At 70.6% G+C, this 55,953-nt stretch carries 56 protein-coding genes (2 of these 56 cut by a window edge); 19 read left to right on the top strand and 37 right to left on the bottom strand.

From position 1 onward, the window contains the following. The 5 genes from LR393_RS13605 to LR393_RS13625 all read right to left on the bottom strand — a co-directional run. Nucleotides 1–484 carry the start of a methyl-accepting chemotaxis protein gene (locus LR393_RS13605; RefSeq protein ID WP_231484244.1) on the bottom strand. It extends 1,127 nt beyond the left edge of the window, so 484 of the gene's 1,611 nt are visible here — the first part of the coding sequence; it begins with the start codon at nucleotides 482–484; its stop codon lies off the left edge, out of view. Nucleotides 485–758: 274 nt separating this feature from the next. Next, nucleotides 759–2,408: a methyl-accepting chemotaxis protein gene (locus tag LR393_RS13610; protein WP_231484245.1), complete on the bottom strand. Its 1,650-nt coding sequence runs from the start codon at nucleotides 2,406–2,408 to the stop codon at nucleotides 759–761. Between the two features lie 170 nt (nucleotides 2,409–2,578). Beyond that, nucleotides 2,579–3,625 (bottom strand): YihY/virulence factor BrkB family protein, encoded by a 1,047-nt coding sequence (locus LR393_RS13615; RefSeq protein ID WP_231484246.1) that lies wholly within the window; start codon nucleotides 3,623–3,625, stop codon nucleotides 2,579–2,581. A gap of 103 nt (nucleotides 3,626–3,728) precedes the next feature. Then, nucleotides 3,729–4,085 carry a hypothetical protein gene (locus tag LR393_RS13620; RefSeq protein ID WP_231484247.1) on the bottom strand — a complete coding sequence of 119 codons (357 nt, stop codon included), beginning with the start codon at nucleotides 4,083–4,085 and terminating at the stop codon, nucleotides 3,729–3,731. Nucleotides 4,086–4,109: 24 nt separating this feature from the next. After that, nucleotides 4,110–5,606: a DHA2 family efflux MFS transporter permease subunit gene (locus LR393_RS13625; protein WP_231484248.1), complete on the bottom strand. Its 1,497-nt coding sequence runs from the start codon at nucleotides 5,604–5,606 to the stop codon at nucleotides 4,110–4,112. A 94-nt stretch (nucleotides 5,607–5,700) separates the two neighbouring features. Here LR393_RS13625 and LR393_RS13630 point away from each other — a divergent pair, with 94 nt between their 5' ends. After that, nucleotides 5,701–6,360 carry a TetR/AcrR family transcriptional regulator gene (locus tag LR393_RS13630; RefSeq protein WP_231484249.1) on the top strand — a complete coding sequence of 220 codons (660 nt, stop codon included), beginning with the start codon at nucleotides 5,701–5,703 and terminating at the stop codon, nucleotides 6,358–6,360. 21 nt (nucleotides 6,361–6,381) lie between these two features. On the opposite strand, the gene LR393_RS13635 is transcribed toward LR393_RS13630, so the two are convergent. Next, the gene (locus LR393_RS13635; RefSeq protein ID WP_231484250.1) at nucleotides 6,382–6,858 is read right to left on the bottom strand and encodes a DUF3618 domain-containing protein; all 477 of its coding nucleotides are present in this window, start codon (nucleotides 6,856–6,858) and stop codon (nucleotides 6,382–6,384) included. After that, complete coding sequence (locus LR393_RS13640; protein ID WP_231484251.1) at nucleotides 6,855–7,286, bottom strand: phage holin family protein; 432 nt, start codon at nucleotides 7,284–7,286, stop codon at nucleotides 6,855–6,857. The genes LR393_RS13635 and LR393_RS13640 overlap by 4 nt, the downstream gene beginning before the upstream one ends. 153 nt (nucleotides 7,287–7,439) lie before the next feature. Between LR393_RS13640 and LR393_RS13645 the strand changes: the two genes are divergently transcribed. Next, nucleotides 7,440–8,042, top strand: a complete 603-nt coding sequence (locus tag LR393_RS13645; protein ID WP_231484252.1) for a hypothetical protein — start codon at nucleotides 7,440–7,442, stop codon at nucleotides 8,040–8,042. Here LR393_RS13645 and LR393_RS13650 read toward each other — a convergent pair. The 7 genes from LR393_RS13650 to LR393_RS13680 all read right to left on the bottom strand — a co-directional run bounded on the left by LR393_RS13650 (nucleotide 8,030) and on the right by LR393_RS13680 (nucleotide 17,189). Continuing rightward, complete coding sequence (locus LR393_RS13650) at nucleotides 8,030–8,476, bottom strand: SRPBCC family protein (RefSeq protein WP_231484253.1); 447 nt, start codon at nucleotides 8,474–8,476, stop codon at nucleotides 8,030–8,032. The genes LR393_RS13645 and LR393_RS13650 overlap by 13 nt on opposite strands. A 32-nt stretch (nucleotides 8,477–8,508) precedes the next feature. Then, nucleotides 8,509–10,368: a CheR family methyltransferase gene (locus LR393_RS13655; protein WP_231484254.1), complete on the bottom strand. Its 1,860-nt coding sequence runs from the start codon at nucleotides 10,366–10,368 to the stop codon at nucleotides 8,509–8,511. Continuing rightward, nucleotides 10,365–11,381: a chemotaxis protein CheB gene (locus LR393_RS13660; RefSeq protein ID WP_231484255.1), complete on the bottom strand. Its 1,017-nt coding sequence runs from the start codon at nucleotides 11,379–11,381 to the stop codon at nucleotides 10,365–10,367. The genes LR393_RS13655 and LR393_RS13660 overlap by 4 nt, the downstream gene beginning before the upstream one ends. Before the next feature lie 52 nt (nucleotides 11,382–11,433). Continuing rightward, on the bottom strand, nucleotides 11,434–12,732 hold the full coding sequence (locus tag LR393_RS13665; RefSeq protein WP_231484256.1) for an ANTAR domain-containing protein: 1,299 nt from the start codon (nucleotides 12,730–12,732) through the stop codon (nucleotides 11,434–11,436). Nucleotides 12,733–12,922: 190 nt separating this feature from the next. Further along, nucleotides 12,923–13,816 (bottom strand): SDR family oxidoreductase, encoded by an 894-nt coding sequence (locus LR393_RS13670; protein WP_269327163.1) that lies wholly within the window; start codon nucleotides 13,814–13,816, stop codon nucleotides 12,923–12,925. 38 nt (nucleotides 13,817–13,854) lie between these two features. Next, a complete protein-coding gene (locus LR393_RS13675) occupies nucleotides 13,855–15,966 on the bottom strand; it encodes a catalase (protein ID WP_231484257.1) in 2,112 nt (703 codons plus the stop codon). 38 nt (nucleotides 15,967–16,004) lie between these two features. Further along, entirely contained in the window at nucleotides 16,005–17,189 is a 1,185-nt protein-coding gene (locus LR393_RS13680; RefSeq protein WP_269327164.1) for a zinc-dependent alcohol dehydrogenase, read from the bottom strand. Nucleotides 17,190–17,529: 340 nt separating this feature from the next. Here LR393_RS13680 and LR393_RS13685 point away from each other — a divergent pair, with 340 nt between their 5' ends. From LR393_RS13685 to manD, 5 genes are read left to right on the top strand one after another with little or no spacing between them, the layout of a single operon-like run. After that, nucleotides 17,530–18,144 carry a D-sedoheptulose-7-phosphate isomerase gene (locus LR393_RS13685; protein ID WP_407937317.1) on the top strand — a complete coding sequence of 205 codons (615 nt, stop codon included), beginning with the start codon at nucleotides 17,530–17,532 and terminating at the stop codon, nucleotides 18,142–18,144. After that, entirely contained in the window at nucleotides 18,141–19,583 is a 1,443-nt protein-coding gene (locus tag LR393_RS13690) for a PfkB family carbohydrate kinase (protein WP_231484261.1), read from the top strand. The genes LR393_RS13685 and LR393_RS13690 overlap by 4 nt, the downstream gene beginning before the upstream one ends. Nucleotides 19,584–19,620: 37 nt before the next feature. Then, the gene (locus LR393_RS13695; RefSeq protein WP_231484262.1) at nucleotides 19,621–20,157 is read left to right on the top strand and encodes a hypothetical protein; all 537 of its coding nucleotides are present in this window, start codon (nucleotides 19,621–19,623) and stop codon (nucleotides 20,155–20,157) included. Further along, entirely contained in the window at nucleotides 20,157–20,633 is a 477-nt protein-coding gene (locus LR393_RS13700; RefSeq protein WP_231484263.1) for a DUF421 domain-containing protein, read from the top strand. The genes LR393_RS13695 and LR393_RS13700 overlap by 1 nt, the downstream gene beginning before the upstream one ends. Nucleotides 20,634–20,655: 22 nt before the next feature. Next, nucleotides 20,656–21,930: a D-mannonate dehydratase ManD gene (gene manD / locus LR393_RS13705; RefSeq protein WP_269327166.1), complete on the top strand. Its 1,275-nt coding sequence runs from the start codon at nucleotides 20,656–20,658 to the stop codon at nucleotides 21,928–21,930. Here manD and phoU read toward each other — a convergent pair. Next, nucleotides 21,886–22,605: a phosphate signaling complex protein PhoU gene (phoU, locus tag LR393_RS13710; protein ID WP_231484265.1), complete on the bottom strand. Its 720-nt coding sequence runs from the start codon at nucleotides 22,603–22,605 to the stop codon at nucleotides 21,886–21,888. The genes manD and phoU overlap by 45 nt on opposite strands. A gap of 201 nt (nucleotides 22,606–22,806) precedes the next feature. Here phoU and LR393_RS13715 point away from each other — a divergent pair, with 201 nt between their 5' ends. Then, a complete protein-coding gene (locus LR393_RS13715) occupies nucleotides 22,807–23,733 on the top strand; it encodes a hypothetical protein (protein ID WP_231484266.1) in 927 nt (308 codons plus the stop codon). A gap of 93 nt (nucleotides 23,734–23,826) precedes the next feature. Here LR393_RS13715 and LR393_RS13720 read toward each other — a convergent pair whose 3' ends face one another. Beyond that, on the bottom strand, nucleotides 23,827–24,582 hold the full coding sequence (locus LR393_RS13720; protein WP_231484267.1) for an SDR family NAD(P)-dependent oxidoreductase: 756 nt from the start codon (nucleotides 24,580–24,582) through the stop codon (nucleotides 23,827–23,829). A 97-nt stretch (nucleotides 24,583–24,679) separates the two neighbouring features. On the opposite strand from LR393_RS13720, the gene LR393_RS13725 reads away from it, so the two are divergent. The 3 genes from LR393_RS13725 (at nucleotide 24,680) to LR393_RS13735 (ending at nucleotide 28,486) form a co-directional block, all read left to right on the top strand. Beyond that, the gene (locus tag LR393_RS13725) at nucleotides 24,680–25,534 is read left to right on the top strand and encodes a helix-turn-helix transcriptional regulator (protein ID WP_231484268.1); all 855 of its coding nucleotides are present in this window, start codon (nucleotides 24,680–24,682) and stop codon (nucleotides 25,532–25,534) included. A gap of 28 nt (nucleotides 25,535–25,562) precedes the next feature. Beyond that, the gene (locus LR393_RS13730) at nucleotides 25,563–27,014 is read left to right on the top strand and encodes a phospholipase D-like domain-containing protein (RefSeq protein ID WP_231484269.1); all 1,452 of its coding nucleotides are present in this window, start codon (nucleotides 25,563–25,565) and stop codon (nucleotides 27,012–27,014) included. 356 nt (nucleotides 27,015–27,370) lie between these two features. After that, entirely contained in the window at nucleotides 27,371–28,486 is a 1,116-nt protein-coding gene (locus LR393_RS13735; RefSeq protein WP_231484270.1) for a GGDEF domain-containing protein, read from the top strand. On the opposite strand, the gene LR393_RS13740 is transcribed toward LR393_RS13735, so the two are convergent. From LR393_RS13740 to LR393_RS13760, 5 genes are all read right to left on the bottom strand, one after another. Further along, the gene (locus LR393_RS13740; protein WP_231484271.1) at nucleotides 28,451–28,990 is read right to left on the bottom strand and encodes a hypothetical protein; all 540 of its coding nucleotides are present in this window, start codon (nucleotides 28,988–28,990) and stop codon (nucleotides 28,451–28,453) included. The genes LR393_RS13735 and LR393_RS13740 overlap by 36 nt on opposite strands. Before the next feature lie 170 nt (nucleotides 28,991–29,160). Continuing rightward, a complete protein-coding gene (locus LR393_RS13745; RefSeq protein WP_231484272.1) occupies nucleotides 29,161–29,547 on the bottom strand; it encodes a hypothetical protein in 387 nt (128 codons plus the stop codon). A 160-nt stretch (nucleotides 29,548–29,707) separates the two neighbouring features. Next, nucleotides 29,708–30,061 carry an MmcQ/YjbR family DNA-binding protein gene (locus tag LR393_RS13750; RefSeq protein ID WP_231484274.1) on the bottom strand — a complete coding sequence of 118 codons (354 nt, stop codon included), beginning with the start codon at nucleotides 30,059–30,061 and terminating at the stop codon, nucleotides 29,708–29,710. A gap of 246 nt (nucleotides 30,062–30,307) precedes the next feature. Next, a complete protein-coding gene (locus tag LR393_RS13755) occupies nucleotides 30,308–30,520 on the bottom strand; it encodes a DUF397 domain-containing protein (RefSeq protein WP_231484276.1) in 213 nt (70 codons plus the stop codon). Next, nucleotides 30,517–31,437 (bottom strand): helix-turn-helix domain-containing protein, encoded by a 921-nt coding sequence (locus LR393_RS13760; RefSeq protein WP_231484277.1) that lies wholly within the window; start codon nucleotides 31,435–31,437, stop codon nucleotides 30,517–30,519. The genes LR393_RS13755 and LR393_RS13760 overlap by 4 nt, the downstream gene beginning before the upstream one ends. 277 nt (nucleotides 31,438–31,714) lie before the next feature. On the opposite strand from LR393_RS13760, the gene LR393_RS13765 reads away from it, so the two are divergent. Further along, nucleotides 31,715–31,954: a hypothetical protein gene (locus LR393_RS13765; protein WP_231484278.1), complete on the top strand. Its 240-nt coding sequence runs from the start codon at nucleotides 31,715–31,717 to the stop codon at nucleotides 31,952–31,954. After that, entirely contained in the window at nucleotides 31,951–32,310 is a 360-nt protein-coding gene (locus tag LR393_RS13770) for a hypothetical protein (RefSeq protein ID WP_231484279.1), read from the top strand. Before LR393_RS13765 ends, LR393_RS13770 begins: the two co-directional genes overlap by 4 nt. A gap of 540 nt (nucleotides 32,311–32,850) precedes the next feature. Here LR393_RS13770 and LR393_RS13775 read toward each other — a convergent pair. Beyond that, nucleotides 32,851–33,039 (bottom strand): hypothetical protein, encoded by a 189-nt coding sequence (locus tag LR393_RS13775; protein WP_231484280.1) that lies wholly within the window; start codon nucleotides 33,037–33,039, stop codon nucleotides 32,851–32,853. A gap of 110 nt (nucleotides 33,040–33,149) precedes the next feature. On the opposite strand from LR393_RS13775, the gene LR393_RS13780 reads away from it, so the two are divergent. Beyond that, nucleotides 33,150–33,449, top strand: coding sequence for a hypothetical protein (locus tag LR393_RS13780; protein WP_231484281.1), 300 nt, complete (start codon nucleotides 33,150–33,152; stop codon nucleotides 33,447–33,449). Here LR393_RS13780 and LR393_RS13785 read toward each other — a convergent pair. Beyond that, entirely contained in the window at nucleotides 33,435–35,087 is a 1,653-nt protein-coding gene (locus LR393_RS13785) for a GMC family oxidoreductase (RefSeq protein WP_231484282.1), read from the bottom strand. The genes LR393_RS13780 and LR393_RS13785 overlap by 15 nt on opposite strands. Nucleotides 35,088–35,167: 80 nt before the next feature. On the opposite strand from LR393_RS13785, the gene LR393_RS37020 reads away from it, so the two are divergent. Next, nucleotides 35,168–35,419: a helix-turn-helix domain-containing protein gene (locus LR393_RS37020; RefSeq protein WP_345718557.1), complete on the top strand. Its 252-nt coding sequence runs from the start codon at nucleotides 35,168–35,170 to the stop codon at nucleotides 35,417–35,419. Between the two features lie 14 nt (nucleotides 35,420–35,433). On the opposite strand, the gene LR393_RS13790 is transcribed toward LR393_RS37020, so the two are convergent. Then, nucleotides 35,434–36,906: an MFS transporter gene (locus tag LR393_RS13790; protein ID WP_231484283.1), complete on the bottom strand. Its 1,473-nt coding sequence runs from the start codon at nucleotides 36,904–36,906 to the stop codon at nucleotides 35,434–35,436. 419 nt (nucleotides 36,907–37,325) lie between these two features. Between LR393_RS13790 and LR393_RS13795 the strand changes: the two genes are divergently transcribed. Further along, a complete protein-coding gene (locus LR393_RS13795) occupies nucleotides 37,326–38,603 on the top strand; it encodes a hypothetical protein (protein WP_231484284.1) in 1,278 nt (425 codons plus the stop codon). 358 nt (nucleotides 38,604–38,961) lie between these two features. Here LR393_RS13795 and LR393_RS13800 read toward each other — a convergent pair whose 3' ends face one another. The 8 genes from LR393_RS13800 to dhaK form a co-directional block, all read right to left on the bottom strand. Beyond that, nucleotides 38,962–39,270 carry a hypothetical protein gene (locus tag LR393_RS13800; protein WP_231484285.1) on the bottom strand — a complete coding sequence of 103 codons (309 nt, stop codon included), beginning with the start codon at nucleotides 39,268–39,270 and terminating at the stop codon, nucleotides 38,962–38,964. Between the two features lie 30 nt (nucleotides 39,271–39,300). Next, complete coding sequence (locus tag LR393_RS13805) at nucleotides 39,301–40,551, bottom strand: inorganic phosphate transporter (protein ID WP_231484286.1); 1,251 nt, start codon at nucleotides 40,549–40,551, stop codon at nucleotides 39,301–39,303. Nucleotides 40,552–40,770: 219 nt separating this feature from the next. Beyond that, a complete protein-coding gene (locus LR393_RS13810; RefSeq protein WP_231484287.1) occupies nucleotides 40,771–41,079 on the bottom strand; it encodes a DUF3349 domain-containing protein in 309 nt (102 codons plus the stop codon). Nucleotides 41,080–41,085: 6 nt separating this feature from the next. Then, entirely contained in the window at nucleotides 41,086–41,394 is a 309-nt protein-coding gene (locus LR393_RS13815; RefSeq protein WP_231484288.1) for a hypothetical protein, read from the bottom strand. 32 nt (nucleotides 41,395–41,426) lie between these two features. Continuing rightward, complete coding sequence (locus LR393_RS13820; RefSeq protein WP_231484289.1) at nucleotides 41,427–42,638, bottom strand: inorganic phosphate transporter; 1,212 nt, start codon at nucleotides 42,636–42,638, stop codon at nucleotides 41,427–41,429. Between the two features lie 97 nt (nucleotides 42,639–42,735). Beyond that, nucleotides 42,736–45,195, bottom strand: coding sequence for a phosphoenolpyruvate--protein phosphotransferase (gene ptsP / locus LR393_RS13825; protein WP_231484290.1), 2,460 nt, complete (start codon nucleotides 45,193–45,195; stop codon nucleotides 42,736–42,738). A 5-nt stretch (nucleotides 45,196–45,200) separates the two neighbouring features. Then, entirely contained in the window at nucleotides 45,201–45,857 is a 657-nt protein-coding gene (gene dhaL / locus LR393_RS13830; protein WP_231484291.1) for a dihydroxyacetone kinase subunit DhaL, read from the bottom strand. Beyond that, a complete protein-coding gene (gene dhaK / locus LR393_RS13835; protein ID WP_231484292.1) occupies nucleotides 45,858–46,859 on the bottom strand; it encodes a dihydroxyacetone kinase subunit DhaK in 1,002 nt (333 codons plus the stop codon). It abuts the gene before it with no gap. A 137-nt stretch (nucleotides 46,860–46,996) separates the two neighbouring features. On the opposite strand from dhaK, the gene LR393_RS13840 reads away from it, so the two are divergent. After that, nucleotides 46,997–48,193 (top strand): MFS transporter, encoded by a 1,197-nt coding sequence (locus tag LR393_RS13840; protein WP_231484294.1) that lies wholly within the window; start codon nucleotides 46,997–46,999, stop codon nucleotides 48,191–48,193. Here LR393_RS13840 and LR393_RS13845 read toward each other — a convergent pair. Beyond that, nucleotides 48,177–49,103 (bottom strand): NADP-dependent oxidoreductase, encoded by a 927-nt coding sequence (locus LR393_RS13845; RefSeq protein WP_231484295.1) that lies wholly within the window; start codon nucleotides 49,101–49,103, stop codon nucleotides 48,177–48,179. The two genes, LR393_RS13840 and LR393_RS13845, sit on opposite strands and share 17 nt — an antisense overlap. Before the next feature lie 50 nt (nucleotides 49,104–49,153). On the opposite strand from LR393_RS13845, the gene LR393_RS13850 reads away from it, so the two are divergent. Next, complete coding sequence (locus LR393_RS13850) at nucleotides 49,154–49,771, top strand: TetR/AcrR family transcriptional regulator (RefSeq protein WP_231484296.1); 618 nt, start codon at nucleotides 49,154–49,156, stop codon at nucleotides 49,769–49,771. Here the strand turns inward: LR393_RS13850 and LR393_RS13855 are convergent. The 4 genes from LR393_RS13855 to LR393_RS13870 all read right to left on the bottom strand — a co-directional run bounded on the left by LR393_RS13855 (nucleotide 49,768) and on the right by LR393_RS13870 (nucleotide 54,083). Continuing rightward, nucleotides 49,768–50,367, bottom strand: a complete 600-nt coding sequence (locus LR393_RS13855) for a hypothetical protein (protein WP_231484297.1) — start codon at nucleotides 50,365–50,367, stop codon at nucleotides 49,768–49,770. The genes LR393_RS13850 and LR393_RS13855 overlap by 4 nt on opposite strands. A gap of 145 nt (nucleotides 50,368–50,512) precedes the next feature. Continuing rightward, nucleotides 50,513–51,124, bottom strand: a complete 612-nt coding sequence (locus LR393_RS13860; RefSeq protein WP_231484298.1) for an LbetaH domain-containing protein — start codon at nucleotides 51,122–51,124, stop codon at nucleotides 50,513–50,515. Further along, a complete protein-coding gene (locus LR393_RS13865) occupies nucleotides 51,121–52,476 on the bottom strand; it encodes a glycosyltransferase (RefSeq protein ID WP_231484301.1) in 1,356 nt (451 codons plus the stop codon). Before LR393_RS13865 ends, LR393_RS13860 begins: the two co-directional genes overlap by 4 nt. Before the next feature lie 2 nt (nucleotides 52,477–52,478). After that, nucleotides 52,479–54,083 carry a sugar transferase gene (locus LR393_RS13870; RefSeq protein WP_231484302.1) on the bottom strand — a complete coding sequence of 535 codons (1,605 nt, stop codon included), beginning with the start codon at nucleotides 54,081–54,083 and terminating at the stop codon, nucleotides 52,479–52,481. A 604-nt stretch (nucleotides 54,084–54,687) separates the two neighbouring features. Between LR393_RS13870 and LR393_RS13875 the strand changes: the two genes are divergently transcribed. Then, nucleotides 54,688–55,953, top strand: partial view of a hypothetical protein gene (locus tag LR393_RS13875; protein WP_231484303.1) — the 5' portion only. It continues 192 nt past the right edge of the window; the window shows 1,266 of its 1,458 coding nt (coding positions 1–1,266); it begins with the start codon at nucleotides 54,688–54,690; its stop codon lies off the right edge, out of view.

Below are 55,953 nucleotides of genomic sequence, written 5' to 3' on the forward strand. Positions count from 1 at the left end.
AGAAGTCACCGGTCACCAGGGCGCCGATGGTGCGGTACTGGTCGCCGGTCAGGTTGTTCTGCGTGGTCACCGGGGCGATCTCGTCGGTGTAGAGCTTCTGCACCGTGGCGAGTTGCGTCTTGGCCGACGCCAGCGTGGCCGTGTCCTGCGCGTCCAGGCCGCTCGCGGCGAGAACGTCCAACTTGGCGGAGACCGAGGTGAAGCCGTCGGCGACGGCGGTCTGGGCCTTGTCTCCGGCCGCGCCGTCGCTCAGAGCGGTGAGGAGGATGTTGCGCCGGATGCCGGCGAACTCGGAGCGGGCCTGGAGGGCGACCACCGCGCGCTGGGCGTTGACGGTCACGATCCGGTTGCTGGCGTCGGAGACCGAGTTGACGGCCCGCTGCCCGATCACACCGATCCCGACAGCGAGCAGGGTGGCCACGACGATCAGGCTGAAGATCTTCTTCAGCAGGCTCAGGTTCGCGAAGAATGCTGCGGGAGACATGGAACGGCGGTGAGCCGTCGGCACTTCGGCGGCAGACATGGACGTCCTCTCGGGCAATGTGTCGCGTCCCCGCCACTCTTTCGGGCGTCTGACGGACTGCTGTAACAACGTGTCAAGGCAGTTGTCGACGAAACGCCACCGGCGGTGAGAAAACTGTTGTCGTCTCACGCATTCGGTCCAACATCGGCCCGGCGAACATCACGCTGGGCCGATCATGGCCACCACGCGAAACGGCGGTGGGGAGCCCCACCGCCGTTTCCCCTCACCGCTGTTCTCAGATCCGGAAGCGCGCCACGAGCTCGTTGAGGTTGCCGGCTACGTGGGCCAGGTCGCCGGCGGCGCGCTGGGCCTCGGCGATGCCGGTGGTGGAGGACTGCGAGGCGTGCGAGACGGCGTCGACGTCGGAGGCGATGCGGCCTGCGGCGCGGGCGGTCTCGTCGATGCTGCGGGCGATCTCGGAGGTCACCGCGGTCTGTTCCTCGACGGCCGAGGCGATGGTCGTCTGGTACGAGTTGACGTCTTCGATGGTCCGCGAGATGTGGTCGATCGCATTGACGGCGGCGCGGGTGTCGGCCTGGATGGCCTCGACCCGGTGGCTGATGTCCTCCGTCGCCCGGGCGGTCTCCTGCGCCAGCTGCTTGACCTCCTCGGCCACGACCGCGAAGCCCTTGCCCGCCTCACCGGCCCGGGCCGCTTCGATGGTGGCGTTCAGGGCCAGGAGGTTGGTCTGCTCGGCGATCGAGGTGATGGCCTTGACCACGTTGCCGATCTCCTCGCTGGACTCGCCCAGCTTGCCGACCGTCTGGGTGGCCGAGGCGGCTTCGGTGGCGGCACCGGCGGCGACCCGGACCGCTTCGGCGGAGGAGTTGGCGATTTCGCGGATGCTGGCGGACATTTCCTCGGTGCCGGCGGCGACGGTCTGGACGTTGCCGGAGACCTGGGCGGAGGTGGCGGACAGGCTCATGGCCTGGGTGGAGGTCGCTTCGGAGTTGGAGGCGACCTGGGCGGAGACGACGCTGAGTTCCTCGGCGCTGCCGGCCAGGGTGGTGGAGCTGGTGCGGATGTCCTCCATGGCCGAGCGCAGCGAAGAGCTGGCCCGGTTCAGGGCGGCCGCCATCTCGCCGACCTCGTCGGTGTTCGTCACCGGAACGGTCTTGGTCAGGTCGCCGTCGGCCAGGGCGATCAGGCCGTCGCGCACCCGGCTGATGGTGGAGACGATCATCCGCGTGATCCAGTAGCCGAACGCGATCATCAGCAGGATGCCGATCGCGATGATGATCCAGGCCTGGATGATCTGCCGGTGGGCGGAGGACTTGGCGTCTGCGGCGGCGGCGGCCATGTCGGCATCGGCATTGGTGCCGAGGGTGTTCAAACCGGAGGAGACCTTGGTCGCGGCGGTGGCGAAGTCTCCGGCGATGTAGGTGCCGAGATCGCGATACTGCTTACCGCTGAGGTTGTCCTGGCCGATCTGCGGCAGGATCTTCTCGGTGTACAGCTGCTTCACCGCGGCCAGGTTGGTGACGTCGGCCGCCAGCAGAGTGCTGTCCTCGCTGTCCAGCCCGCTGGCGGACAGGTCGCTGAGCCCGGCCGTGACCGCGTCGAAGCTGTCAGACACGTCTTTCTGAGCCGTCGTCGAGGTGTCACCCGTGGTCAGGGCAGCCAGCAGGATGTTACGCCGCAGGCTGGCGAACTCGATCCGCGCCTGGAGGGCACTCGAGACCCGCTTCGCCGTGACCTCGACGATCTCGTCGCTCGTCGACTGGACCGAGTGAGTCGTCCGCTGGCCGATCGCCCCGATCCCGACGGCCAGCAAGGTGGCCACGATGATCAGGCTGAAGATCTTCTTCAGCAGGCTCAGGTTGGCGAAGAACGCGGCGGGAGACGTGGCGCGACGTGGCGCCGACGACGCTGCGACGGCAGACATGGACGTCCTCTCGGGGAAGAGTCTCGTCTCTTGCCACGAAAGTGCGGCGTCCGACGGACCGGTGTGACAACTCGTCAGACCGGTTGTCGTCGGACACCGCAGGTCCGGTGAACCTCACGCCGCGCGTCCACCCTTTCGGAGCAACGGTGGATCTTCGCGGTCACGCTGGGTCATACGCTGCCGGAGTCGCCGCCCCGCTCGGGCCGCAGGTGCTTGCGCGAGCCCTCGACCTCGGCCAGCTCGTCCTCGTTCAGTTTCCGGGTGTCACGCAGCGGGACATAAGGTTCCGCACCCTCGGGCAGGCCGTCGTGCTCGGCCCGGGCGCGTTCCAGCTCGGCGTTGAACTCGGCGCCCAGCAGGATCGCCAGGTTCGAGATCCACATCCAGACCAGGAAGATGACGATACCGGCGAAGGTGCCGTAGGTGGCGTCGTAGCTGGAGAAGTTGGAGACGTAGAAACCGAACCCGGCGGAGGCGATCAGCCACAGGATGACGGCCAGGAAACCGCCCGGGGTGACCCATTTGAAGCCCTGCTTGGCGTTCGGGGTGGCCCAGTACAGGATGGCCAGTTCCAGCATCATGATCAGGAACAGCACCGGCCACTTCGCGATGCTCCAGGTGGTGAGCGCGGCGCTGCCGAGACCCAGCAGGTCACCGGCGCGCTCGGCCACGGGGCCGGTGAAGACCACGATGACCACGGCCAGCAGCAGAAGCACCACCATGACCACGGTGGTCAGGATGCGGGTGGGCAGCGTCTTCCAGATCGGCCGGCCCTCGGGGATGTCGTACACGACATTCGAAGCGCGCATGAAGGCGGCGACGTATCCGGAGGACGACCACAGGGCCGTCGCCAGACCGAGGACGAAGGCGATACCGGCCGAGGACGGCTTGTTCCCGACCTGGCCGAGAATGCTGTCGAGGGTGCCCTGGAACGAGCCCGGCACCACCTCGCCGAGGTTCTTCCGGAGGTCGTCGATGGCCTGGTCGGACAGGAACCCGAACAGCGAGATCAGCACCAGCAGGGCCGGGAACAGCGCCTGGATGCCGTAATACGTGAGGGCCGCGGCCACGTCGGACAGGTTGTCGTCCGAGAACTCCTTGCCCGCGCCCTTGAGCACCCGCATCCAGGAGTGTTTCGGCAACTGGGCGGGCGACGTGGCCGGGTCTTCGGGAGGAAGATCGTCCGGGCTGCTCTGCTGTTTCTTCGATCCCCACATAGGGTCACCGTGTCACGGGGCAGGCGCCACCGCCGGTCGAGAAGACCCCCTACCAGCAGGTATGTGACCTTGTGCCCGCCTGCGCCGGTACGGGCAGAAAGGGTCAGGGCCGCACGGGCCCCCGGAGAACGGCCTCCCGCATGTCGTCGGTGCGCCCGGCGCCACGAACTCCAGCCACCAGGTGGCGCCACCCTCCCGGGCCGCGCTCACCGCGCCCCGCTCGGCCGGCTCGTCGTCCAGCCGGCGGCGCCCGTCGAGCGGCCACGTCGAGCGGCCACGTCGAGCGGCCACGTCGAGCGGCCCGCAGCCGCACGGCGAAGGCCGACGCGGTGCGGGAGGGCGGCTCGCTCGACTCGATCCGGGTGGCCGGGAAGATGCGGCAGATCAGTGAGAAGCGGGCGAAGGCGCTCGAGCGCTGACCGTCAGCAGAACAGAAGGGAGGACGCGTGGGGGCACCCACGCGTCCTCCCTTCTGTTCCTGCTCTTACATGTGGACCGCGACGTTCTCGTTCTGCGCGGCCATCTGCGCCGTGACCCGGCGCGAGGGGTACAGCACGAAGGCGACCAGCGCGGCAGCCGCGAAGAAGACCGCCGACCAGATGAAGACCGCGTCGTAGGCGGCCAGCTGGGCCTGGATCATCACGTCGGCCGCGGTGGCGTGCGAGGCGGCGTAGTCGGTGGCGGCGGACGCCGAGACGCTGCTCAGCAGGGCGACGCCGATCGAGCCACCGACCTGCTGGGCGGTGTTCACGGTGGCCGAGGCGACACCGGCCTGGTGGGCCTCGACGCCCATCGTGGAGGAGCCCATCGCGACGGCGAAGATGCAGCCCAGGCCCAGGCCCGACAGCACCAGACCGGGCAGCAGCGCGGTGAGGTAGCTGCTGTCGGCTCCGAAGCCGGTGAACAGCAGCATGCCGGCCGCGGCGAGCAGGGCGCCCACCCCGACCTGGATCTTCGGGCCGAGGTTGTTCTGGAAGGCTGGGGTGCCGTTGAACTGAGCACTGACACCGATCGCGACGACCATCGGCAGGAACGCGAAACCCGATGTGATCGGCGTGTACCCGAGTACCTGCTGCACGTAGAAGGTGACGAACAGGAACACCGCGAACATCCCGATCGCGGCGATCAGCATGACCAGGTACGAGGTTCCGCGCACCCGGTCGAGGAGGATGTTCATCGGCAGCAGCGGGTGCCGGACCAGGCGCTCGGCCACCACGAAACCGATGACCAGCCCGATGCCGGCGATCAGGCCGGCCAGGGTGACCGGATCGCTCCAGCCCTCGGTCTCGGACCGGGCGAAACCGAAGACGACGAAGAAGATCCCGGCGACCGCGAGCACCGACCCGGGCCAGTCGAACGACATCTTGCCGCTCTCGCGCTCGTTCGCGGGCAGCAGGCGCAGGCCACCGATCACGGCCAGGACGGCGAAGAAGACGTTCACGTAGAGGCACCAGCGCCAGGACAGGTACTCGGTCAGCGTGCCGCCGAGCAGCAGGCCGACCGCCGCACCGGAACCGGCGACAGCGCCGAAGATGCCGAATGCCTTACCGCGGTCCGAGGAGGCGGCGAAAGTGACCGTGAGCATGGCCAGGGCGGCGGGGGCCAGCAGCGCGCCGAAGGCACCCTGCGCGGCGCGGGCCACGATCAGGACCTCGTAGCTGGGGGCCCAGCCGCCGAGGGCACTGGCCGCGGCGAAGCCGACCAGGCCGACGAGGAATCCGAGCTTGCTGCCGAACATGTCGTTCAGCCGGCCACCGATCAGGAGGAGGCTGCCGAAGGCGAGGGAGTACGCGGTGACGACCCACTGACGCTGCGCGTCGTCGAACGCCAGGTCGGTCTGCGCGGCGGGCAGGGCGATGTTCACGATCGTCGAGTCGAGCACGACCATCAACTGGGCGATCGAGATGACACCGAGGATCAGCCACTGCTGGCGACCCGCCGGTGCGCTGGTGCTGGCCGCCAGGGGCGAACGGTCGGACATGTCCTGCCTTTCGAAGGCGTGGTGGAGCGGAATAGCTGTTCCGCATTGGCTCCACCATAGCGGAATAGTTGTTCCGCATTGCTAGGCTGAACTCGTGAGTACTTCGTCCGGGCGGGCCGCCGCGTCTGCGGAACCTGGTGGGAACATGACGGACCGGATCCTGCAGGCGGCCGGGGAAGTCTTCGCCGACCAGGGGCTGGGGGCCACGCTGGCAGACGTCGCGGCCCGGGCCGGGGTGGGTGTGGCCACCGTGTACCGGCGGTTCGCGAACAAGGACGAGCTGATCCTGGCCTCGTTCGAGATCCGCTTCCGGCAGTCACAGACCGACGTGCTGCGGGCGATCGAGGAGGCGGACCCGTGGACGGGCTTCGTCGAGTTCTTCGAGGGGGGCGTGCATCTTTTCTCGCAGGACCGGGGCTTTCGCGAGTTCGTCGTCGGTGGCTACGCGGAGAGCGTCGGCTGGGCCCGGGCCAGCTCACACGATCACGTGGTGACCGTGATCCGTCGGCATCAGCAGTTCATGCGGGAGGCGCTGGAGCGGATGCTGCTGCGCTGTCAGGAGGCGGGGGCGGTGCGGGACGACGTGCACCCCAGCGACCTGCTCGCCCTCACCATGGCGGCGGTCAGCAGTATTGATTTCGGTGCGCTGAAGGGCAACCCGGCGATTCACCGGCGGGTCATCGGGGTGATCCTCGACGGCCTGCGACCGGCCCGGAACGCGCCGACGCCCCTGCCGCCGGCCACGTCGGGCTGACAGCAGGGGCGTCGGGAAGGTTCAGTTACCGCGTCGCCGCAGCCACACGAACAAGCCGGTCAGGAAGGCGGCGGCCCCGCCCACGGCGGGGATGAGCCAGGGGCGCTCCCGATGCTGCTGCTGCACCGCTTCCTGGGCCACGTGGGCCTTCTCGGTCGCGATCACGCGGGCCTGCCCGGCCTTGGCCCGGGCCTGCTCGCCGGTGACCTTCGACTGCTCGGTGACCGCGGTCTTCGCCGCGACCGCCTGAACCTTGGCGGTCTGCTGAACCTCGCCGGCCTTGGCCTTCAGCTCCTGGGCCTTGACCCGCGCGGCGCCCTGCACCTCCTGGGCCTTGGTGCGGGCGGTGTCCTGCACCTGGTGAGCCTTCTCGGTGGCCCGGGTCTTCACATCGGCGCGGGCGGTGAGGGCCTCGACCGTGTTCGCGAGCTCGTCGCGGGTGTGGTCGATGTCCTCACGGATCTCGTCGGCGCTGCGGCTGCCGTTCTCGTCGCTCATCGGTGCGTACTCTCCTTCACGGCCTCGACATCATGCTTCGTGCTGTCCACGGCCTGGGTCGGCACGGGGGGAGTGGCCTGCTGGAACTGCTTGCGGCCGATCAGGGCCATCACGCCGGCCACGACGAGCAGCACCGCGGCCACGATCAGCGCGGCGGCCCAGGCGGGCATCGCCTCGGCCAGGCCGAGCACGGCCGCCGCGATCAGCACGCCGGTGCCGAACAGGGCGACCAGACCGGCCCCGCCGAAGGCGCCGGCCCCGATGCCCGCGTGCTTGGCCTTCTCGGTGAGTTCGGCCTTGGCCAGCTCGATCTCCTGACGGGCGAGCTGCGGCACCAGGCGGGTGATGTCCTGGACCAGTTCGGGGGCCGACTTGTCCTGCTGGGGGTTCTGGTGGGTCGGGACGGGCCCGGGAACAGCCGATGTCATGCTCGAGGGCCTCTCTCGTTCGTCACGCTCATGGCTTCTCCAAGGTCGCGTCGCGCGTTCCCTTAGAATTTAGATGTGCCCTGGCCAGGCGCATCCTGAGTTACCCCCTCGGGAGCGGACAGATCGGTCCAAGATCACGCAATACTGGCCCGCATGACTGATGAGCAGCCCGAGGACGAGACCGTGGGCCGATCGGGGGCCGGTGCGCTTGTCTGCGTCGTGCTGCTGGTGCTGACCGTGGGCCAGCTGCTGGTGGCCACCTTCTTCGCCTCCGGGCTGGAACAGTTCGAGGACAAGGGCTTCGGGGCCCGCCTGGTGCTCTACCCGGTGATGATGCTGACGGTGCCGGCGATCTGGTGGCTCACCACGAAGCGTCGGGACGACCCGCCGTGGGCCGCGTTCGCCTGGATCATGCTGCCGTTCCTCGTCGACGTCACCGGCAACACGCTGAACCTGTACGACGCGGTCGGCTGGTGGGACGACGCCAACCACTTCGTCAACTGGATGTTCCTCGGGCTCGGGGCCGGCCTGCTGATCACCCGCGGGCCGGCGCGGCCGCGCTGGGAGATCGTGCTCCTGGTCGCCGGGGTCGGCGCGATCATGGCGATCTTCTGGGAGATCGGGGAGTACTACGCGTTCATCCGGGGCGGCACGGAGCTCGACACCGCCTACACCGACACCCTGGGGGACGAGGTGCTCGGCACGTTGGGTGCCCTCACCGCCGGGGTGATCACCGCGGTGCGTCAGCGGCGGTAGGCCCCGCCCTCGGCCAGAAAGGCGAGCCGCCGCAGGCTTTCGGTGTTGCGCGGCGCGATGCTGAGCTGGCGGACGGGCTGGGGGACCAGCTTGCCGGGGCCGGAGGAGACGTCTTCCTGCAGGCGCACCAGGGAACCACCGTCCTCGTCGTCCTCGAGCTCGAGGTAGACCGTGGCCTCGCCGACCGGCCAGCCGCGGGCCTGCAGCACCAGCCGGTGGTTCGGGACGAAGTCGACCACCTGGGTCTCGTCGTCCAGGAGCGCCGGCCACACTCCGACCGAATGGTGGATCTTGGAGCCGGGTTTCGGCCAGGCGTCGTCCACCGCCCGGATCCGGGAGGCGCCGACCACCCAGCCGGCGTAGAGCCAGCCGTCGGACAGAACCGCGAAGACGTCCTGCACGGGGGCCTGGATGTGTCGCTTGACCTCGATCATGGCCCTATTGCACCGCAGATCCGGCCGATGCGTCACTCGACCGTGGTCATGACGACGAGCGTGCCCGCCGTCCGGGAGTCCGGCTGGTGCAGTGCGCTGACCGTGACGGCGACCCGGATGCTGCGCCCTCGCCGGTTCACCGCATCGAGCACAGCGCTGGCGCGCTCGCCCGTCTCACCCAGGGCCTGCCGGATCAGTGGGCGCAGGTGCTCCACCGGCAGGCCGATGTCGAGGTTCAGCAGGTGCCGCCCCACGGTCTCGTCCTGCCGCAGGCCCCACAGCTCCTCGGCCCCGGAGTTCCAGACCTGGACCTGGAGGTCGTGGTCGACCACGGCGATACCGGCCTCCAGGGTCGTCAGCACCATCTCCATGAAGCCGTTCAGGCTGGAGACCTCGCTGGTGCGCTCGCGGAGCTCGGTGTTGCTGAACTGCAGTTCGTCGTTCATCGACTGCAGCTCCTCGTTCATCGTCTCGAGTTCCTCGTTGGTGGACTGGAGCTCCTCGTTCGTCGTCTCCAGTTCCTCCACCGTCGACTGGAGTTCCTCGTTGGTGGTCTCGAGTTCCTCGTTGGTCGACTGGAGTTCCTCGTAGGCGGTCTCCAGCTGGCGGTTCGCGTACTCCAGCTCGGTCTGCAACTGCCGGTACCGCGAGACGTCGGTGAAGAGCAGGCTGGTGCCCAGCAGCAGGCCGCCCCGGTCGAGCAGCGGGACCAGCTGGATGTCGAGCCACACCGTGCTGCCGTTGCGCGTCCACTCGACGTCGCGGACCCAGACCGGGCGCTTGTCGGAGACGGCCTGCTTCAGGTGTGACCGCAGCTCCACCGGGCGGTAGGAGACCTCGAGATCCTGCAACGGTCGGCCCACCTCGCGGGTGGTGAGGCCGAACAGGGCACTGGCCCGCTGGTTGCTGAGCAGCACCCTGCTCTCCGCGTCCAGCACGATCTGGGCGACCGGGCTGGAGTTCAGCGCCTCCTGCCGGACCTGGCCGTGGTAGTCGCTGCCCTCCACCGCGGCCAGGACCGGGCCCGGCCCGGGCAACATTGTGCGCTCGGGCCGGCCGCCGGTCACCACCTTGCGGAAGAAGCGGCGTTTCAGGTCGACCGGGGTGAAGACCGAGCCGTGGGTCAGCAGCATCTCGGCCTTGCCGAGGAACAGCACGCCGGAGTTCTCCAGCGCGAAGTGCAGCCGGTGGATGATGCCGGCCTGGGTCTCGGCGTTGAAGTACATCAGGGTGTTGCGGCACAGCAGCAGGTCGATGTGGGAGATCGGGGCGTCCTGCACCAGGTCGTTGCGGCCGAAGATCACCGAGCGGCGCAGGTCTTTGGTGAAGGTGTAGCGCTGGCCGGAGTTCTCGAAGTACTTCTCGACCAGGTCACGGGGCACGTTGCGCAGGAGGCGCTCGTGGAACGTGGCGGCCCGGGCCTCGGCCAGCGCCTCCTCGTCCACGTCGGTGGCGTAGATCTTGACCCGCCGGCGCACCTGCTCGACGCCGAGTTCCTCGGCCAGGCAGATCGCCAGGCTGTAGGCCTCCTCGCCGGTGGCGCAGCCTGCGCTCCAGATCCGGATCGGGCCCGCGCCCTTGCGTTCCAGCAGGGCCGGCAGGATCTCGCCGCGCAGATGGGCCCAGGCCTCGGTGTCGCGGAAGAAACTCGTGACATTGATGAGCATCGTGTTGAACAGGCTGGTGAACTCGTCCGGGTGCAGCTCGAGGTAGTCCTGGTACTCCTCGTAGGAGCTCACCTGGACGGCCTGCATCTGGTGGTTCACGCGGCGCATGAGACTGGTGCGCTTGTACCCGGTGAAGTCGAAGCGCCGCGCGTCCTTCAGGTACTGCAGAAGACGCTCGAACTCGGCGCCCTGATCGTCGGCCGGCGGGATCGTGTTGTCGCTCAAAGCTTCTCCGCAGCAGGGTCGATCTCGGGGGACGGGCCTCGGAGCAGGAGCCGCCGGACCAGCTCGGCGGCCTCCCAGGCCTCGGTGGAATTGTCGGCGAACCGGGCGGCCACCAGTTTCTGCCCGCTGTCGGTGGCCCGGCCGCTCATCTGACGGGCGAGCGCGGCCTTCTCCTCCAGGGCGCGCAACGCCATCCACAGCGCGCCCTCGGTCGCGGCGTCGCTGCGGGCCAGCAGGCTCGACATCGACCAGGCGTGGCCGACGCGGCAGCGGTACCGGACCTGCCCGTGCTCCTCGATCTCGAACAACGAGCCGTAGCAGTCCGGGCAACCGAAACCGGCGGGCCGGCCGGGTGGATCGGACCGGTGAAGGGCCGCCGGGTCCAGCGCGGCCACGGCCAGTTCCCGCGTCAGCAGGTCGTCGTCGCGGTCCGGGGCGTCGGGCACCTCGACGCCCGTCAGTTCGGTGAGCCGGGCCGCCATCGCGGCGACCGGCAGCACGAACTCCGGGGCGCCGGCGTCGATCGCGTTCGTGGGCATGCCGGGATGCAGGGCATCGTCCGGGGCCTGGACCATCCCGATCCCGCCGTGGTGCCGGATCGAGACCAGGCCGGTGGAGCCGTCGTCCAGGGTTCCGGAGAGCACGATGCCCAGCACCCGCGGCCCCAGGACCCGGGCGGCCGAGCGGAACAGCACGTCGACGGCGGGGCGATGCCCGTTCTCCCGCGGGCCCCGGGTGAGGACGACCTGGTCGCCCGTCACCAGCAGGTGATGGTCGGGACGCGCGACGATCACGGTACCGCGCCGCAGCGGCGTCTGGCCGGTGGCCGGCACCACGTTCAGGGCGGTGGCCCGGGACAGGATGGTGGCGAGGGCGTTGACCCCGGAGGCCGGGGTGTGGAGGACGACCAGGACACAGGCCGGAAGCTCGGCCGGCAGCGGGGCCAGCAGGGCGCTGATGGCTTCCACCCCGCCCGCGCTGGCACCGACGACGACGACGTCACGCACGGCCACGTGACCTACCTCCATCGGCTCGGGCGATTTCGACCCTAGTGCATGGTGCCGGTCAGGAGGACCGGCCGGCGCGGGCCGCCTCGTCCACGAGTGCCTGGGCCAGGTCGCGCACCCGGCGGTTGCTGTCGTTGCTCATCTTCGTCAGGTACGCGAACGCCTCCTGCGCGCTGCACCCCCGGGTGACCATGATCATGCCCTTGGCCTGGTCGATGGAGGCCCGGGAGCCGAGGGCCTCGTGCAGCTGGCGCTGTACCTCGCGCATCTTCTCCAGGGCCTCGCTGTCCCGCACCAGGGTCTGGGCCGCGGCGACGAAGGGGGCCAGTTCCCCGGCCGTCTGCTCCGGCAGCCGGCTGCCGGGGTGGCCGTAGAGCATCAGGACCCCGACGGCGCGGTCCTCGTGGTGCAGTGGCAGGGCCAGCCAGGACGGGGTCTCGTCACCGTCCCGGATGTTCTCGCCCAGGCGAGGCCAGCGCGGATCGGTGAACGGGTCGTGGGTCAGCACCGGCTCCAGCTGCGCGTAGGCGGCGAAGACCGGTCCGGAGCCGACCGTGTGCTGAAGACCGTCGCCGGCCTGTGCGTCGGGTGAGCTGGACACCGCGGTGGAGGGCTGGGCCGGGTCACCGAGCAGCACGGAGCCGGCCTGGATCCGCGGCTCGGCCCGGATCGCCAGCTCGATCACCCGGCGCAGCAGCCCGGGCAGGTCGCCGTCGCCCACCCCGAGCCGCGACAGGTCCACCAGCGCGGTCCGGTAGGTGCTGCTCAGCGGCGGGGCGTCGGGGGTGACCGGCTTCAGGATCCACTGCACCGGCGCTTCTTCACGGTCGTCGGGACGGTCGTCGGGTTGCTGCCGGGTGATGGTCACGTGGCACGGCACGGCATCTGCGCCCCGGGGCGTCAGCAGGAGGACGCCCGAAGCCTGCGTCCCGGCGGTCAGGGACGCGTACAGCAGTTGCCGCGCCTGGCGGCGGTCGGCCGGGTGGACGAAGGAGAAGACCGGTTTTCGCTGCTGGAGGGCGCGGACCGGGGTGGCCAGCAGGCGCTCCGTCGCGGGGTTGGCCTCGACGATGCCGCCCTCGAGGGTGGTCGCCAGGACCGCCACGGGCAGACCCTCGACCAGCCGCCGGGACCGGTTGCCGGCCTTGATCTCGGCGAGCTGACCGGCGAGCTCGTCCTGTGCGGCCCGGATCTCGTCCGCCACCGCGCCGATCGTCTCCTCCGACGGGAGGTCGTCCCCGGCCAGTGCCTCCTGGGCCAGGACCAGCTGGTGCATCGACTGCTGGAGCGCACGGACCGACCGGTCCCGGGGGTCGGGAGCCACCGGGTGTTGTCGCAGGGTGGGGTTCGTGGTCATCCGGTCGGTGCTCCGCTTCGCTCTTCGTGCCGGCAGGCGTGCCGAGTCGTGACGGAATGACCCCGGACGGACCGCACATCGTGTGTGACAGCAGTCTGTTGCCTGTGCCCTTCTCCACCGGGTGCGACGCGCAGTACGCGTCGCACCCGGTGGAGAAGGGGTTTTCCCAGCCTGTCGACCGCCCCTGCGGTCAGGGCGTGGGCATTCCCCCGGTCACGGTGAGAGTCTCGCCCACGGTGTACGACGACTCGGCCGAGGCCAGGTACACGTACGCCGGCGCCAGTTCGGCCGGCTGCCCCGGACGCCCCAGCGGGGTCTGCTGCCCGAACTCCGGGAGAGCCTCCGGCGGCTGACCGCCGGCGGCCTGCAACGGCGTCCAGATCGGTCCGGGGGCGACCACGTTCACCCGGATACCGCGCGGGGCCAGCTGCTGGGCCAGGGCCTTGCTGAAGGTGTTGATCGCGGCCTTGGTGGTGGCGTAGTCGACCAGCGTGGGGGAGGGGCTGTAGGCCTGCACCGAGCTGGTGTTGATGATCGCCGCCCCGGCCGGCAGGTGCGGCAGCGCCTCCTGGATGATCCAGAACATCGCGTGGATGTTGGTGCGCATCGTCAGATCGAAGCTCTCCGAGGTGATGTCCTCGAGCTTCTCCTGCGTCTGCTGCCGGCCGGCCACGTTGACCACGAGGTCGAGCCCGCCGAGCTCCTTCACCGCGGTGCGCACCAGGCTCCGCGCGAACTTCTCGTCGGCCACGTCACCGGGTGCCTGCACCGCCTGGCGCCCGGCCTGGGTGATCAGCTCGGTCACCTCGTCGGCGTCGGGCTGCTCCTGCGGAAGGTACGAGAGCACCACATCGGCGCCCTCCCGGGCGTAGGCGATGGCCACGGCCCGGCCGATGCCCGAGTCGGCCCCCGTGACCAGGGCCTTGCGGCCGGCCAGGCGGCCGGTGCCACGGTAGCTCTTCTCACCGTGGTCGGCCTTCGGGCTCAGCTCCTGGTCGAGGCCCGGGCCCTCCTGGTACTGCTCGTCGGGCTGCGGCATGCGGTACTGCTCGACCGGGTTGGTGAAGGTGTATTGGTCGCTCAAAGCTGTTCTCCTGTTTCGTGATGTGTGGAACGCGCGGCTCAGCCCCGCACGGGGGCCACCGCATTGGCCATCACCAGGTCCGCGCGGTCCCAGGCCCGGTGCAGGCCCAGCGCGGCGACGAGTTCGGCGATGAAGGTCTTGTCGGCGCTGTCGCCGTGCAGCACGCCCGGGCCGTCGGCGGGGATGCCGGAGGCGGTCAGCACCTCGACGCCGTCGCCCCAGGCCCCGACCGCCTTGCAGTGCCGGTACATCTCCTGCAGCAGCACGACCGTCTTGATGTCGGGCGCGTGGGCGGTGCCCCCGGCGACCAGCACCGCGTCGAACTCGATCGATCGAGCCGTCAGGGGGGTGCGCTGCACGGTCTCCCCCGAGCGCCCCTTCCCCACGAACCCGCCGGTCGGGGCGATGATCAGGAGCTCGGCACCGAGCTTGAGCAGCGCCTTGCGCATCGCCCTGACCCCGCCGAGGTCGGAGGCGTCATCGACGATCACCCCGATCTTGCGCCCGGCGATCGGGCCCGGGACCTCGACGATCTGCGACAGCGCGGGCGAGAGCTCGACCTCGCCGACCTCGGTCAGGCCGGTCGGCATGGGAAGGCCGAGGCCCGCGGCCACCGTCGCGCACAGGTCGGCGTCGACCTGCGCGAGCACCGTCAGCTCGCGCTCCTTGATACTCTGCTCGAAGCACTTGCCCAGCTCGAACGTGAAGGCCTCGGCGATGTGCGCCTGCTCGAGCGGGGTCAGGCTGCGGTAGAACAGCGCGGCCTGGGTGAAGTGGTCCTCGAACGACAGCGGGTTGGCCCGCACCGCGTTGCCCTCGATCCGGCGCGGCGTCTGCACGTACCCGTTCTCCAGGTCGACGGCGGGCAGGCCGCCGTCCAGGCTGTTGGGCCGGTACGGCGCCACCCCGGTGTGGATCGCGGTCTGGTGCATGCCGTCGCGCAGCATGTCGTTCACCGGCACGTGCGGCCGGTTGATCGGCAGCTGGCTGAAGTTCGGCCCGCCCAGCCGGGTCAGCTGGGTGTCCAGGTAGGAGAACATCCGGGCCTGCATCAGCGGATCGTTCGTCACCTCGATGCCCGGCACCAGGTGGCCGGTGTGGAAGGCGACCTGCTCGGTCTCGGCGAAGTAGTTGGTGGGGTTGCGGTTCAGCGCGAGGCGTCCGAGCAGCTGCACCGGCGCCAGCTCCTCCGGCACGAACTTCGTCGGGTCGAGAAGGTCGATCCCCTCGAAGGTCTCGGTGCCGTCGTCGGGCAGCACCTGCACGCCCAGGTCCCATTCCAGGAAGGCCCCGGCCTCGATCGCGTCGGCCAGGTCACGGCGGTGGAAGTCGGGGTCCACCCCGGCGGCGATCTGCGCCTCCTCCCAGACCAGCGAGTGGACGCCGGCGACCGGCTTCCAGTGGAACTTCACCAGGTGCGACTCACCGGCGGCGTTCACCAGCCGGAAGGTGTGCACGCCGAAGCCCTCCATCGTGCGGAAGGACCGCGGGATGCCCCGGTCGCTCATGTTCCAGAACACGTGGTGGGTGGCCTCGGTGTGCAGCGAGACGAAGTCCCAGAACGTGTCGTGGGCCGACTGCGCCTGCGGGATCTCCCGGTCGGGCTGGGGTTTGCCCGCGTGGATGATGTCGGGGAACTTGATGCCGTCCTGGATGAAGAACACCGGCATGTTGTTGCCGACCAGGTCGAAGTTGCCCTCGTCGGTGTAGAACTTCGTGGCGAACCCGCGGGTGTCGCGCACCGTGTCGGCCGAGCCCTTCGAGCCCAGCACGGTCGAGAAGCGTACGAAGACCTCGGTCTCCTTGCCCTTCTCGGCCAGGAACCCGGCCCGGGTGATGCTCGCTCCGGTGCCGTACGAGGTGAAGACGCCGTGCGCGGCGGCGCCGCGGGCGTGCACCACCCGCTCGGGGATGCGCTCGTGGTCGAAGTGGGTGATCTTCTCTCGGAGGTGGAAGTCCTCCAGGAGGGTCGGGCCCCGCTCGCCCGCCTTCAGCGAGTGGTCGGTGTCGGGAAGCCGAAGGCCCTGGGCGGTGGTCAGGTGGTTGCCCGACTGCGCGCGGGAGTCGACTGCCCCGAGGTCCCCGGTCTTCACCCCGGTGGGGCTGACCGGTTCGGGGGCGGTCTGGTCGGGCTTGCGGCGAGTGGCCATACGTGACTCCTGTGCTGGATGGGTTTTTTGCGGATCGATCAGGGCTGGAAGACGACCTTGACCATGCCGTCCTGTTTCTTCTGGAACTCGGCGTAGGCGTCCGGGGCCTGCTCCAGGGGCAGCGTGTGGGTGGCGAAGCTCTCGACGCCGAACGGGTCGCCGTCCAGCAGCAGCGGCAGGATCTCCGGCACCCAGCGCCAGACGTTCGCCTGCCCCATGCGCAGCTGGATCTGCTTGTCGAACATGGTCATCATCGGCATCGGGTCGGCCATCCCGCCGTAGACCCCGCTGAGCGAGACCGTGCCGCCGCGGCGCACCAGGTCGACGGCCAGGTGCAGGGCCGCCAGCTTGTCCACACCGATGGTCTGCATCATCTTGCGGGCTACCGGGCTGGGCAGGAAACCGGTGGCCTTGTGGGCCAGGGCGGCGCCGGGCGAGCCGTGCGCCTCCATGCCGACCGCGTCGATCACCGAGTCCGGGCCCCGGCCGTGGGTCAGGTCGCGGATCAGCGCGGTGACGTCGTCTCCGTGCTGGTTCAGGTCGATGGTGTGCACCCCGTGCGCGGCGGCGCGCTCCAGGCGTTCGGGCACCAGGTCGACCCCGATGACCTGGCGAACTCCCTGGTGCTGAGCCACTCTCGTGGCCATGTCACCGATCGGCCCGAGGCCGAGCACCACCAGCGATCCGTCGCGGGGTACGTCGGCGTAGGCCACGCCCTGCCAGGCCGTGGGCAGCACGTCGGAGAGGAAGAGGAACCGGGAGTCGGGCGGGCCCTCGGGCACCTTGATCGGCAGTGTGTCGCCGAACGGTACGCGCAGGTATTCGGCCTGGCCGCCCGGAACCTGCCCGTACAGCTTGGTATATCCGAAAAGCGATGCCCCCATGCCCTGCTCGCGCACCTGGGTGGTCTCGCACTGCGACTGCAGGCCCTGCGAGCACATGAAGCAGGCGCCGCAGGAGATGTTGAAGGGGATCACCACCCGGTCGCCCGGTCGCAGCTTCGTGACCTGCGGGCCGACCTCCTCGACGATGCCCATCGGCTCGTGACCGAGAATGTCGCCCGGGTCCAGGAAGGGACCCAGGGGTTCGTAGAGGTGAAGGTCCGAGCCGCACAGCCCGCTCGAGGTGACGCGGATGATCACGTCGGTCGGGTCCTGCAGCTTCGGGTCGGGTACGTCCTGAACCCGGATGTCTCGCTTGCCCTGCCAGGTGACGGCGCGCATCGGTCTCCGTTCCACAGTGGTGACGGTGGTGTCCGACGGATCCGCGGTTGCTTCACGGCTGAGTCCGGCTGCTGGAACTGGCCAAGATCCAACAGATCTCGTCCCACTCGCGACTCTGTCAGATACCCCGGGGTACGCCAGTCGAACGCCGTTCGAAGGTTTCGGGGCTTCCGGGTCACTGCACCGATCGGCAACCCGTGATGCCGCGATCGGCACCGGACCGGTGAGTAGGGCCGAAAACTGCCCACACTTTTCCCAGGGCGGGGACGAAGCCCTGACCGCCTGCCCTGGAGGTGCCGTGACCGCCGACATCCGTCCTGTAGTCCCGAAGGTTCCGCTGGTGCGGTCCGGTCGCGACGACGCCCCGCCACCGGGTGCCTGGCTCGACCGGCACCTGGAGGACCTGGCCCGGGGCCTGGGGTCACTGCACCGTCAGGCCGGCCTGCTGGAGACCTGGGGGAGCCGTCTGGCCGCGGTCCTCCAGGCCGGTGGCCGGCTGCTCGTGGCCGGTAACGGGGGCAGCGCGGCGCAGGCCCAGCACCTGACCGCCGAGCTGGTGGGCCGGTTCCTCGAGGAGCGCCGGCCGTTCTCGGCCCTGTGCCTGAGCGCGGAGACCTCGACCCTGACCGCGCTGGTCAACGATTACGGCGCCGAGGAGATGTTCGCCCGCCAGGTGCAGGCCCACGGGCGCGAGGGCGACGTGCTGGTACTGCTGTCCACCAGCGGCCGCAGCCCCAACGTGCTGGCGGCCGCGGAACGGGCGGCCGAGTGCGGCCTCACGGTCTGGGCCCTGACCGGCCCCCGCGGCAATCCCCTGGCCGGGGTTGTGGGCGAGGCGATCTGCGTCGATGCCCGCACGACGGCCACGGTGCAGGAGGTGCATCTGGTGGCGGTGCATGCGATCTGCGCGGCGGTGGACGCCCGGTTGCGGCAGCCGGTGGTGGTGGTCCGGTGAACCGGTCCGTCGTGGTGCTCGGGGACGTGGTGCTCGACCGCGACGTGCACGGCATCGTCACCCGGATCGCCCCCGATGCCCCGGTGCCGGTGCTCGACACTCTGTGCACCGTCGAGCGCCCGGGCGGTGCCGGGCTGGCCGCGCTGTTGTGCGCGGCGCCGGGCATCGACGTGACCCTGATCGCCCCGCTGGCCCGCGACGAGGCCGGGCGGCGTCTGGAAGAGCTTCTGGCGCCTCATGTCACGGTGGTTCCCCTGGAACCGGGAGGCCCCACCCGCACCAAGACCCGGCTGCGGGCCGCCGGGCAGAGCCTGCTGCGGCTGGACGAGGGCGGACCGGGGTCGCCTCCGGTCGCCTCGGTGGGGATCGTCGAAAAGGTGCTGGGGACGGCCGATGTCGTACTGGTTCCGGACTACGGGGCCGGTCTCACCCGGCATCCACAGATCCGCCGTCTGCTGGCCCGGGCGGCCCGGCGCCTGCCGGTGATCTGGGACCCGCACCCGCGTGGGGGAGCGCCGGTGCCCGGATGTCTGCTGGTGACGCCGAATCTCGCCGAGGCGATCCAGAGGGGCGAGGCGGGGGAGACCGATCCGGTGTCCCTGGCCGATGCGCTGCGCACCCGCTGGCGGGTGCGGGCCGTCTGCGTCACCGACGGCGCGAACGGCGCCTACCTGGGTCAGGCCGGTAGTGAGGTGCTGTACCTGCCCGCCCCGGCGGCGCAAGGCGATCCGTGCGGTGCGGGTGACCGTTTCGCTGCCTCCGTGGCAGTTGCGGTGAGCAGAGGACGAGTCCTCTCCGAGGCGGTCGGCGCTGCGGTCGGGGAGGCGTCGGCCTGGGTGGCCGCGGGCGGCGCAGCGTCCTTCCGGCCGCCCACCCGGCTCGCGCCGGCCGGACGCGTCCTGGCCATCGACCCGGTGACCACGCCGGTACCGGACCCACCGATCCACGCCGACCACGTCGTCCTTCATGAGGGGGTTGCCCGGGGCTGGCCCGCCGTCGAGCAGCACGTGGCCCGCGTGCGGGCCGCAGGAGGTCGCATCGTCGCCACCGGAGGTTGTTTCGACCTGCTGCACGTCGGCCACATCTCCTGTCTGCAGGCCGCGCGCCGGGCCGGTGACACACTCGTCGTGCTGCTCAACTCGGATGCCTCGGTGCGGCGGCTGAAGGGGCCCCAGCGGCCGGTGGTGCCGCAGGACGAGCGTGCGCAGATGCTGGCGGCCATCGAATGCGTCGACGCCGTGGTAATTTTCGACGAGGACGACCCGGTGCGGGCGCTGGGCCGGCTGCGGCCCGACATCTGGGCGAAGGGCGGCGACTACGGCGGGATGGTGATGCCCGAGGCCGCGCTGGTGCGCAGCTGGGGTGGGAGGGTGCTGTTGCTGCCGTACGTGCGCGGACGCTCCACCACGGCCCTGCTGGAGCGCGCCGGGCCCGGATGACGGGCCGAACCGGGCTTCCTGCGCTAGCGTCGCCCGCGTGTCCCCGGACCGTGAAAGTATCTCCACCCTGACCGATCTGCGCACGGTCGACCAGAACCGGCGTGGCCGGGCGGTGCGCCGCGCCATGGTCACCGTACTCACGCTCTTCGTGGTCACCGGGGCCACCGGGCTGCTGGGCGTGCGCACCCGCACGACCACGGCGTCCACCGATGCGGGAGGCGGGTACACCCTCTCGGTGACCCACGCCTGGATCTCCCGGGCCGGGCTGGACACGCCCTGGCAGGTCACGGTGACCCACCCGGGCGGTTTCGACGGACCCGTGACCCTGGCCACCGACGTCCACTATTTCTCGCTCTTCGAGGCCCAGGGGTTCACGCCCGAACCCGACTCCGAGACCAGTGGTGGCCGGTACGTCTACCAGCAGTTCGCCCCGCCTCCGGGTGACACCCTGACCGTGCAGTTCGACGCGTACATCCAGCCCTCCAGCCAGCACGGTGAGAAGGCCGAGACCGCGCTGCTGATCGACGGCCGGGAAATGACCCGCGTCGCCTACCGCACGAGGCTGGTGCCCTGATGGAGATCGTTGTGCGCGCCGCCGTCATCTGGGTGTTCCTGTGGGTCATCACGCGGGCCGTCGGCCGTTCCACGCTGGGGGAACTGAGCACCTTCCAGCTCATCCTGTTCGTCACGATGGGAGACATGGTGCAGCAGGGGGTGACCCAGCAGGACTACTCGGTCACCGGTGCGCTGCTGGCCGTCTCCACCTTCGCCGTGATCACGGTGGGCGTCTCCTACGCCAACCAGCGCTGGCGCCGGCTGCTGCCGATCACTCACGGGGTGCCGATCATCATCGTGCGCGACGGTGAGCCGGACATGAAAGCGCTCAACGGGGAACGGATGTCGGTGAACGACCTGTTCGCCTCGGCACGGGAACAGGGAATCCGGCGGATCCGCGACGTGGAGCTGGCGGTGCTGGAGGCCAACGGCCGGATCTCGTTCTTCACGCACGACGTGCAGGACGGCGCCCCGGATCCGCCGGAGGCCGGCTGACTCTTGCCAGGGCTCCTTGGAGATGCCTAGCGTCGGGTTCAAGACGCTGGAGTCCCGAAGGAGAACCGTGCAACTGGTCAAGGCCGAAGTCGTTGTCACCAGTCCCGACCGTAACTTCGTCACGCTCCGTCTGGAGACGGACGAGGGGATCGTGGGGCTGGGCGACGCCACCCTGAACGGACGCGAGCTGGCGGTGGTGGCGTACCTCGAGGAGCACGTGGTGCCGCTGCTGATCGGGCGCGACGCGGCGCGCATCGAAGACACCTGGCAGTTCCTGTACCGCAGCGCGTACTGGCGGCGCGGGCCGGTGACGATGGCGGCGATCGCGGCGGTGGACGTCGCGCTCTGGGACATCAAGGCCAAGGCCGCCGGGATGCCCCTCTACCAGCTGCTCGGTGGGGCCTCGCGCAACGGGCTGCTGGCCTACGGGCACGCCTCGGGGAAGGAGCTGCCGGAGCTGTTCGACAGCATCCGCGAGCACCAGGAGAAGGGGTTCCGGGCGGTCCGGGTGCAGACCGGGGTGCCCGGGCTGAAGTCGATCTACGGCATCGCCTCCAACGCCACCTACGACGGCGGGCGCTACGACCACGAGCCCGCGCAGCGCGGTGACCTGCCGGCCGAGGAGGACTGGGACACCCGCTCGTACCTGCGGCACGTGCCCACGGTGTTCGAGGCGGTGCGCCACGAGTTCGGCCCGGAACTGCCGCTGCTGCACGACTCCCACCACCGCCTGACCCCGATCCAGGCGGCGCGGCTGGGCAAGTCGCTGGAGCCGTACGACCTGTTCTGGCTGGAGGACGTGACCCCGGCGGAGAACCAGGAGGCCCTGCGGCTGGTGCGGCAGCACACCACCACGCCGCTGGCGATCGGCGAGATCTTCAACAGCGTCTGGGACTACCAGACGATCATCCGCGAGCAGCTCATCGACTACGTGCGCAGCGCGGTCACCCACACCGGCGGGATCACGCACCTGAAGAAGGTGCTCGACTACGCCAGTCAGTACCAGATCAAGTCGGGTATGCACGGGCCCACCGACATCTCCCCGGTGGGCCTGGCCGCGCAGATGCACCTGGGCCTGGCGATCCACAACTTCGGGATCCAGGAGTACATGCAGCACGGCGCCCGCACCGACGAGGTGTTCCGGCAGTCGTTCACGTTCATCGACGGGCTGCTGCACCCGGGGCACGAGCCCGGTCTGGGCGTGGAGCTCGACCTCGAGCAGGCGGCGAAGTACGAGTACCAGCGCGCCTATCTACCGTTCAACCGGCTGGCGGACGGGACGGTACATGACTGGTGACTCGATGCTCTCCCGGGGTCGCGGCTCCGGGAGAGACCCGAGCACGATGAAGTGCACCTGGTGGGCGATGGTGACCGTGTGGTCGCCGAAGCGTTCGTAGAAGCGGCCGAGCAGGGTCAGGTCGACGGCCGGTTCGACACCGTGCGGCCAGTCCGGATCGATCAGAGTGGCCAGCAATTTGCGGTGCAGGCTGTCCATCCGGTCGTCGACCGCCGCCATCCGGCCCACCAGGCCCACGTCCTGGGTCTCCAGCAGATCACGGGTCATCGCGGTCTGCGCAACGGCCACCTCGCCCATCTCGCGCACCAGGTCGCGGGAGGCGCCGGGAGCCACGCAGCGCGGGTACCGGCGCCGCACCAGTTCGGCGACGTGCCGGGCCAGGCCACCCATCCGCGCCAGGTCGGCACCCACCCGCAGGGCTGCGAGCAGGGAGCGCAGATCGCCGGCCACGGGCGCCCAGCGGGCCATGATGCGCAACAGGCGGTTCTCCAGACCCTGGTGCAACATGTCCATGCCGCGGTCGAGATCGATCACCTGCTCGGCCCGCGCCACATCGGTACCGACCAGTGCGGCCGTCGCGCCGCGCGCCGACTGCTCGGCGAGATCGCACATCTGGAGCAGGATCTCGTCGACGCGACGGAGGTCGGACTGATAACTGTCACGGATACCGGTCATGCCACGTCTCCCCGTAATTCCCCGTAATTCCCGGTAGCACTGGCGGTTCACCACCCGTCACGGGCCACCCGAAGATGGGCCCGTTCGCGCATTGTCGCAGAAGGGACGAGAATCGCATCCAGGTGCCAGATGAACTCCGACAGACGAGTGGATGGCGGGTTTCCGCTTGCCGAGCGGGTTTCGAGCCGTGACGGTGTGTGCATGACCTCGACCCTGAACCGCGGGCTGCTGGCGGGAGCCGCCGGCACGGCGGTCCTCAACGCCATCAGCTACGCCGACCTGGCCGCTCGCGGCCGCGATGCCAGTGACCTGCCCGGCCGGACCGTCGAACGACTCGGCGACGTGATCGGCGTGAGCATCCCGGGTGCCCCGGCCGAGCGCTCCCACCGGCTCACGGCCCTGGGCGCACTCGCCGGTACCGCCACCGGCCTGGCCGTCGGGGTGGTGGCCGCCGCGGCGCGGTCGGCCGGGGTGCGGTTGCCCGCGCCGCTGGAGGCCGTCGCGGTCGGGGCGGGCGCGATGGTCGCCACCGACGGGCCGGCGGCGCTGCTCGGCCTGACCGAACCGCGCACCTGGAGCGTGACCGACTGGATCAGCGATGCCGGGCCCCACCTCGGCTACGGCATCGGGGTGGTGTCGGTCCTGCGGGCCACCTCGTCGACGGAGGACGACGTGGAGCCCGCGTCCGCGGGTCTCCTTCTGCGGTCGGTCGCCCTGGGAGCGGCCGCCGGCTGCCGCAGTTCGCTCGGCGTGGCCGCCCCCACCCTGCGCTCGGGCGCCTCCGGGATCTCCCGGGCCGCGGCCCTCGCGACGGTGGCCGGTGAGATGGTGGCCGACAAGCTGCCGTCCACCCCGGCCCGTACCCAGCCCCAGGGCGCGGCTCCCCGTTTCGCCGCCGCCGTCACCGGGGCCACGGCGTTGTCCCGCCGCCAGAACCGCAACGTGGTGCTGCCCGCCGTGGCCGCGGCGGCCGGTGCGGCGCTGGGCACCTGGGGCGGTCACGCCTGGCGGGCGTGGGCGGCCGACCGGATGCCCGCCTGGCAGGCGGCCCTGATGGAGGACGTCGTGGCCGCCTCGGTCGCCCTCCTCGCCTCCGGGGGAGCCGGCTCAGTCGCTACGGAGCAATGAGCGGTCGTCCGCCCCACCCGCGTTCGTGGCCCCCACTTGTTCGTGATCAGGCAAACTTCTGCATGATCACGAAGAGGTCAGGGGGTGCCGGCGTCAGATTGCCTGGCCTCCGGTCACCGGCAGCACGACGCCGGTGACGAAGCTCGCGCGGTCGCTCAGCAGCCAGGCGGCGGCCTGGGCGATCTCCTCGGGGCGGGCCGGGCGCTTCATCGGGATGGCGGCCGTGCCCTGCTCGATGGTGCCCGGGCTGGCCCGCTCCCAGTCGGCCACCATCTCGGTCAGGGTCAGGCCGGGAGCGATCGCGTTGATCCGGATGCCCTGACCGGCGTACTCCACCGCGGCGCTCGCGGTCAGGCTGTTCACCGCCCGCTTGGCCGCGCCGTAGGCGGGCAGGGCCGGGTTCGCGACCAGGGCGCCGATGCTGCTGCAGTTCACGATCGCCCCACCGGTTTCCGCCATGGCCCGCACCTGGGCCGCCACGGCGAAGTACACGCCCTTGTAGTTGACCCGGTTCACCAGGTCGAAGTGTTCTTCGGAGGTGTCCCCGACGGGGCCGGGCGGGATCGAGACCCCGGCGTTGTTGAAGGCGCCGTCCAGCCGGCCGTGCCGCTCGATCGTGGTCGCGACGGCCCGGTCGATGTCCGCGACCACCCCGAGATCGGCCACCACGTACGAGGCGTGCCCACCCGCGTCCGCAATCTGGTTCGTGACCTCCCCGAGCGCGGCCGACCCCCGGGAGGCCAGCACCACGGTGGCCCCCTCGGCGGCGAACAGCCGCGCGGCCGCCGCGCCGATACCCCGGCTGGCCCCGGTGACCAGGATGACCTTGTCGTTCAGCAGTGTGCTCATGACGGCCAGCCTGGAACCGGCGGCCGGGAACAGGCAGGCCCGGCCCGTACCCCTCACCACCCCTCACCGTGGCGCCCGCCCGGGTCATGATGGAGGCGTGAACCAGCGAGAGCTCGGCGCCTTCCTGCGTCTGCACCGTGAGCGCATCCGGCCCCAGGACGCCGGGGTGCCGGTCGCCGGACCGCGCCGCACGCCCGGACTGCGCCGGGAGGAGGTCGCCGGCCTGGCCCACGTCTCCACCCAGCACTACACCCGTCTGGAGCAGGGTCGCGGGTCGCTGCCCTCGCGTCCGGTGCTCGCCGCGCTGGCCCGGGCCCTGCGCCTGGACGACGTGCAGCGCCGGCACCTCTACGCCCTGGCCGGTGAGGCGTTCAGCGTCCCGCCCGGACCGCCCTCCGACGTCCCCGGCCACGTCCGCGAACTGATCGGGCGGCTCCCGGACACCGCGGCCCTGGTGCTCGGCGCGGCCTACGACGTGCTGGCCTGGAACCGCCTCGGGGCGGCGCTGTTCGGCGACTTCTCGGCCCTGGTGCCGGGGGAGCGGAACCTGCTGCGGATGTACCACCAGCCGCAGGTCCGGGTGAAGGTGCCGGTCATCGGGCGGCTGCTCGACGACGGTGCGTTCCTGCGGTCCGCGGTCGGGCAGATGCGCATCGTGCTGGCGCGGTACCCGGGCGACGGGTCCACCCGGCGGCTCGTCGGCGACCTGCTCCGCGACAGCCCCGAGTTCGCGCGGTCGTGGCCCGCCGGCGAGGTGGCCGAGGTGCCGCACCTGAGGAAGACTTTCGATCATCCGGCGGTGGGTGTGCTGGAGCTGCGCTGCGACGTGCTCGCGGTACCCGAGCGCGACCAGCAGGTGATCCTCTACACGGCGGATCCGGGATCGCCGGCCGAGAGCGCGCTGCGCCTTCTCGGGGTGATCGGCACCCAGCGGATGGACGTGTCCGGCTGATTCCCGAGTCAGCCTCTAGGCTCCGCCCATGAGCTGGGATCAGGCGCTGACGTGGAGCTACGTGGTCGGCGAGTACATCATCAAGATCTTCGCGGTCGGGACCGTGCCGGAGAACCGCCGGCCCGCGTCCTCGTCCGCCTGGCTGCTGCTCATCCTGTTCCTGCCGGTCGTCGGGCTGCCGCTGTTCTGGCTGATCGGCAGCCCCTACGTGCAGGGACGGCGCTACCGGATCCAGGCGCAGGCCAACCACATCCTGGCCGAGCGCTCGGCCCATCTGCCGCTGGTACCCGAAGGGGTGAACCCCTCGCAGGCCCTGACCGGCCTACTCCGGCAGAACCGGCAGCTCACCGGGATGCCCTGCGTGGACGGGCGGGTGCGGGCGGTGCACGACGACGCGGTGAGCACGTACCTGGCGATGGCCGCGGCGGTGGACGCGGCGACCCAGTACGTGAGCGTCGAGTTCTACATCATGAGCTGGGACGACACGACCGACCCGTTCTTCACCGCGCTGAAGAACGCGGTCGGGCGCGGCGTGCGGGTGCGGTTGCTGATGGACCACCTGGGATCGCGGAAGTACCCGCACTGGAACATTTTCCAGAAGCGACTGACGCTGGCCGGGATCGAGTGGCACCTGATGATGCCGATCAAGCCGCTCCAGGGCCGCTGGCGCCGCCCCGACCTGCGCAACCACCGCAAGCTGCTGGTGGTGGACGGTGACGTGGCGTTCATCGGCTCGCACAACCTGATCGACCCGCACTACGGCAGCGAGACCAACGCCCGGGTCGGCCGGGCCTGGCACGACCTGTCGCTGGAGGTGACCGGCGAGGTGGTGGCCTCGGTCGAGGCGGTGTTCGCGACCGACTGGTTCATCGAGACCGGTGAGCTGGTGCAGGCCCGCCGCCCGGTGCAGGACCCGGTCGACCACGGCGAGAACGCGCTGCAGATCGTGCCGTCCGGGCCGGGTTTCCCGACCGAGCCCAACCTGCGCCTGTTCGTCAGCCTCATCCACATGGCCACCAGGCGGGTGGCCATCACCAGCCCGTACTTCGTGCCGGACGAGTCGTTGCTGGCCGCCATCACCACCGCGGTCTACCGAGGGGTGACGGTGGAGCTGTTCGTCGGGGAGCAGGCCGACCAGTTCCTCGTCGGCCACGCCCAGCGCTCCTACTACCGGGCGCTGCTGGAGGCGGGCGTGCACATCCACCTGTACCCGGCCCCGGCCGTGCTGCACGCCAAGTACCTGACCGTGGACGACGAGGTCGGGGTGATCGGCTCGTCCAACATGGACTTCCGGTCGTTCGCCCTGACCTACGAGGTGATGCTGCTCGGCTTCGGCGGCGACCTGGTGAAGCGGCTGCAGGCGAACGACGATCTGTACCGGTCGGTGTCGCGGGAGCTCACGCTGGAGGAATGGCTGCAGGAGCCCTGGCGGCGGCGGTACGTGGACAACGTGTGCCGGCTCACCGCCGCGCTGATGTAGGAAGCAGATCCCGGCTGTCCGGGTGGAGTACGGCACCGGTCCGGGCGATCGGCTGCGCGCGGCCGGGGGATCGATGACGGCGACGTCGCCGGAGATCCTGGCCGAGGTGGCGAGCAACGACCTATCCGCTGGAAAGGTGGCCGAGGCGTTCGAGGAGCCGGGGCGGCGGCACACCCGCGGCAAGATCGTCCTGGTGCCCGAGCTCTGCCCCTCCGGGCCACTCGGGGCAGGAAAAATTGCCCGTTCCGGCCGTTTGGGTTGGGCCAAATGGGTGGTTCCCCTCAGGACGCAGGGTGACTGCGTCGATACTAAGGAGTTAACACCCAGTCCTGCCAGTTACGGGAGGGAACCAGCCGATGTCGGCCGCCGTCCGCCGGGCAGCGCTCGTCGTGACGGCCGAGATGGCCGTCACCGTCGTTGCCTGGGCCGCCCTGAAGGTCCTCGACCTGCACCCGAGTCCGCTACGGGGCCTGCTGCCCGCCTGGGGCGCCTGCTTCGTGCTCTACACCGCGCCGGTGCAGGACTGGCTGGCCCGCCGCACCCTCGCCGGTGAGGCGCCGAACCTGGTGCTGACCTCGGTCGCGGTCTGGGCCGCGATGACCACCACCGAGGTGCCGAGCATCTACCCGGTGGTGATCGGGGTCCTGACCATGGAGATCGCCCAGCGCGACTCGTCCACCCGCACCGCCCTGACCGGGCTGGTGCTGATGATCCTCGGCACCGGCGCCTCCCAGCTGGCGGTGCACGCCGGCTGGATCTCCAGCGTGGTCGCCCCGGCGCCCTCCGACCATCTCGCGGTGGTCCTGACCGCTGTCGGCGGGGTGGTGCTGGTGCGCGGGGTGGCCGTGGCCCGGCGCTCGGCCTCGACCCGGACCGCGCTGGTGCAGGAACAGCGGCTGCGCCACGACGAGCTGCAGTACGTCGCGGGACACGACACCCTGACCGGGCTCCTCAGCCGCCGGGGCCTGGAACCGGTGGCGACGGCGGCCGGGGCCGCGGCCCGGCCCGGGCACGGGGTGGCCCTGATGTTCCTCGACCTGGACGGTTTCAAGGCCGTCAACGACGCGCACGGGCACGCCGTGGGCGACGAACTGCTGAGCGTGGCCGCGGAACGGTTCGCCAGGGCCCTGGGGCCGGACGCCGCGCTGGCCCGGATGGGCGGCGACGAGTTCGTGGCCGTGCTGCATCCCGTCAGTTCCGCGGCCGCGGCCGACCAGCGGGCCCAGGACGTGCAGGCCGCGCTGGAGGACGACTTCCTGCTCGACGAGCCCGGGATCGTCGTGCACGTGGGTGTCAGCGTGGGGCTGGCCTGGTCGGACGAGCCGGTCGGGGTGGAGCGGCTGCTGCGCGACGCCGACCGGGCGATGTACCGGGACAAGCGCCGGCGCAAGGGAGATCGCCGGCTCGGACCCCGGGCACTCGACCTCGACGCAGTGTCAGACCTGACCGTCGGGATGGCCGGCCGGGGCTGAGCCGGGGTTCTCCAGGAGGTTCAGGATCCCGGCGAGCAGCCGCAGGCGGGACTCGTCGTCCCGGTGGCCGGGCTCGTACTCCTCCCGCACGTCGTGCAGCAACTGCCGGGCGTGCATGATGCGGCGGGCCCGGTGCCTGGCCTGGTCGTCGGCCAGGTCCAGCAGCAGCTCGTCCAGCGCCAGGAGGGCGGGTACGGAAGCCCCGGCAGGCTCGCCGCGGCGTGGGGAGGGGACGATCCGGGCCTGGTCGTGGCGCGCGTCGAGCAGCAGGTTGCGCACCTGCCGCAGCAGCATCGGGCGCTCGCCGGGCTCCCCGTCGAGGCCGCGGTGCAGCAGGCACTCGGCCAGTTCCAGGCGGGGGTCGAAGCGCACCTCGAGCCCGGCGTCGGGGGCCAGGCCGCGGCCGCTGCCCCGGGGCCGTCGCGCCGGGGTGGGGAGCCGGTGCCGGACGTTGCCGGGTGCGGTCGGGGTGACCGGGCCGGTGTCGTTCTGGTGGGTCGTCATGCGGGTTCCCCCGAGTTGGAATCGCCGGTGATCTCGCCGTCGGCCGGTCGCCGGTGCACCCGGCCCGGACGGTCCCGCCCGAGCGCGTGCTGCCGGCGCCGGTGGTCCCGGGGCAGGTCGGTGAGGCTGGTCCCGAACCGGACGCTTCTCGTGGGCCGGGATCGGCTCGGTCACGGCCGGCGGGTGTGCCGGCCGTCGCGGCGCGGGCCGATCGCGTCGTCCGCCGTGGCGCACAGCCGTGGCCAGATCTGGCTGACCCACAGCTCCCAGGCGAACGTCACGGCCAGGCCCCTGCCGACCTCGATGACGATCTCGGGGGAGTTCTCCGGTGCGCTCACCCGCAGGGAGCTCCCGAGATCGACCAGGCGCGGCTCGAGCTCGGTGAGGTCGAGCATCTGCTGATCGTCGTGCCCCGGGCCGCCCTGGCGGGGTACCGGAGGGCGCCGGCGATTGATCATCGACTCGGCCAGGACCTCGTCGACGACCGCCTGGATCGCCTCGACCCCGGCGCTTCCGCGGGCGAACACCCAGCGGCGCGCCTCGTCGTTCTCCGTCATGGCGTCAGAACCCCCGTTTGCAGCCGCCCTCAACGGTCTGAGTTTAGGGCGGCGGCGATCACAGCCGGAGCGCCGCGCCGGAAAGTGACCCCACCCGAACGGCGTTCGAGCCGTAACCCCCGGAAGGGCAAACCCTTCCGAAGGCGTCGTGACCGGGCGATTACGCTGTCGTGTCCTGACGGGAGCTCTGCCAGTCGGCGACCATCTTCTTGGGAGCCTTCTGGCGCCAGGCGGCGACCAGGAGCTCGTTCATCAGCGCGGGGTCAGCCTCGGCCAGCGTCACCTTCACGCCGTCGAGTTTCTGCCCCCACCAAAGCTCTTCACAGGCTTCGGGCTGCTCGGACACGGCCTCGTGCACGTTTTCTTCGGGCACGAACACGTGTATCTGATCGCGTTCCGGCGGCATCGTGGCGAAGATGCTGCCGCGTACGCGAAATGACGTCATGGCGAAGTGCGGCTGCTCGCGTGTCTCGGGTAGGCCGAGTGCGAGCGCGCGGACCTCAGTCTCATCCATGGTCGTTCCCTCTCGACCGGCGGACCCAGATTGGCTCCGGATTGCTGGGACAGACTACTCCCCCACCTGTACTGATTGTACTGACGGGTGAGTAGAGGGCCGGACGGCGAAATGCCCGGCCGCTGGATCCGGCCGGGCACTTCGCTGCGGTCAGCCCCTCGACCCGGGGCTGACCGCACAGCGATGGATCTTTTCGGCGCCCTGCCACCGGCTGCTCCGGGGGCGGCAGCTGAATCCGCTGAGTGATCAGTGGGCCAGGTGGTCCAGCTCGCCGGACTTCGCGCCGGTCACCCAGGTGGAGAATCCCACCGGGTGCAGGCGCAGGGTCGGGCCCTGGCCGTGCTGTTTCGTGTCGCGGACCTCGACAGCGGCCTGGTGCAGCCGCATTTCGACGCATGAGCCGGTCGCGCTGGATCGGGCGGCCTTGATCCAATGCGTCGGGTCGGGGGTGGTGCTCATGTCACGAACTCCTTCACTGGGACGGACTTGCCGTACAGTTCGCCGAAAATTCTCCTGTACTCGGCCAGTTCGCGCGCTGTCTCCATGTAGCGCGAGTCCAAGTGGCTTTCCGTATACACCACGGCCGGATCAGCCGGGTCGGGAAAGTCCAGCAAGGTAAAAACGCCGCCCGCGGTCCAGGGGTGAGGTCCCTCGGAGAACGGGCGGATTCGAATGTCGATCTGATTGCTCAGGTCCAAGAGGTGTTCGATCTGATCTCGCATCACATCGTCCGAGCCGACGGTGTACCGCAGCGCGGCCTCCCCGAGAACGATCCTGATGTCGCACACAGGATCATTTGACATTAGCACGCGCTGCCGTTCTAAACGGAATTTAAGCCGCTTCCGGCGAACCTCGTCACTCGGCCCACTCAAGGTACCCAGAATTGCATAGGCATATGCCGGGGTTTGTAAAAGCCCATGGACCACATCGCCATCCCAGGCGCGCATGTGAGTACAGGCGGCTTCGAGGTCGGCGAGTAATCCGAGATCTCCGGAGACGACATCGCGATAGCTGTCCACAATGCCCGGTTTGAGGGCACTTCGGCTGAGATGAATGAGTTCTTCCGTCTGACCGTCCGGAATATCATAGATTCTTGATAATTCACGGATGTCGCCGGGCTTGGCGAGCGTTCTTCCGGATTCAATCCGGTAAATCTTGGTGTGATGCACCAGCAGTGCAGTAGCCGCGTCTTCCTGCGTCTTGCTGGCGCGTTCCCGCCACCCTTTCAACCGCTGACCGACTCGTCTTTGTGCCAAGGACGGTGGTCGTTCGTGCTTCCCTGCATCGGTGGCCATAGCGCGCATCCCCTCGTGCCCAGCCTGCTGTTCAACCCTTTCCCAGGACTGCTGTAGCGCATTGCCTGCGACGCGAGCCATGCATATAGCGGCCTGTGAGATGCAGGGTTGCACAGAACGTGCCCTGTTCGCCACCTTGGGTGACATGTCCGATACGCGCAGTCGCAATGTGGCAGTACCTCGGCGCCGCCGCGTCCCGCGTCGGGTCGAGCCCATCATCAGTCTTCATCGTGATGATGGTGGGGTTTGTGAGGCGTGCGGTGCTATTTGGCCATGTTCGGGGATCATTTCCACGCTCCGGACCGGCCGGGTCGAACTGCCGCTCGTCAATGGACGGGGTTACAACACCGGAGTCGCCGTGACCGCGGCGATCATGGACGATCTCGTCATTCTCTGGGCCGGTGATCGGACGCTGGCGGTGCTCCACCGGGGTCCGCTCGCGGACTGGCTGTGGCATCCCACGGGATGCCGGCTGATCCAGGACGACATCGTGCTCTACGACCAGGACGGTCGTCTGGGGCTGACGATCGATGAGGAGGCGGCGTACTTCGTGGACGACCAGGCGGTCGAGACACTCCGATCGGTGATCATGAGATGAGCGTCATCCCGAGGCAGGAAGCCTCGTCATCGATCGATCTGCGGGCTCATCTGCGCACCGAACTGGCAGAGCTGGAGCGCACTCTCGTGGGCCCGCTGCACCAGGTGAAGTCGGAGGGCGACGAGGTGCGGGCCGTGGCGCGACGGCGCCTGAGGCACACGGTGGAGGCGTTGACCTTCGTGCTCGATGCGCATCCGGTGGACGGGGCGGGGCGGTGTCACACCTGTGGCCGGCTGCGCAAGTGCCCGGCCTCGGAGCTGCTGCGGGCCTGGGTCTCCGGATGGCTGAACACCGGGGGGCTGGCGATGCGCAGGGAAGGAGATCCCGAGCTGGTGTCGAGCCGGCGCCTCGAGTAGGGGTTTTCACCTACTAGGCGTTTTCTCACGTGAAGTGTCAGCGGTGATGGCAAGAGGCGGATTCAGCGGGTTCAAGAGGGTGGGGCGGCGGTCCGATGGTGCCGCCGCCTGGGTCTCTCTCCATGAATGGTTGTACGAGTTCTTCGTGACTTTGCAGAAACTCCCCGGTCGGTCCACGGGGTACGGACCGGGGGGTTTCTGGAAGGTCACGTGGCTAGTCCCGAGACGGAGGTGGTGGTTCGGTATCACGTGTCCGGAACACGAAGGATCACGGGTTGCGAGCTATCCGGGTCGCACGCGGAAACATCCCCCCGCACGCATCCCTCAACCCGGTGATGTCGCGACTCGTGATCCTTCCGGAAAGGCTCTTCCGTCGAGAGCGGGCAAGTCAGGTAATCGTGATCGTGGACAAGGTTCCCGGCGATCTACGGGCGCTGCGGGGTGAGCCGGTCGCCGGGGGCCCTGTGCGCGATCACGGCGAGTACCCCCGGAACCGGGTGGGGATGGGCGTGGCGCGCGTCCATCCCCACCCACGGGAGTTCAGTGCTCCACGTGGGCGTGCACGCAGCAGTAGTGCGAATCCAGCGGCAGGCAGTGGCTGTACGGCCACAGCACCACCCAGTCGGTCTTGCGCGTCCTGGGTTCGGGCAGGTCGCGCAGTTCCCGTACCGAGGTGGCGGCGCGCTGGTGCGGCATCCGCGTGAACTCGAGCCTCGTGTTCTCTGACATCCGGCGAATCTCCCTGCGTCGTGCGATGGAACCCCTGTGACGAAGTGTTGACTCTGTGTAATGTACTGAGCGATGCGTGGCCGGTGAGTGCAAGACACGGGGGAAAGTCGATGGCCGAAGTGACGAGTGTGTGCGGCAGCGAGACGGCGGGTCCGGACGACGACCCGGTCACGGTGACCCGCGCCGGGGTGGCCACCGAGCTGACCCTGAGTCTGGCGCCCGACCTGCACCGCAGCCTCACCGCCATGTTCGCCGACTACGGCGTCTCCTCGATCGAGGAAGGAGTGCTGAGGTCGCTCGGGCTCTGGCGGTACCTCGACCGGGCCACCCACGAGGGCCGCCAGCTGGTGGTGCTCGACCCCCAGCACCCGCAGGGGCCTTTCGACGTGGTCGACCTACGGAGCTGGTGAACCGGCCCGGATGAATCCGGCGACCCGTTCGCCTACCATGACCGCGGTCGCGGCCGGTCCCCGCGTCGGGGTGCCCGGCAGGATGGACGTGTCGGCGATCCGCACCCCGCTGATCCCGTGCACGCTCCCGTACTGGTCCACCACCGCGTCCGGGTCGGACGCCGGGCCCATGGCGCAACTGCCGCAGGCGTGGATCGCCGTGCCCAGACGCGCGAGCATCCAGGCATCCAGCTGTTCGTCGTCGTTCAGCACGGCGTCGCCGAGATCGCTCAGACAGCGGAAGTGCTTCTCGAAGGCCCGGGTTCGCAGGATTGCCACCGCCACCCGCACGACCTCGCGCATCCGGCGCCGATCGTCGGGTGAGCTCAGGTAGTGGTAGTCGATCGTCGGTGCGACGTGCGGGTCGGCCGAGGTGGTGGTGATCGTGCCCCGGGAGGCCGTCTGCTGCACCGCCACCGAGAACGCCAGATCGTTGCGCGTGGCCACCTGCTGCACCAGCCGTCGCCACGAGACGCTTTTCCGGTCGCGCAGGATCGCGGGCCGGCGGCGCGCGATCGGGAGCAGTCCCCGCCATCGGTGGCCGGTGCGCAGCCCGAGTGCCTCGGCCAGCGGTCTCAGATGCGGCAGGATCTCCAGATCGCCGTCGTGGGGTGAGTTCTCGGCGGTGAAATGAAGGACGCTCTGGAACAGGTCGCGCTGTCGGCGTGCGGTCAGGCGGCGCCTGGGTGTCCAGGTCACGGAGATGTCCGGGTGGTCGGAGAAGTTCTTGCCGACCCCGGGGGAGTCGTGGACCAGGGGAATCCCGGCCGTCCTCAGTTCACCGGCCGGTCCGACACCGGAAAGAGCGAGCAGGTGCGGTGTCTTGACGGCGCCCGCACTGAGGACGACGAGCGGGGTCGCGATCACCTCGACCCGGCCGTGGGTCTCGACCTCCACCCCGGTGGCCCGGGTGCCGTCGAAGACGATGCGCCGGGCCAGGGTGTCGCCCCGCACGGTCAGGTTCGGCCGGCCGCGCGCCGGGTTGACGTAGGCGATACCGGTGTTGATCCGCACGCCGTTCACCGCGTTCACCGGAAGCGGCCCGTAACCCGGTGCCTCCTGGGCATTCTTGTCCGGCTCCGGGACGAACCCGAGCTCGGTGCAGGCCTGCGCGAAGGCCCGGGTGACCGGGTGCTCGTGCTGCGGGGCCCGGGTGACCGGCATCGGCCCGTCGTGACCGTGCAGGTCTGACGTCGGGTGGTCGTGGTCGGTCTCGAGGCGCCGGTAGAACGGCAGGCACTTCTCGTAGGTCCACTCGGTGTTGCCCGCGGCCGCCCAGGCATCGAAGTCGGCCCGACGGGCCCGCACGAAATACGTGCCGTTGATGGCCGTCGAGCCACCGAGGATCTTGCCCCGCGCCACCCGGTAGCTGAGGTCGGGCGTGAGGTGGGCGAGAAAGGCCCAGTTGTTCGGATGTCCCGGCACGGCCGCACCGAGCCCACCGGCGTCGAGTATCTCGGACGGGAACCCGGCCGTGGTCGCCACATCGGGCCCGGCCTCGAGCAACAGCACGTTGCAGGCCGGATCCTCACTGAGCCGGGCGGCGAGCGGCGCCCCGGAAGCCCCGGCCCCGACCACCACCACGTCGTACGTACTCATTCTCGCCACCCTAGTCGTCGCAGGAGGGGCTCAATCTGCTGAGTGATGCCCAGCCCCTCCTTGCCGGTAGCGGCCTATGGGTGGCGAGGGGCGCCAGCCGCTTCGAATGTGGGTTCTTGCCTCAACGGCAGACAGGTCTTGTCGTCGGACCCCAGCCGGACCGTCGGCACGAACTCACGTTGTCGCAGACTCAGCTGCCGGAGAGCACGGGTATTCCTCAGGCCGGGATCAGCAGGTTTGAGAACGGCAGGGGAAACCCCACCGGGAGCACGATCCAGAAGCTGCGGGAGATCCCGGAGACGGACATGGTGTTCAAGGCCCGTACCCACTGACCGGTTCGGCTCCCTCACGCGTTGGCCGACTCGTTGGCGCTCGGCTGGGCCTGGGCGGAGAGGGTGAGCAGCACCGCCGCCTGCTCGCGGGAGACGACGCCGAGGGTGTGGGCGGTGTCGGTGATCCGGGTAGCCGTGCTGCTGAGGCGGGTGGTGACGTTACGGGTGGCGCGGGTCAGGCCGGCCCGGCGCCCGGCGGTCACCTGGGTGCGGGCCCCGGCGGCCCGGTCCCGGGCGCGGGCGTACCGCACCCGCCAGGCGGCCGCGACGCTGGTGGCGCGGGGGGTCTCGGCGGCGACGGCCACCGAGAGCACGCTGGCCAGCAGCACCAGGACGCCGACCCCGCTGAGCGCGGTGCGCAGGCCCACCTGGCCGGCGACCAGACCGATCAGGGGCGGTCCGGCCAGAGGCCCCACGTAGCCGACGGTCGCCGCGAGTCCGACGCCCTTGGCCCCGTTGAGCACCCCGGCCCGGCCGATGGCCAGCGGGAACACATTGGCCAGGCCCAGACCCACCATCAGGAAGCCGCTCAGGGCGATCGGCAGGCCGGCCCCGAACGACACGGCCAGCGTGCCCCCGGCCGCCAGGAGAGTGCCGCCCAGCAGCATCCGGGTGTCCCCGAGACGCGCGACCAGACGGTGGCCGGCCACCCGGCCGGTCGCCATCGCGAGGCTGAAGAGCGCGTACCCGGCCGCGGCCAGACCGGGACTGGCGTGCAGGTTCTCCCGCAGGTGCAGGGCACCCCAGTCACCCAGGGCCCCCTCGGCGAAGGCCGTGCAGGCGGCGATGCCGCCGAGCGTGATGATGACGGCGGTGTGCGAGGAGAAACGGCCGGGGATGGACGGGGCTGTCTGCTCCGGCAGGAGGTTGACCGAAATCAGTTGACTACCAGCAGGTCGGGTCTTGGAATGGCGGGCCCGGCGGCGACGGGAGGAAGGCTCCCGGGCGGGGCCGGTGACCTTGTCGATCACCCGGGTCAGCCAGGCGCAGACCAGCAGGGAGACACCGGCGACACTTGAAAGATGAAGCATAGCCGGGAAAAGCCCGGCGAGCACGCCGCCGACGGCCGATCCGACCAGGCCGCCCAGGCTGAAGACGGCGTGCAGGGAGGACATCATCGGTCGTTTCGCCCGGGCCTCCACCTCCACGCCGAGACTGTTCGCAGCGACATTCGCGGACCCGCTGGCGAGCCCGAAAACTAGGAGGGCACAGCAGAGTTCGGTCAGGTTACCGGCGAGTGCGGGTAGTGGCAGGGTGGCGGCGAAGCAGGGCACGGTGACCTGCCCGACCCGGCGGGAACCGAAGCGGGCGCAGAGGCATCCGGTGACCTGCATGCTGGCGAGCGCCCCGAGCGAGATGCAGAACAGGGCCGCGCCGAGAGTGGCGGGTGTGAGCTGGAGGTCCCGGGCGATGTCGGGAACCCGGGCCGCCCAGCTTCCGAAAGTGATGCCGTTGAGTGCGAAAAAGATCGAGGCAGCGAAAAACACAGGGTTTTCCTCAGTGTCAGTCGGCAGGCCTGAGGTCGGTGCGGACCGCTACGTGCCGCGATGGCGACCTGACGGTCGACTCCGTCGGACGCGGACGCGTCCAGGAGCAAAGACCGCGTGGCAGGCGTGGATTGGCCCCCGTGGCCAGACGGCGATCAGCCTGCAAGCAGTTCGGGGGGTTGGTCAACCGGAGGGGTTTTCCCTCCCGCTGCGGGGCTGACCTGCGCTTTCGGAGCCTACGCGGGCGTAGGTGAAACGTTGTCGTGCGGCGCGGGTGTTACGGCGCAGGCCGAACATCCCCCGGATGGCCCAGTGGGGAGCCGTCATCCAGCCTTGGTGATCCGGCCGGGTGCGGGTCATGTGGCGTTTCCTTGTCCCGGATTGGCTGCTGTGATGCGGAACGGGCCGGGACGGCGGATATGCACCAGCGGCTGAGCGGCACCATCCGGATGCGGCAGTTGCGCCGGCTGCGGCTCCCGACCCCGGACCTCCTGCTGGCGGCCGGGGTGCTCGTGCTGTCGGCGGGGTTGCTGGCCGGGGTGTTCGGCCGGGAGGGTCTGGCCCGCCGGGCCGGGGCCCTGGAGGACGCCCGGGCGGAGACGGCGCAGCAGGTCCGGATCCAGACCGCGCGCACCGCCCTGGTGATCGCCGACACCGACGCGGGCAACGACCTGCTGACCGGTGCCGATCCGGAACGGTTCAGCTACCGCCTGTTCGGGTACGACGCCCAGCCGGCGTTCCTCGGGCTGGTCGCCGCGGCGCGCACCGACGAGGACGCGGCCACGCTGGCGACGGCGAACAAGTACCTGATCACGTACGCCATGCAGGTGGCCGCGGCCCGGACCCGGGCGCAGGACGGGCAGCCGGACGAGGCGGCCACCGCGCTGGCCGCGGCCTCGCAGGTCCTGCACACGCAGGTGCTGCCCCGGCTGGCGCAGGTGCAGGAGGCCGGCCGGGACCGGCTGGCCGACGACGGGTCGGCGGCCGACACCGCACCGGTCGTCGCCGTCCTGGCCGGCATCCTGGCGGTGCTCGTGATCATCGGTGTGCACCTGTGGCTGACCCGCCGCACCCGCCGCCTGCTCAACCTCGGGCTGCTCGCCGGGGTCGCGGTGCTGATCGTGGCGACCGGGGCCGGGGTTGCGGTGGTCGGGGCGAGCCGGCACCGGGTGGACGAGGTGCAGGACCACGCCCTGCGGATCGCCGACGCCGTGGTGGAGGCCCGGTTCTCGGCGTTCGACGCCCGCTCGTCGGAGGCCCGGGCCGCCCTCGACGGCAGCACGGTGGACGACGAGAAGGCCTGGTCGGCGTCGTACCAGGACGCCCTGGCCCGGCTGCGGACCGCGGCGGACGGGGAGCCGCAGGCCGTGCGGGACGACGTGGCGAACGTGACGGGCAAGCTCAGCTACTACGGCGGGGTGCACGAGCGTCTGCTGGCCCGGGCCGTCGCGGGGGACGAGGCGTTCGTGCGGCGGTCCGCCTCCAACCCGGCGCCGGGTGGCGCCGTGGGGGCGTTCGAGGCCTTCGACGCCTACAGCGGGGCGCTGCTCGCCCGCCAGGTGCAGACGGCGGACGACGCCTGGGAGTCGGCCGGGGCGAACCTGCGCCGGGTCGGCTGGATCACGCTGGTGGTCGGCCTGCTGGCGGCGGTACTGGGCTGGGTGGGCATCGCGGCCCGGCGGCGCGAGTACCGGTGAGCCCACGCTCTACGACTGGGCGGGCGGGGGACCGGCGCGGTACACCGCGGAGCTCGGGGACATCCCTTGATGCGGTGGCACCACATCGACCTCGGCATCACGCCGGAGCAGCGCTTCCGCTTCGCCACACCGATGAGCCGGGCCGCTGACGACGCCGGGCCGCTGACGACGCCGGGCCGCTGACGACGCCGGGCCGCCCGCCGACCGGAGTTCCGGGCGGCCTTCGTCGGGTACGTGTAGTGGGGAACGCGTCTGGCCTACAGCAATTCTCAGCCGGGGCCGAGGTCGTGGGGGAGGCGCCGGTGCCCCGTCGGGGCTGGTGCGTGGCACCTCCCTACCGGCCGTAGGGTCCGGTGCGTCACTTGTCCTGCAACGTCGGGTAGACGTCGGCGAAGCTGACCTCCTTGCCGAAGCCGGAGGCCACGATCACCAGGATGCCGAGGGCGACCGCCAGCAGGACCAGCGCGAAGATCAGGTAGGCCAGCGCCCGGCCCACCGGGTGCGGTGCGGGAAGGACCCCGGCCGGGTGGTCCTCGGCGTCGCCGCCGGTGCCGTAGGCCATGGCCCGGATGCCGAGGGCGAACAGGGCGGGCAGGCCGCCCCCGAGGATCAGGCCGACCACGAGGATCTTCCAGATGGCTTGCCACTCGAGGTAGAGCGTGTGCATGTCGAGGTTCCTTGACGGGTGCAGAAGGGATCAGGCGGGAAGGTGCTGCTCGGTCTGCAGGGCCTGCACGGCCGGCAGCGCCGGGTCGTCCGGGTTCGCGCCGTCCCACTCCGCGTTGACGTTGCCCGGGTGCACCGGCGCCTTGCGCGAGTGCAGGAACATCGCCGTCGAGACCGCCACCAGGAATCCGGTGATCACCAGGGCGCCGAGCAGGCCGCCGCCCAGCAGGTCGGCGACGTACCAGGTCAGGGCCCCGACCAGGCCGGCCGCGGGAAGCGTGATGAGCCAGGCGGCGACCATCCGCACCGCCACCGGCCAGCGCACCACCGCACCGGGGCGGCCCACCCCCGAACCGAGGATCGAGCCGGTCGCGACGTGGGTGGTGGACAGCGGTAGCCCGAGGTGGCTGGAGATCAGGATGACCGCACCGGAGGCGCCCTCGGCGGCCAGGCCCTGGGGCGGGGTGATCTCGACCAGGCCCTTGCCGAGCGTGCGGATGATCCGCCAGCCGCCCAGCGAGGTGCCGGCGGCGATGGCGATCGCGCAGCTCGCCTTGACCCAGAACGGGATGTTCTCGGTGTCGGTCCAGTGACCGGAGGCGATCAGGCCCAGCGTGATGACGCCCATCGTCTTCTGCGCGTCATTGGTGCCGTGGGCCAGCGAGACGAGTGAGGCGGAGCCGATCTGGCCCCAGCGGAATCCCTTCTCGGTGAAGCGGGCGGCCACCCCGGCGGTGATCCGGTAGACCAGCCAGGTGCCGAGCGCGGCCACCAGGCCGGCGATGAAGGGCGACATCAGGGCGGGCAGGACGACCTTGCCGATCACCCCGTCGATCTTGGAGCCGTCGCCGTTCCAGTTCACGCCGCTGGTGCCGAGGCCGGCCAGGGTGGCGCCGATGAGGCCGCCGAACAGGGCGTGGGACGAGCTGGAGGGCAGTCCGAGCAGCCAGGTCAGCAGGTTCCAGGTGATGCCGCCGATCAGGCCGGCGAGCACGATCAGGAGCAGGTCACTGCCCCCGCCGGTCAGCAGCTCGGGTCGCGGCAGACCGTCCGAGGTCTGGATCTTCACCACCGCGTTGGTGACTGTCAGTGCCACCTCGACGGACAGGAAGGCTCCGACGAGATTCAGCACGCCGCACAGGACGACGGCGACCCGTGGGGTCAGGGCGCCGGTTGCGATGGAGGTTGCCATCGCATTGGCCGTGTCGTGGAAGCCGTTGGTGAAGTCGAAGGCCAGGGCGACCACGACAACCAGGACGAGAAGCACCGTTGCGGTTGTCACGGCAGCAGCGTCGCGCCCGAACGCAGCTCTGTTCCAGAGAAGTCCGCAAACGGTAGGGCAGAGTTTGCCCGTCGTTCACCGAAGGTCACGGGATGATGGCCTGTTTGCCATCGGTCACTTCGCTCGGTGACCGTTGACAAGAGGCGAACGCCCTGCCTTCTGGTCGGCCGGCCGGGTCGACCGGATCGACCTGGAGGCAGGGCGTGCCAGAACGGGCAGTCAGTCCTCGAAGTCGGCCAGGGGCCAGCCCCCGGCCGCCAGCCGGCCGGAGACCCGGGCGATGTCCTGCGCGGAGGCGGTGTCGAGGGTGGCGTCGCCGATCAGGCGCTCGACGTCTTCGCTGGTGATCTCGACGCCGAGCTCGGCCTGCATGGACAGGTCGGCGGCGATCTGGTGCACCTCGGCCTCGGTGAGCTTGCGGCGCAGCAGGCCGAGCAGCACCACGTAGTCCTGCTGCGGCACGCCACCGGGATACCCGGCACGCAGCCAGGAGACGACGCGGTTGACGATGGAGATCTCATCGGGCACCGGAAATCACTTGTCCTGGATCGTCGGGTAGATGCTGTCGAAGCTGAGTTCCTGGCCGAAGCCGGAGGCCACGATCAGGACGATGCCGAGGCCGACCACCAGCAGGACGATCGCGAAGCAGAGCCCGGCCAGGGCCCGGCCGATCGGGTGTGGTGCGGGGGCGATGCCGGCCCCGTGCTCCTCGGCGTCACCGCCCGTGCCGTAGGCCAGCGAGCGGATGCCCACCGCGAACAGCGCGGGCAGCCCGGCCCCGAGAATCAGGCTGGCCACGGTGATCTTCCAGAGGTCTTCCCACACCAGCGAGAGCGTGTGCATGTCGTGCCTCCTCCTCTTCGAATCAGGTCGAATCAGGCTGCCGTGGTCTGGTGGGCGGCGGGGGCCTCCCACTCGTCGTTGACGTTGCCCGGGTGCACGGGCTCCTTGCGCGAGTGCCGCCACATCGCGACCGCGGCCGCGGTCAGAAGAGCTGTGATCACCACGGCGCCGAGCAGGCCGCCACCCAGCAGGTCGGCGACGTACCAGGTCAGGGCCCCGACCAGGCCGGCCGCGGGGAGCGTGATGACCCAGGCGGCGACCATCCGCACCGCTACCCGCCAGCGCACCGTGGCACCCGGCTTGCCGATGCCGGAGCCGAGGATCGAGCCGGTGGCCACGTGGGTCGTGGACAGGGCGAAGCCGAGGTGGCTGGAGATCAGGATGACCGCGCCGGAGGCGCCCTCGGCGGCCATGCCCTGCGGCGAGGCGATCTCGACCAGGCCCTTGCCGAGCGTGCGGATGATCCGCCAGCCGCCCAGGTAGGTGCCCGAGGCGATCGCCAGGGCGCAGCAGGCCTTCACCCAGAACGGGATGTTCTCGGTGTCGGTCCAGTGCCCGGAAGCGATCAGGGCCAGGGTGATGACCCCCATCGTCTTCTGGGCGTCGTTGGTGCCGTGGGCCAGCGAGACGAGTGAGGCGGAGCCGATCTGGCCCCAGCGGAAGCCGGTCTCGGTGAAGCGCTGCGCCACCCCGGCGGTGATCCGGTAGATCAGCCAGGTGCCGACGGCCGCCACCAGGCCGGCGATGACCGGCGAGGCCAGCGCGGGCAGGATGACCTTGCCGATCACCCCGTCCACCTTCGAGCCGTCGCCGTTCCAGTTCACGCCGCTGGTGCCGAGGCCGGCCAGGGTGGCACCGATCAGTCCGCCGAACAGGGCGTGCGACGAACTGGAGGGCAGTCCGAGCAGCCAGGTCAGCAGGTTCCAGGCGATGCCGCCGATCAGGCCGGCCAGCACGATGATCAGGAGGTCGGACCCGCCGCCGCTGAGGAGGTCGGGCTTGGGGGCACCGTCGGAGTCCTGGATCTTGACGACGGCGTTGGTCACCGTCAGAGCCACCTCCACGGACAGGAAGGCGCCGACGAGATTGAGAGCGCCGGCCAGCGCCACCGCGACCTTGGGGGTCAGGGCGCCGGTCGCGATGGACGTGGCCATGGCGTTGGCCGTGTCATGGAATCCGTTGGTGAAGTCGAAGGCCAGAGCCACGACGACGACCAGGACGAGTATCACCGTTGCTGTCGTCACAATGGCCAGAGTTCACCCCGAATCGGGTTCCGTTCCAGGGGTTCGGGCGAGGCGTCCGCAACTGTTTGCCGCTCGTTCACCCGGTGTGTCGAGGCAACTACTTCTGGTTCGAACCGGACGAGGGCCTGCTGCGCAGCACCTCGCGAACTGTGTCCGCACAGGGCTGTTCCCGCGCCCGCGCGGCCAGTTCGCGGGAGTCACCCAGACCCGTCGCCCTGATCGCCTGCTTGATGTCGGGCACCGAACGTGGGGTCACGCTCAGCTCCCTCACCCCCAGACCGACAAGAAGGGGAACGGCCCGCACGTCGGCGGCGAACTCCCCGCACACCGCCACCTCGGCCCGCCCGGCGGCGCCGTCACAGGTGGCGCGGATCAGCTGCAGCACGGCCGGGTCGAACGGGTCACCCAGGGCCGCGACATCGTCGTTGCCGCGCTCGGCGGCCAGCGTGTACTGGGTGAGGTCGTTCGTGCCGATGCTGAGGAAGTCGGCGTACGGAGCCAGCACCGCCGCCTTGAGAGCCGCGGCCGGCACCTCCACCATGATCCCCACCCGAAGTCCCACCGGCGCCCGGGGCCCGACCACCTCGTCCAAAAGCTCTCTGGCCGCTCGCAGTTCGCCCAGGGTGCTGACCATCGGGAACATCACGCTCACCGGCGTCTGCCGGGCCACCCGCACAATCGCCCGCAGCTGGTCGGTCAGGATCGCCGGGCGCCGCAACCCCAGCCGCAGCCCCCGCACACCGAGGAACGGGTTGGCCTCCACCGGCATCGGCAGGTAGCCCAGCGGCTTGTCGCCCCCCACGTCCAGTGTGCGCAGGGTGATGCGCTCGCCGCCGAACGCGTCGGCCAGATCGAGATAGGCCGCCTCCTGCTCGTCGACGTCGGGCGGGGTGTCGCGGCTCAGGAACAGGAACTCGGTGCGCACCAGAGAGATCAGGTCGGCGCCCCGGGCCCGGGCCGCGGTGGCCTCCGCCGGGGTGGAGGCGTTGGCCCCCACGGTGATGCGGACGCCGTCGCGGGTGACGGCCGGGGAATGGGCCTGCCTCAAGGTCACTTCGCCGTTGCGGCGGGTAGTTTCGGCCCGGTCGAGGAAGTCCTGCCGGGTGTCGGCGCCGGGGTCGATCACCAGCTCGCCGGTCGTGCCGTCCAGGGCGACGACCGTACCCTCGGGCAGCTGGTGGACGAAGGCCCCCACCCCGGCCACGGCCGGGATGCCACGGGCCCGGATCAGGATCGCCGCGTGTCCGCTGGGGCTGCCGGCCGCCATCACCACGCCGTGGGTGATGTTGCCGTCCAGGGTGGCGGCCTGGGCCGGAGTGAGGTCTTCGACCAGCAGAATGCCCGGCCCGGAGAACGTTTCCTCAACCGGGGGAAGCAGGTGGGCCAGCACCTGTTCGCCCACCGCGCGCACGTCGGCGGCCCGGGCGGCCAGGTACGCGTCGGTGAGATCGTCGAACCGGTCTGCGGTTTCGCGGGCCGTCGCGGCCCAGGCGGGGGCCGCCGGCCGGCCGTCGCCGATCCGGGCCCGGGTCTGGTCGAGCAGGGCCGGATCGTCGAGCAGGGCCAGATGGGTCTCGAAGATCTCCGCCTCGTCGCGGGTGAGAAGGCCTTTCAGACCGGTGATCTGGTGCCTTACGGCCTCCAGGGCGGTCGCCAGGGCGCGCTGCTCGAGTTCGGGTGTCCTGGTGAGGACGTCCACCAGCCCCGGGTCGTCGAGCCGGGGTGCGGGGGTGGCCCGGTGGACGGGGCCGATCGCGATACCCGGGGAGGCGGCCGACGCGTGGGCCGAGGGCTCCTGGCGGCCGGCGGGATCGACCGCCGGCCCGGTGGGCTCGCCGAAATTGCCGGCCGCCAGCGATCCGATGCGCTCCAGGGCGATCTGGGCCCCGGCCCCGGTGGCCCGTGCCTGGATCTCGTGCCCGGCCAGCACCCCGAGCGTGGTGAGCCGGGTCAGGCTCAGGGCCGGTACCCAGGCCGATCCGGTGGTGGCGTTGCGGATCTCGACCTGGGCCTCGATCCCGCGCAACCGGGTCACCAGGCGCGCGGCCGGGCGGGCGTGCAGGCCGTGGGCCGGGGTGACGACGAACCGGGCCAGCGCGGCCGGGACCTCACTGATCGCCGGTGTTTCCGGCCGCCCCGGGGCGCCGGACAGCTGGGACTCCTTGCCCGCCAGGCCGTTGCGAGCCTCTGCGGCCACCTCGCCGAGCCCGGCCCCACCGGCCGCCGTGACCACCGCCGCCACCAGACCCTCGACCAGGGGCGCCGGGCAGAGCAGCACGCGCCGCCGCGTCCCCTCGTCGAGGAGTTCCCGGGCCAGCTCGGCCGAGAGCACCGCGCTGCCCAGATCCATGAGCACGAGCACACCCGCCGGACCGTCGACCGAGGTGACGGCTTCGGAGATCGCGACGGCGTCGGTGCCCAGCGTCTCCTCGTCCAGCCCGGCGGCCACGGCCACCCGCACCGGGGCGCCGGGCGTCATCTGCCCGGCCAGTGCCACTGCGGCCCGCGCCAGCGGACGGCTGTGCGAGACGACGACGATGCCGACCGTGGAGTTCATGAGCGCTACTGGTTGTCCTCACCGTCGATCATCGTGTTCGCGGCGGCCCGGAAGAGCAGGGCCGTGCTGGTCGCGCCCGGGTCCTGGTGCCCCACGCTGCGCTCGCCCAGGTAACTGGCGCGCCCCTTGCGGGCGAGCATCGGCGTGGTCGCGTCGCGCCCGGCCTCGGCCGCGTCGGCGCTGGCCTTGAGGGCCTCACCGAACGGCCGGCCCTCATTCAGCGCCGCCTCCAGCGTCTCCACGGCCGGGATCAGCGCGTCGAGCATGGTCTTGTCGCCGGCCACGGCCTGGCCCCGGGCCAGCACCCCCTCCAGCCCGGCGCGGAACGCGGCGGCCAGCGAGTCCGGGCCGAGCGCGTCGCACTCCCCGGCGGAGGTGGCCATTCGCAGGAAGAACGTGCCGTACAGCGGGCCGCTGGCCCCACCGACCGAGCTGACCAGCGCCATCCCGGACTGTTTGAGCATGGGCCCGATGCTGGGCGGCGTGGTGCCGTCGGCCAGCACCGACACCATCGCCTTCAGGCCCCGCGTCAGGTTGGACCCGTGGTCGGCGTCACCGATGGCCGAGTCCAGCTCGGTCAGCTGCGCGGCGTGCTCCTCCACGTCCCCGGCGAACCGGATCAGCCAGGACCTCAGTGTGGTGACATCGACGATCTCGCTCAATCAGACTCCCCAGCGCAGTCCCGGCGTGTTGACCGGGGCATCCCATAGCCGAACCAGATCATCGTCCACCTTGAGCAGGGTCACCGAACAGCCGGCCGTGTCCAGGCTGGTGAGGTAGGGCCCGACCAGCGAGCGCACCACCCGCACCCCGGCTTTCTCCAGCCGGGCCGCGACCTCGCCGTACATCAGGTACAGCTCGATCAGCGGGGTGGCACCCAGGCCGTTGACGAAGGCGATGACGCCGTCGCCCCCGGTGAAGTCGAGGTCGTCGAGGATCGGGTCGAGCAGCAGGCCGGCGACCTGGCGGGCCGGGGCCAGGGGCACCCGGCGGCGGCCGGGCTCGCCGTGGATGCCGACCCCGATCTCCATCTCGCCCTCCGGCAGGTCGAACGTCGGCCGGCCGGCGGCGGGGACCGTGCCCGAGGTCAGGGCCACGCCCATGCTGCGGCCGTTCGCGTTGACGCGGCGCACCACGTCGGCGACCTGCTGGAGCGGGCGCCCGGCCTCGGCGGCGGCCCCGGCGAGCTTCTCGGCCAGCACGGTCACCCCGACGCCGCGACGGCCCGCGGTGTACAGCGAGTCCTGCACCGCGACGTCGTCGTCGGTGATCACCGCGACCACCTCGATACCGGTCTCCTCCAGGGCGATCTCGGCCGCCATCTCGAAGTTCAGCACGTCGCCGGTGTAGTTCTTCACGATGTGCACGACTCCGGCGCCGGAGTCCACGTTCCTGGTCGCCTCGACCACCTGACCGGGTACGGGCGAGGTGAACACCTCACCGGCGATCGCCGCGTCGAGCATGCCCCGCCCGACGAAACCGCCGTGCAGCGGCTCGTGCCCGGAACCACCGCCGGAGACCAGCGCGACCTTGCCGGGCACCGGCGCGTCCGCCCGGTAGATGATCCGGTGCTCCAGGTCGACCCGTAACCCCGGATGGGCGGCGGCCAGACCCCGCAGCGACTCGACGACCACGTCCGCGGGGGCGTTGATGAGCTTCTTCACGAGTCGCTCCTGCCGTCGGTGATCACCGGTGAACCGACGGTACGCCGTTCTCCGACGAGGGACCAGGGAGCGGGCGGATAGGGTCGGCGAGCGAGTTCACCGCTCGCCCGAGGACACCTTCCGAGAGGCACGACGCCGTGAGCGACACCACCCGCGACGAGACGCATCGGGGGATCCGGGCCACCTATGCGGCGTTCATCGCCACCGGGTTCATCTTCGCGAGCTGGGCGTCGCGTATCCCGCAGTTCAAGGAGCAGCTCGGGCTGAGCGCCGGGCAGCTCGGGCTGGTGCTGCTGTCGATCGCGATCGGCTCGCTGGTCGCCCTGCCGATGGCCGGCGCGATCGTCACCCGGTTCGGATCCCGGCGCACCGTGGCCACTCTCGCGGTCCTGGACGGTGCCGCCCTGGCCGTGGTCGCCCTCGGGTACGAGGCCGGGGTGCCGGTCGTGGTGCTGGGCCTGGTGTCGTTCGGCTTCGCCCAGGGCGGCTGGGACGTCGCGATGAATGTGCAGGGCGCCGTGGTGGAACGCCGTCTGGGCCGGGCGATCATGCCGCGCTTCCACGCCGGGTTCAGCCTCGGCACCGTGGCGGGGGCCCTGCTCAGCGCCCTGATGGTGTGGCTCGGCGTGCCGGTGCCGCTGCACCTGCTGGTGGTCGCGGCCCTCGTCGCGGCCTCCGTGCCGGTCGCGGTCCGTTCCTTCGTGCCCGACACCGAACCCGAGCCGGAGAGGGAACCGGGGGCACCGGCGTCCGTGAAGGCCTCCCCGTTGCTGGCCTGGACCGAGCCGCGCACCCTGCTGATCGGCCTGTTCGTGCTGACGTTCGCGTTCGCCGAGGGCACGTCCAACGACTGGGCCAGCGTGGCCCTGATCGACGGGCACGGCACGTCCGACACCGTCGGCACGCTCGGCTTCGCCGTGGTGCTCGTCGCGATGACGGCCGGGCGCTGGTTCGGCCCGCACCTCCTGGACCGGTACGGTCGCGCCGGGCTGCTGCAGATCATGGCCGTGACCGCCGCGGCCGGGCTGCTGCTCTTCGTCTACGCGCCCACCGTGCCGCTGGCGTTCGTGGGCACGGTCTTCTGGGGTCTCGGCACGGCGCTGGGCTTCCCGGTGGGCATGAGTGCCGCCGCGGACGAGCCCACCCGGGCCGCTTCCCGGGTGAGCGTCGTCGCCTCGATCGGGTACTGCGCCTTCCTCGGCGGGCCGCCCCTGGTGGGCCTGCTGGGTGACGTGTTCTCGGTGCTCACCGCGCTGCTGGCCGTCGTGGTCGCGATGGTGGTGGCCGTGCTGGTGGCACCGGCGACGAAACCTCCCGCTACGGCTTCAGAATGATCTTCCCGCGGGCGTGACCGGTCTCGCTCAGGGTGTGCGCCGCGGCACCTTGCTCCAGCGGGAACACCTCGGCGACGTGCCTTTTCAGTCGTCCCTGGGCGGCCAGGGCAGCGGCCGTGGCCAGGCCCCCGACGGCCTGCGGGTCGGCGCCCGGCCCGGCCGAGTGGGACAGGTGCACACCGTGGTCGGCGGCGTTCAGGTCGGCGATGCTCACCACCCGGTCGGGAGAGCCGGCGACGGCGACCAGGTCGGGAAGGCCCGGCCCGGCGCAGTGCAGCACGGCGTCGACCCCGTCCGGGGCCAGGGCCTTCACCCGGCCGGGAAGGCCCGGCCCGTAGGTGGTGGGTTCGGCCCCGATCCCGCGCAGGACGTCGTGGTTGGCCGGGCTCGCCGTACCGATCACCCGGGCGCCCCGGGCCACCGCGAACTGGGTGGCCACGGTGCCGACCCCACCGGCCGCCCCCTCGATCAGCAGGGTCGTGCCGGCCTTCACCCCCAGCCGGGTGAGCACACGCTCGGCGGTCTCGGCGTTGGCCGCCAGTCCGCCGGCCTCCTCCCAGCTCAGGGCCGCCGGTTTCGGGGCCCAGGCGGCGAGCACGGCGAACTCCGCGCTCGCCCCGCCCCTCTTCGCCGGCTCGACCGTGCCGAAGACCTCGTCACCCGGCTCGACCCCGGTGACCCTCTCGCCGATCTCGTCCACCACCCCGGCGCCGTCCATGCCGAGGGTCAGCGGCAGGTCGATGGGCATCCACTCGCGGAACCGGCCGGAGCGGAAATAGGTGTCGGCCGGGGTCAGGCCGCTGGCGCGCACCGCGATCCGGATCTGGCCCGGCCCGGCGTGCGGAGCCGGAATCTCGGCCACGTGCAGCACGCTCGCGGGCCCGTACTCGCTGAACTGAAGTGCTCTCATGCCGGCCGACTGTAAGTGGACGCCCGCGTCCGTTTGGCTAAAGTGAGAGTGTGCCCGCCGAAGTGACTCACCTGCGCAGTGATGCCCAGGACAACCGCGACAAGATTCTCGAGGTCGCCCGCGAGGTGTTCGCCACCGAGGGCCTGGACGTGTCGATGCGGGAGGTCGCCCGGCGGGCGCAGGTCGGCCCGGCCACGCTCTACCGCCGCTTCCCGACGAAGGAGGCGCTGGTCACCCAGGCGTTCGAGGAGCAGATGGGCGCCTGCCGGGACGTCGTGGAGGAGGCCGTGGCCGATCCCGACCCGTGGCGCGGATTCTGCACGGTGATCGAGAAGGTGTTCGAGTTACACGCCCGCGACCGGGGTTTCACCGCGGCGTTCATGTCCGCCTACCCGAAGGCGCTGGACTTCAGCAAGAACCGCGGCGAGGTGCTGGCCCTGATCGCCGGTCTGGCGGCCCGGGCCAGGGAGAGCGGCGACCTGCGGCCCGACTTCGTGGTGGAAGACCTGGTGATGGTGATCATGGCCAACGGCGGCATCCGGGCCGGTTCCCCCGCGGCCTCGGTGGCAGCCTCGCGGCGGTTCGCGGCCCTGGCCGTCGAGGCGTTCCGGGCGGGGGGCCGTGCCCCGTTGCCCCCGGCGGTGCGACTCCCGCTGATGCCGGTCTAACGCCGGCCGGTGTGCACGATCGTGCCCACCCCGGTCAGGATCAGGCCGAGGAAGAAACACCCCCAGCTCAGCGTCAGGCCGATGCCCGGGTCGCCGTCCGGGTGCAGGGTCACGTGCAGGGCGAACGAGATCAGCCCGCTCACGGCCAGCACCACCCCGGTGATGATCGTCAGCCGCAGCAGACCCCTCGCCTCGCGCAGGGCGTGCAGCACGGTCATCCCGTCGGGGTAGGGCACGGTGCCGCCGACCGCGACACCGTGCCGGTCGGCTCGCACACCCCGCAGCCCGGCCATCGGCTCGTAGCCCAGAAGTGCCTCGCCGCCGTTGGATTCGAGCTCGTCGAGCAGGTGCTGCACCGTGCGTCTCAGGCGCTGGTCGCGCAGGGCCGCCGCCACCTCGTGCTCGGCGTCGGACAGCGACTGCAGGCTGCCGCCGTGCAGCTGCCTCAGGGCCGGGGCGCGGAAGACCAGGCTGTCGTAGAGCTCGGTCAGGGCGTGGTCGACGGCCTGGGCCGGACCCGGCCCCAGGCGCCCCACCAGCAGACCCGCCCGGCCGCCCGCGAGTGCGGAGAGGTAGCCGACGACAATGGTTTCCATGAATCCCCCCGGATCGTCACGCCGGTGAGCATGACACAGCTCTCACCGCCGGAGAGGGGGATTCGGCAAAGACCGACCGTTCGCGGGGAAGGCAGGCAGGCAAACCCCCGGCCCTCGGCCGGGAGGTGCCTCACTTCCCCGATGATCAGGAGCGGCGGCCTCGGACGGCGTGGGCCGGCACGACCTCTCCCGGTTCCACCGACGCGCCGCGCAGAACCGTCGCCCGCGCCGCCACCCAGGCACCTCGTCCTACCTGGATGGCCGCGTTGTCGAACTCGAAGGCCGGGTCGCCGTGGCGGTGACTTCCGGTGCAGAGCATGGCTTCCTGGCTGATGCAGACATCGTCGGCGAGGGTGATCGGCTCCAGGTTCAGCAGCCAGGAGCCCTCGCCGATCCAGCAGTCGTCACCGATGGTCAGCTTCCACGGCCACAGCACTCGCACCCGGTGGCGGATCAGGACCCGCTCGCCCACGGTGGCGCCGAACGCCCGCAGGATCGGCGGCCGGAACCGGGCCGGTAGCCACCACTTCGAGAACACCAGGTTCATTGTGGCGAACCAGGCGGCCTGCCAGAGCTTCGAGCGGCCCTTGTCGTATCCGGCGCCGGTGAAGGCGGACAGGTCACGCCCGGGCCGGAGGGCGCGGTCGTGCGGCGTCAGCAGGACGTCGAGGGCGGGAACCCGCCGGTGCCCTGGGCTGGGCACCGACCGGATGGTCTGGATCTGCGGCAACTGCTGAACCGGGTCGGTCTCGTTCATCCGGCGACGCACTCCTCGACGATCGCGTCCAGACGCGCGGCGGCGGCCTCGCGTCCCAGGTGGGCCTGCGCGTAGGCGCGCCCCAGCACGCCCATCTCGGCGCAGTGGGTGGGCCGGCGACGCAGCGCGAGCACGCTGTCGGCCAGGGCGGCCGGGTCGCCGGGGGTGATCAGGTGGGCGGCGCCGTCGGTGCGGCGCAGTTCCTGCGCGGTGGCACCGTCGGGGGCGACGGCCGCGATCACCGCGCGCCCCGCGGTCAGGTACGAGGTGAGCTTGCTGGGCAGCGACATGTCGCCCACGCCGGGCCGTTCGTTGACCACGAGCAGATCGGCGGCGGCCAGCGACTGCGGGTATTTCACGCCGTCGAGCGGGTCGACGAACTCCAGGTTGCCCAGCCCCCGGGCCTGGGCCCGGATCGCGGCGCGCTGGCTGCCGTCACCGATGATCACGAAGCGCACGCCGGCGTCGCGTTCGGCGCAGATCCGCGCGGCCTCCACCAGGTTGCCGAGATCCTGCTTCAGGCCGATGTTCCCGGTGTGGACGACGGTGAACACCCCCTGCGGCCAGCCGAGGGCCTGACGGGCCTCCGGGCCGGACAGGCCGCAGGCGTGGATGTGGGTCCAGTTCGGCAGCAGGCGGATGCGCTCGTCCGGCACCCCGTAGGCGTGCAACTGCGGGCGGAAGGCGTCGCTCACCACGGCGACCAGGTCGGCCCGGCGCAGCGCGTACCGCTCGACCGCCGCGGTGGCCGCGCTGACCCGTCCACCGCCCCCGGAGATTCCGCTCTGTGTGGCGGCTTTCGCCATCAGGTCCTGCACCACGACGATCAGCTGGGCGCCGGTGCGGCGGGCCACCCGGGCGCCGGCCACCGCCCCGCCGAGCGAGGGCGTGACGGCGACCACCACGTCCGGTCGTTGCTCGATCGGGGTGCTCAGGCAGTTCATCAGGAAGGTGAGCTCGTAACCGGCCCGCCGGGCGGCACTCTGGCGGGCGGGAACGTAGTGCCGCAGGCGCCGGATCAGCAGGCCGTCGTGCTGGCCGATCCCCGCCAGCCCGTCGAACGCGTCACCGACCTGCCGGGCGATCTCGCGGGTGCGCAGGCGGAAGCGGTACTGCGGCTCGATCTGCCAGTTCGGGTAGTGCGGCATGCCGGTGAGCACGGTGACGCTGCGGGCCCTCGTGGTCAGGTGGTCGGCCATGCCGGTGGTGTACGGGGCGATCCCGGTGGGTTCGGGGGCGTAGTTGATACCCACCACCAGAACGTGTTTCGAGCCCAGCGAGGTGGTGGTCCGCTGGGCGGGCAGCACCGGCGCCTGGGGCAGGATGACCGGCAGTTCGGAGGTTGAATCCATGGTCAGTAGGCTCCCGAGCCCTGGGTGACGGCGCGGACGGTGCGCCACAGAATGGACAGATCGAGCGCCAGCGACCAGTTGTCGACGTAGCGCAGGTCGAGTCGCAGCGACTCCTCCCAGGTCAGGTCCGACCGGCCGGAGACCTGCCAGAGGCCGGTCATTCCCGGGCGGACCCGCAGCCGGCGGATCTCGGTGGGGGAGTAGCCGGCCACCTCGGTGGGCAGCGGGGGCCGCGGACCGACCAGGGACATGTTGCCGCGCAACACGTTCAGCAGTTGCGGCAGTTCATCGAGCGAGTACTTGCGCAGCACCCGCCCGATCCGCGTGATCCGGGGATCGTTACGGATCTTGAACAGCACACCGTTGCCCTCGTCCACCTCGGTCAGGGTGGACAGCCGGGCCTCGGCGTCCACCACCATCGAGCGGAACTTGTACACGGTGAACTCGCGGCCGTCGGTGCCCACCCGGGTCTGACGGAACAGCGCCGGGCCCCGGCTGGTCACGCGCACCACCAGGGCCAGGGTCAGCATCAGCGGGCCGAGCAGCGTCAGCAGCACCAGGGTGGCGCTGTAGTCGAAGGCCACCTTCAGCGCGCGGCGGGTGCCCTTCAGCACCGGTCGTTCCAGGTGCAGCAGCGACATCCCGGCCAGCGGCCGGATCGACAGCCGGGGCCCGGCCACCTCGACGATGCCCGGGGAGACCAGCAGCTCCACGCCGCGTTCCTCCAGGGCCCAGGACAGCCGGCGCAGCGCGTGCCCGGACAGGTCGGGCTGGGAGACCACGGCCACCGCGTCGGCGTCGGCCAGGTGCACGGCCCGCAGCACGTCGCCCGGGGTGCCCAGCACCGGCACGTCGTGCACGTGCGAGAGCACCACCTCGCCCGCCGGCAGGCACACGCCGACCGGCACGATGGCGTGGTGCAGGGAGCTCTCGGTCTGGTGCAGCTGCTCGATCAGGGCGATCGCGGCATTGCTGCGGCCCACCACGATGGTGCGGTGCAGGCCCTTGCCGGTGGAACGGGCCTGGCGCAGCCCGATCCGCAGGACGCATCGGCAGGCCATGCTGCCCAGCACCGCGAACGGCACGGACATCAGGGCGATGGTGCGGGGGAAGTTGCCGTTCAGGCAGTAGGCCGCGGCCGCGACACAGGCGAAGAGGATCAGCCCGGCGCGCGCGATGCGGCGGTACTCGTCCGGCCCGGCCCCGATGTAGCGGTGCTCGTAGGTGCGATAGAGCCAGCCCAGCGTGACCCAGGTCAGGGGAAGCAGGAGGGGCAGCACCAGGTAGGCGTCCGGCACGGTGTTGAACCGCACCCGCACGGCCAGCGCGGCGGCGAGTGCCCCGACGGCCAGGTCGCAGTAGCGCGCATACCGGCTGTAACGGGACATCAGCACCCGGGGGCGCTCCAGGCGCCGGGTGATGCGGTGGCCGAGGCGGACGGAGGGGAGGAGTAGTTCCTCGAACGTCGCCTCGGCCGGGTTCGGGGCCAGGCCGGGAAAGGCGGGACGATCCGAATCCGACCGGGGGACGGATGGCGTGGTCGGTGGTTCTCGGTCGAACAGCTGGTCGATGGACAGACCTGCTCCAGAAGCCTCTGAAACGGACATCGAAATTCGGCCCCCCACGGCGCGGAAAAGGGTCCGGCTGGATAAAGACCCCCATTGGCCGACGTCGGATCCCGATGCTCAGGTTAGGGCGAATGATCTTGCTGTGCGCTGTGTTTCCGGTACTTACGGTGCTTGCGAACCGTTCGGTCCGGGTCTGTGGCTCACCTGGGGGAGGCCCGGGTTCGCCAATCGGCTGATCTTTACCCGGGGGAATTCACCGGTGCCGCCCGACAAAAGGCAATGAGGTATTACGGCGACGGTGGAACCAGGATTTCCCGGCGGGTGGAATCAGCTTTTCCAGCACTCGCATCAGAATTCGCGCTGATGCCTGGGTGAAGGCATTCGCGACGGGCCCGGCCGCCGGGCGGGCCGGCGGGGGCCTGACAGAACGCCGTTGCCTTCCCTGGCCGGCTGATTGCTCCGTGTTGCTCAATCACTGTGTGCAATCAGAAAGGTACACCAAGTGCCGAAGCGCTGCGTCGTGAGGGTATTGACTGGTAGCTATGCGTGATTAATGGTGATTTGAACCGACTGGCCCGTGCGGGGGAGATGGACTCCCGCAGACGGGGCGCGCGTGCCGGCGGCCCCGTACGAGGAGCGACAGGTGACTGTGAACGAGACCACCGGCGCCGGGGCGGCCCGGCACCTTGCACCACCCAGCCAGTCGTCGGCGCCGCCCGACGATCTGGTGACCCGGCTGCTGTGCGCCGCCTGTTACCTTCACGACGACATCGCCGACTCGGTCGAGGCGAACCTGCTGACCCCGTCCCGGCGGGCGCTGAGCCCGAACTGGCAGGTGGACCAGGTGGCGCTGGGGCGGCACGCGGCCCGGGCCACCGGGCTGCGCACCGCCCGCGACCGCTGGCTGCTGACCGAGCTCTGGTACCTGATCGGTCTGGGCGTCCTCGGCCTGCTGCTGACCTTCACCGGGGTGCTCAGCCTGTTCCAGCTGGTGCTGGCCGTGCTCTTCCTGGCGTTCTGGGCCTACGTGGTGGCGGCCGGGATCGTCTATCACCAGATGCGCGCGGCCCGGCGCTCGGCCATCGACGTGGCCCTCGACCCCCGCGCCGACCCGCCCCCGCGACTGCGCCGGGCCTCCACCGAGGCGGCCCTGCGCGACCTGAACCACTGCAACGCCGTGCTCTACCGATCCGACACGGCTCCCTTCGTCGGCTCCGGGGTCAAGCTCGACAACTGGCAGATCACCATCGACATCAGCCGTCGCACCGAGCCGGAGTTCGAGCCGGTCACCGGGGCGGCGCTGCAGGCGGCCCTGCTGGAGCTGCTGCCCGGCAAGATCACCCCCCGGCCCTCGGGGGCTCACCGGCTGTACGTGCGGGGCGGAGCGGGCTCCCTGGGGGTGGACCTGTACCGGTTCGGGCCGCTCGAGCCCGGCCTGGACCGGGACGGCGAGCTGAACTACCGCCGGCCGGTCACCGTGCTGTCGCCCCTGGCGTTCCGGCCGTACTTCGACCGGCGCGACGAGATTGCCCGTACCTACACCTGTTTCCAGCAGTCGGCCTGGGGCGGGCAGGTCGTGGTGACGCTGTTCGTGCGGGCCTGGGTGGCGAACGAGACGCTGTTCATCGAGGGCCAGGTCTACGCCCTGCGCCCGCTGCACTCGGAGCTGTACGAGGTGAGCGAGCTGGAGACCGGCACGGTCGCCGAGCTGCAGGAGCTGGGGCGCCTGGCCCTGATCGACGCACCGGCCCTGCTGATGAACGCCCCCTCGACGATGATGAAGAAGGTGCGGGCGGCCCGGCTGCGGGCGGCCAACGCCGACGAGGCGGACGCCGAGATCGCCGCCCGCCGCGACGTCGACTTCGGGGCGGTGAAGAGCGTGCGGGAGCAGGTGACGAACTACGACCTG

It is taken from the genome of Kineosporia mesophila, from assembly GCF_021129235.1.
Taxonomy (GTDB): Bacteria; Actinomycetota; Actinomycetes; order Actinomycetales; family Kineosporiaceae; genus Kineosporia; species Kineosporia mesophila.

Coding starts and splice junctions, on each gene's coding strand:
- LR393_RS13785 (WP_231484282.1), bottom strand. CDS start 35,087: ATGAGTACGTACGACGTGGTGGTGGTCGGGGCCGGGGCTTCCGGGGCG.
- LR393_RS13615 (WP_231484246.1), bottom strand. CDS start 3,625: ATGTGGGGATCGAAGAAACAGCAGAGCAGCCCGGACGATCTTCCTCCC.
- LR393_RS13610 (WP_231484245.1), bottom strand. CDS start 2,408: ATGTCTGCCGTCGCAGCGTCGTCGGCGCCACGTCGCGCCACGTCTCCC.
- LR393_RS13625 (WP_231484248.1), bottom strand. CDS start 5,606: ATGTCCGACCGTTCGCCCCTGGCGGCCAGCACCAGCGCACCGGCGGGT.
- LR393_RS13750 (WP_231484274.1), bottom strand. CDS start 30,061: ATGGATGAGACTGAGGTCCGCGCGCTCGCACTCGGCCTACCCGAGACA.
- LR393_RS13745 (WP_231484272.1), bottom strand. CDS start 29,547: ATGACGGAGAACGACGAGGCGCGCCGCTGGGTGTTCGCCCGCGGAAGC.
- LR393_RS13680 (WP_269327164.1), bottom strand. CDS start 17,189: ATGCGCGCCGTCACCTGGCAGGGCAAGCGAGACATCCGGGTTCAGGAC.
- LR393_RS13760 (WP_231484277.1), bottom strand. CDS start 31,437: ATGGCTCGCGTCGCAGGCAATGCGCTACAGCAGTCCTGGGAAAGGGTT.
- LR393_RS13775 (WP_231484280.1), bottom strand. CDS start 33,039: ATGTCAGAGAACACGAGGCTCGAGTTCACGCGGATGCCGCACCAGCGC.
- LR393_RS13715 (WP_231484266.1), top strand. CDS start 22,807: ATGACCTCGACCCTGAACCGCGGGCTGCTGGCGGGAGCCGCCGGCACG.
- LR393_RS13845 (WP_231484295.1), bottom strand. CDS start 49,103: ATGAGAGCACTTCAGTTCAGCGAGTACGGGCCCGCGAGCGTGCTGCAC.
- LR393_RS13650 (WP_231484253.1), bottom strand. CDS start 8,476: ATGATCGAGGTCAAGCGACACATCCAGGCCCCCGTGCAGGACGTCTTC.
- LR393_RS13815 (WP_231484288.1), bottom strand. CDS start 41,394: ATGCACACGCTCTCGCTGGTGTGGGAAGACCTCTGGAAGATCACCGTG.
- LR393_RS13665 (WP_231484256.1), bottom strand. CDS start 12,732: ATGACCACGAACCCCACCCTGCGACAACACCCGGTGGCTCCCGACCCC.
- ptsP (WP_231484290.1), bottom strand. CDS start 45,195: ATGAACTCCACGGTCGGCATCGTCGTCGTCTCGCACAGCCGTCCGCTG.
- LR393_RS13675 (WP_231484257.1), bottom strand. CDS start 15,966: ATGGCCACTCGCCGCAAGCCCGACCAGACCGCCCCCGAACCGGTCAGC.
- LR393_RS13795 (WP_231484284.1), top strand. CDS start 37,326: ATGCACCAGCGGCTGAGCGGCACCATCCGGATGCGGCAGTTGCGCCGG.
- LR393_RS13770 (WP_231484279.1), top strand. CDS start 31,951: ATGAGCGTCATCCCGAGGCAGGAAGCCTCGTCATCGATCGATCTGCGG.
- LR393_RS13755 (WP_231484276.1), bottom strand. CDS start 30,520: ATGAGCACCACCCCCGACCCGACGCATTGGATCAAGGCCGCCCGATCC.
- LR393_RS13735 (WP_231484270.1), top strand. CDS start 27,371: ATGTCGGCCGCCGTCCGCCGGGCAGCGCTCGTCGTGACGGCCGAGATG.
- LR393_RS13865 (WP_231484301.1), bottom strand. CDS start 52,476: ATGGATTCAACCTCCGAACTGCCGGTCATCCTGCCCCAGGCGCCGGTG.
- LR393_RS13800 (WP_231484285.1), bottom strand. CDS start 39,270: ATGCACACGCTCTACCTCGAGTGGCAAGCCATCTGGAAGATCCTCGTG.
- LR393_RS13730 (WP_231484269.1), top strand. CDS start 25,563: ATGAGCTGGGATCAGGCGCTGACGTGGAGCTACGTGGTCGGCGAGTAC.
- LR393_RS13720 (WP_231484267.1), bottom strand. CDS start 24,582: ATGAGCACACTGCTGAACGACAAGGTCATCCTGGTCACCGGGGCCAGC.
- LR393_RS13870 (WP_231484302.1), bottom strand. CDS start 54,083: ATGTCCGTTTCAGAGGCTTCTGGAGCAGGTCTGTCCATCGACCAGCTG.
- LR393_RS13780 (WP_231484281.1), top strand. CDS start 33,150: ATGGCCGAAGTGACGAGTGTGTGCGGCAGCGAGACGGCGGGTCCGGAC.
- manD (WP_269327166.1), top strand. CDS start 20,656: ATGCCTAGCGTCGGGTTCAAGACGCTGGAGTCCCGAAGGAGAACCGTG.
- LR393_RS13635 (WP_231484250.1), bottom strand. CDS start 6,858: ATGAGCGACGAGAACGGCAGCCGCAGCGCCGACGAGATCCGTGAGGAC.
- phoU (WP_231484265.1), bottom strand. CDS start 22,605: ATGACCGGTATCCGTGACAGTTATCAGTCCGACCTCCGTCGCGTCGAC.
- LR393_RS13700 (WP_231484263.1), top strand. CDS start 20,157: ATGGAGATCGTTGTGCGCGCCGCCGTCATCTGGGTGTTCCTGTGGGTC.
- LR393_RS13645 (WP_231484252.1), top strand. CDS start 7,440: ATGACTGATGAGCAGCCCGAGGACGAGACCGTGGGCCGATCGGGGGCC.
- LR393_RS13855 (WP_231484297.1), bottom strand. CDS start 50,367: ATGGAAACCATTGTCGTCGGCTACCTCTCCGCACTCGCGGGCGGCCGG.
- LR393_RS13640 (WP_231484251.1), bottom strand. CDS start 7,286: ATGACATCGGCTGTTCCCGGGCCCGTCCCGACCCACCAGAACCCCCAG.
- LR393_RS13740 (WP_231484271.1), bottom strand. CDS start 28,990: ATGACGACCCACCAGAACGACACCGGCCCGGTCACCCCGACCGCACCC.
- LR393_RS13860 (WP_231484298.1), bottom strand. CDS start 51,124: ATGAACGAGACCGACCCGGTTCAGCAGTTGCCGCAGATCCAGACCATC.